The 55,504-nt window shown below is 64.5% G+C and carries 54 protein-coding genes and 2 tRNA genes (2 of these 56 running past the window's edge); 33 read left to right on the top strand and 23 right to left on the bottom strand.

Annotated features, from left to right (window positions below):
• Both U1738_RS02085 and U1738_RS02080 read right to left on the bottom strand, forming a co-directional pair.
• On the bottom strand, positions 1-29 hold the beginning of the coding sequence (locus U1738_RS02085; RefSeq protein ID WP_332787374.1) for a hypothetical protein. The gene continues 769 nt to the left of window position 1, outside the view; the window shows 29 of its 798 coding nt (coding positions 1-29); the start codon lies at positions 27-29; the stop codon falls past the left edge of the window.
• A 54-nt stretch (positions 30-83) separates the two neighbouring features.
• Positions 84-157 (bottom strand) — tRNA-Cys (locus U1738_RS02080).
• A gap of 189 nt (positions 158-346) precedes the next feature.
• Between U1738_RS02080 and U1738_RS02075 the strand changes: the two genes are divergently transcribed.
• The 6 genes from U1738_RS02075 to U1738_RS02050 all read left to right on the top strand — a co-directional run bounded on the left by U1738_RS02075 (position 347) and on the right by U1738_RS02050 (position 10,018).
• Positions 347-1,015, top strand: a complete 669-nt coding sequence (locus U1738_RS02075) for a protein-L-isoaspartate O-methyltransferase family protein (protein ID WP_332787373.1) — start codon at positions 347-349, stop codon at positions 1,013-1,015.
• A gap of 11 nt (positions 1,016-1,026) precedes the next feature.
• The gene (locus U1738_RS02070) at positions 1,027-2,526 is read left to right on the top strand and encodes a TolC family outer membrane protein (RefSeq protein ID WP_332787372.1); all 1,500 of its coding nucleotides are present in this window, start codon (positions 1,027-1,029) and stop codon (positions 2,524-2,526) included.
• Positions 2,527-2,566: 40 nt separating this feature from the next.
• Positions 2,567-3,115 carry a DUF2497 domain-containing protein gene (locus tag U1738_RS02065; RefSeq protein WP_332787371.1) on the top strand — a complete coding sequence of 183 codons (549 nt, stop codon included), beginning with the start codon at positions 2,567-2,569 and terminating at the stop codon, positions 3,113-3,115.
• 269 nt (positions 3,116-3,384) lie between these two features.
• Complete coding sequence (locus U1738_RS02060) at positions 3,385-5,424, top strand: S9 family peptidase (protein ID WP_332787370.1); 2,040 nt, start codon at positions 3,385-3,387, stop codon at positions 5,422-5,424.
• A 64-nt stretch (positions 5,425-5,488) separates the two neighbouring features.
• Positions 5,489-8,440, top strand: a complete 2,952-nt coding sequence (locus U1738_RS02055; RefSeq protein ID WP_332787369.1) for a valine--tRNA ligase — start codon at positions 5,489-5,491, stop codon at positions 8,438-8,440.
• Positions 8,441-8,563: 123 nt separating this feature from the next.
• Complete coding sequence (locus U1738_RS02050) at positions 8,564-10,018, top strand: MATE family efflux transporter (RefSeq protein ID WP_332787368.1); 1,455 nt, start codon at positions 8,564-8,566, stop codon at positions 10,016-10,018.
• A gap of 4 nt (positions 10,019-10,022) precedes the next feature.
• Here the strand turns inward: U1738_RS02050 and U1738_RS02045 are convergent, their stop codons facing one another.
• The gene (locus U1738_RS02045; RefSeq protein ID WP_332787367.1) at positions 10,023-10,916 is read right to left on the bottom strand and encodes a diacylglycerol/lipid kinase family protein; all 894 of its coding nucleotides are present in this window, start codon (positions 10,914-10,916) and stop codon (positions 10,023-10,025) included.
• 58 nt (positions 10,917-10,974) lie between these two features.
• Positions 10,975-11,787 (bottom strand): SIMPL domain-containing protein, encoded by an 813-nt coding sequence (locus U1738_RS02040; RefSeq protein WP_332787366.1) that lies wholly within the window; start codon positions 11,785-11,787, stop codon positions 10,975-10,977.
• A gap of 111 nt (positions 11,788-11,898) precedes the next feature.
• On the opposite strand from U1738_RS02040, the gene hemB reads away from it, so the two are divergent.
• The 5 genes from hemB to U1738_RS02015 are packed head-to-tail and all read left to right on the top strand — an operon-like array spanning position 11,899 to position 16,709.
• Positions 11,899-12,891 carry a porphobilinogen synthase gene (hemB, locus tag U1738_RS02035; protein WP_332787365.1) on the top strand — a complete coding sequence of 331 codons (993 nt, stop codon included), beginning with the start codon at positions 11,899-11,901 and terminating at the stop codon, positions 12,889-12,891.
• Entirely contained in the window at positions 12,888-13,418 is a 531-nt protein-coding gene (locus U1738_RS02030; RefSeq protein WP_332787364.1) for a GNAT family N-acetyltransferase, read from the top strand. Before hemB ends, U1738_RS02030 begins: the two co-directional genes overlap by 4 nt.
• Positions 13,415-13,957 (top strand): GNAT family N-acetyltransferase, encoded by a 543-nt coding sequence (locus U1738_RS02025; protein WP_332787363.1) that lies wholly within the window; start codon positions 13,415-13,417, stop codon positions 13,955-13,957. The genes U1738_RS02030 and U1738_RS02025 overlap by 4 nt, the downstream gene beginning before the upstream one ends.
• Positions 13,954-14,487 carry a GNAT family N-acetyltransferase gene (locus U1738_RS02020; RefSeq protein ID WP_332787362.1) on the top strand — a complete coding sequence of 178 codons (534 nt, stop codon included), beginning with the start codon at positions 13,954-13,956 and terminating at the stop codon, positions 14,485-14,487. The genes U1738_RS02025 and U1738_RS02020 overlap by 4 nt, the downstream gene beginning before the upstream one ends.
• Positions 14,484-16,709, top strand: a complete 2,226-nt coding sequence (locus U1738_RS02015) for a fused MFS/spermidine synthase (protein ID WP_332787361.1) — start codon at positions 14,484-14,486, stop codon at positions 16,707-16,709. Before U1738_RS02020 ends, U1738_RS02015 begins: the two co-directional genes overlap by 4 nt.
• A gap of 140 nt (positions 16,710-16,849) precedes the next feature.
• Here U1738_RS02015 and U1738_RS02010 read toward each other — a convergent pair whose 3' ends face one another.
• A complete protein-coding gene (locus U1738_RS02010; protein WP_332787360.1) occupies positions 16,850-17,377 on the bottom strand; it encodes a hypothetical protein in 528 nt (175 codons plus the stop codon).
• Between the two features lie 101 nt (positions 17,378-17,478).
• Here U1738_RS02010 and U1738_RS02005 point away from each other — a divergent pair.
• From U1738_RS02005 to U1738_RS01970, 8 genes are all read left to right on the top strand, one after another.
• Positions 17,479-17,555, top strand: a tRNA-Arg gene (locus U1738_RS02005).
• 301 nt (positions 17,556-17,856) lie between these two features.
• On the top strand, positions 17,857-18,333 hold the full coding sequence (locus tag U1738_RS02000) for a helix-turn-helix domain-containing protein (RefSeq protein ID WP_332787359.1): 477 nt from the start codon (positions 17,857-17,859) through the stop codon (positions 18,331-18,333).
• Positions 18,334-18,367: 34 nt separating this feature from the next.
• A complete protein-coding gene (locus tag U1738_RS01995; RefSeq protein WP_332787358.1) occupies positions 18,368-18,733 on the top strand; it encodes a hypothetical protein in 366 nt (121 codons plus the stop codon).
• 47 nt (positions 18,734-18,780) lie between these two features.
• The gene (locus U1738_RS01990) at positions 18,781-19,242 is read left to right on the top strand and encodes a hypothetical protein (protein ID WP_332787357.1); all 462 of its coding nucleotides are present in this window, start codon (positions 18,781-18,783) and stop codon (positions 19,240-19,242) included.
• A 22-nt stretch (positions 19,243-19,264) separates the two neighbouring features.
• Positions 19,265-19,591 (top strand): hypothetical protein, encoded by a 327-nt coding sequence (locus U1738_RS01985; protein ID WP_332787356.1) that lies wholly within the window; start codon positions 19,265-19,267, stop codon positions 19,589-19,591.
• A 3-nt stretch (positions 19,592-19,594) separates the two neighbouring features.
• A complete protein-coding gene (locus tag U1738_RS01980) occupies positions 19,595-19,852 on the top strand; it encodes a hypothetical protein (protein WP_332787355.1) in 258 nt (85 codons plus the stop codon).
• Positions 19,853-20,090: 238 nt separating this feature from the next.
• The gene (locus U1738_RS01975; RefSeq protein ID WP_332787354.1) at positions 20,091-21,119 is read left to right on the top strand and encodes a hypothetical protein; all 1,029 of its coding nucleotides are present in this window, start codon (positions 20,091-20,093) and stop codon (positions 21,117-21,119) included.
• A gap of 81 nt (positions 21,120-21,200) precedes the next feature.
• Entirely contained in the window at positions 21,201-22,772 is a 1,572-nt protein-coding gene (locus tag U1738_RS01970; protein ID WP_332788197.1) for a ShlB/FhaC/HecB family hemolysin secretion/activation protein, read from the top strand.
• Here the strand turns inward: U1738_RS01970 and corA are convergent.
• The 8 genes from corA to U1738_RS01930 form a co-directional block, all read right to left on the bottom strand.
• The gene (gene corA / locus U1738_RS01965) at positions 22,767-23,735 is read right to left on the bottom strand and encodes a magnesium/cobalt transporter CorA (protein ID WP_332787353.1); all 969 of its coding nucleotides are present in this window, start codon (positions 23,733-23,735) and stop codon (positions 22,767-22,769) included. The genes U1738_RS01970 and corA overlap by 6 nt on opposite strands.
• Before the next feature lie 74 nt (positions 23,736-23,809).
• Positions 23,810-24,028: a hypothetical protein gene (locus tag U1738_RS01960; RefSeq protein WP_332787352.1), complete on the bottom strand. Its 219-nt coding sequence runs from the start codon at positions 24,026-24,028 to the stop codon at positions 23,810-23,812.
• Between the two features lie 65 nt (positions 24,029-24,093).
• A complete protein-coding gene (locus U1738_RS01955) occupies positions 24,094-25,350 on the bottom strand; it encodes an N-succinylarginine dihydrolase (protein ID WP_332788196.1) in 1,257 nt (418 codons plus the stop codon).
• Between the two features lie 131 nt (positions 25,351-25,481).
• Complete coding sequence (locus tag U1738_RS01950) at positions 25,482-26,495, bottom strand: arginine N-succinyltransferase (RefSeq protein ID WP_332787351.1); 1,014 nt, start codon at positions 26,493-26,495, stop codon at positions 25,482-25,484.
• Positions 26,492-27,700 (bottom strand): hydrolase, encoded by a 1,209-nt coding sequence (locus U1738_RS01945; protein WP_332787350.1) that lies wholly within the window; start codon positions 27,698-27,700, stop codon positions 26,492-26,494. The genes U1738_RS01950 and U1738_RS01945 overlap by 4 nt, the downstream gene beginning before the upstream one ends.
• 201 nt (positions 27,701-27,901) lie before the next feature.
• Entirely contained in the window at positions 27,902-28,780 is an 879-nt protein-coding gene (locus U1738_RS01940) for a DUF481 domain-containing protein (protein ID WP_332787349.1), read from the bottom strand.
• Positions 28,781-28,843: 63 nt separating this feature from the next.
• Entirely contained in the window at positions 28,844-29,329 is a 486-nt protein-coding gene (locus tag U1738_RS01935) for an RNA pyrophosphohydrolase (RefSeq protein ID WP_332787348.1), read from the bottom strand.
• A 134-nt stretch (positions 29,330-29,463) separates the two neighbouring features.
• Complete coding sequence (locus U1738_RS01930; RefSeq protein ID WP_332787347.1) at positions 29,464-30,438, bottom strand: alpha/beta hydrolase; 975 nt, start codon at positions 30,436-30,438, stop codon at positions 29,464-29,466.
• A 56-nt stretch (positions 30,439-30,494) separates the two neighbouring features.
• On the opposite strand from U1738_RS01930, the gene U1738_RS01925 reads away from it, so the two are divergent.
• The 7 genes from U1738_RS01925 (at position 30,495) to U1738_RS01895 (ending at position 39,431) form a co-directional block, all read left to right on the top strand.
• Positions 30,495-31,391: a histone deacetylase family protein gene (locus U1738_RS01925; RefSeq protein ID WP_332787346.1), complete on the top strand. Its 897-nt coding sequence runs from the start codon at positions 30,495-30,497 to the stop codon at positions 31,389-31,391.
• 109 nt (positions 31,392-31,500) lie between these two features.
• The gene (locus tag U1738_RS01920; RefSeq protein WP_332787345.1) at positions 31,501-32,325 is read left to right on the top strand and encodes a PEPxxWA-CTERM sorting domain-containing protein; all 825 of its coding nucleotides are present in this window, start codon (positions 31,501-31,503) and stop codon (positions 32,323-32,325) included.
• 157 nt (positions 32,326-32,482) lie between these two features.
• Positions 32,483-34,351: a 2-oxoacid:acceptor oxidoreductase subunit alpha gene (locus tag U1738_RS01915; protein ID WP_332787344.1), complete on the top strand. Its 1,869-nt coding sequence runs from the start codon at positions 32,483-32,485 to the stop codon at positions 34,349-34,351.
• Positions 34,352-34,401: 50 nt separating this feature from the next.
• Positions 34,402-35,433, top strand: a complete 1,032-nt coding sequence (locus U1738_RS01910) for a 2-oxoacid:ferredoxin oxidoreductase subunit beta (protein ID WP_332787343.1) — start codon at positions 34,402-34,404, stop codon at positions 35,431-35,433.
• Positions 35,434-35,542: 109 nt separating this feature from the next.
• Entirely contained in the window at positions 35,543-36,919 is a 1,377-nt protein-coding gene (locus tag U1738_RS01905) for a cryptochrome/photolyase family protein (protein ID WP_332787342.1), read from the top strand.
• 45 nt (positions 36,920-36,964) lie between these two features.
• Positions 36,965-38,233: a class I SAM-dependent methyltransferase gene (locus U1738_RS01900; RefSeq protein ID WP_332787341.1), complete on the top strand. Its 1,269-nt coding sequence runs from the start codon at positions 36,965-36,967 to the stop codon at positions 38,231-38,233.
• Positions 38,234-38,261: 28 nt separating this feature from the next.
• The gene (locus U1738_RS01895) at positions 38,262-39,431 is read left to right on the top strand and encodes a serine hydrolase domain-containing protein (RefSeq protein WP_332787340.1); all 1,170 of its coding nucleotides are present in this window, start codon (positions 38,262-38,264) and stop codon (positions 39,429-39,431) included.
• Between the two features lie 138 nt (positions 39,432-39,569).
• On the opposite strand, the gene U1738_RS01890 is transcribed toward U1738_RS01895, so the two are convergent.
• Complete coding sequence (locus tag U1738_RS01890) at positions 39,570-40,280, bottom strand: SDR family NAD(P)-dependent oxidoreductase (protein WP_332787339.1); 711 nt, start codon at positions 40,278-40,280, stop codon at positions 39,570-39,572.
• Positions 40,281-40,401: 121 nt separating this feature from the next.
• A complete protein-coding gene (gene purF / locus U1738_RS01885; RefSeq protein ID WP_332787338.1) occupies positions 40,402-41,868 on the bottom strand; it encodes an amidophosphoribosyltransferase in 1,467 nt (488 codons plus the stop codon).
• 129 nt (positions 41,869-41,997) lie between these two features.
• On the opposite strand from purF, the gene U1738_RS01880 reads away from it, so the two are divergent.
• Genes U1738_RS01880 through U1738_RS01860 form a run of 5 tightly spaced genes read left to right on the top strand, consistent with a single transcriptional unit; the run spans position 41,998 to position 45,404 of the window.
• Positions 41,998-42,246 (top strand): DUF7218 family protein, encoded by a 249-nt coding sequence (locus tag U1738_RS01880; RefSeq protein ID WP_332787337.1) that lies wholly within the window; start codon positions 41,998-42,000, stop codon positions 42,244-42,246.
• Between the two features lie 31 nt (positions 42,247-42,277).
• Positions 42,278-42,640 carry a phosphoribosyl-AMP cyclohydrolase gene (gene hisI / locus U1738_RS01875; RefSeq protein ID WP_332787336.1) on the top strand — a complete coding sequence of 121 codons (363 nt, stop codon included), beginning with the start codon at positions 42,278-42,280 and terminating at the stop codon, positions 42,638-42,640.
• The gene (locus U1738_RS01870; RefSeq protein ID WP_332787335.1) at positions 42,637-43,140 is read left to right on the top strand and encodes a hypothetical protein; all 504 of its coding nucleotides are present in this window, start codon (positions 42,637-42,639) and stop codon (positions 43,138-43,140) included. Before hisI ends, U1738_RS01870 begins: the two co-directional genes overlap by 4 nt.
• 31 nt (positions 43,141-43,171) lie before the next feature.
• Positions 43,172-43,591 carry a MerR family transcriptional regulator gene (locus tag U1738_RS01865; RefSeq protein ID WP_332787334.1) on the top strand — a complete coding sequence of 140 codons (420 nt, stop codon included), beginning with the start codon at positions 43,172-43,174 and terminating at the stop codon, positions 43,589-43,591.
• 10 nt (positions 43,592-43,601) lie between these two features.
• Entirely contained in the window at positions 43,602-45,404 is a 1,803-nt protein-coding gene (locus U1738_RS01860; RefSeq protein ID WP_332787333.1) for an acyl-CoA dehydrogenase C-terminal domain-containing protein, read from the top strand.
• 382 nt (positions 45,405-45,786) lie between these two features.
• Here U1738_RS01860 and U1738_RS01855 read toward each other — a convergent pair whose 3' ends face one another.
• From U1738_RS01855 to U1738_RS01835, 5 genes are all read right to left on the bottom strand, one after another.
• Positions 45,787-46,410, bottom strand: coding sequence for a DUF3885 domain-containing protein (locus U1738_RS01855; RefSeq protein ID WP_332787332.1), 624 nt, complete (start codon positions 46,408-46,410; stop codon positions 45,787-45,789).
• Positions 46,411-46,555: 145 nt separating this feature from the next.
• Entirely contained in the window at positions 46,556-47,887 is a 1,332-nt protein-coding gene (locus U1738_RS01850; RefSeq protein ID WP_332787331.1) for a cell wall hydrolase, read from the bottom strand.
• 67 nt (positions 47,888-47,954) lie between these two features.
• Positions 47,955-48,239 carry a hypothetical protein gene (locus U1738_RS01845; protein ID WP_332787330.1) on the bottom strand — a complete coding sequence of 95 codons (285 nt, stop codon included), beginning with the start codon at positions 48,237-48,239 and terminating at the stop codon, positions 47,955-47,957.
• A 110-nt stretch (positions 48,240-48,349) separates the two neighbouring features.
• A complete protein-coding gene (gene cysK, locus U1738_RS01840; RefSeq protein ID WP_332787329.1) occupies positions 48,350-49,270 on the bottom strand; it encodes a cysteine synthase A in 921 nt (306 codons plus the stop codon).
• Positions 49,267-50,565 carry an MFS transporter gene (locus tag U1738_RS01835; RefSeq protein WP_332787328.1) on the bottom strand — a complete coding sequence of 433 codons (1,299 nt, stop codon included), beginning with the start codon at positions 50,563-50,565 and terminating at the stop codon, positions 49,267-49,269. Before U1738_RS01835 ends, cysK begins: the two co-directional genes overlap by 4 nt.
• A gap of 151 nt (positions 50,566-50,716) precedes the next feature.
• Between U1738_RS01835 and pdhA the strand changes: the two genes are divergently transcribed.
• On the top strand, positions 50,717-51,760 hold the full coding sequence (gene pdhA / locus U1738_RS01830; protein WP_332787327.1) for a pyruvate dehydrogenase (acetyl-transferring) E1 component subunit alpha: 1,044 nt from the start codon (positions 50,717-50,719) through the stop codon (positions 51,758-51,760).
• Entirely contained in the window at positions 51,760-53,145 is a 1,386-nt protein-coding gene (locus U1738_RS01825) for a pyruvate dehydrogenase complex E1 component subunit beta (protein ID WP_332787326.1), read from the top strand. The genes pdhA and U1738_RS01825 overlap by 1 nt, the downstream gene beginning before the upstream one ends.
• Positions 53,146-53,190: 45 nt before the next feature.
• Here the strand turns inward: U1738_RS01825 and U1738_RS01820 are convergent, their stop codons facing one another.
• The 3 genes in view from U1738_RS01820 to U1738_RS01810 are tightly spaced (each overlapping or abutting the next) and all read right to left on the bottom strand, a layout consistent with a single transcriptional unit that may run on beyond the window.
• Entirely contained in the window at positions 53,191-53,907 is a 717-nt protein-coding gene (locus U1738_RS01820; RefSeq protein ID WP_332787325.1) for a TadE/TadG family type IV pilus assembly protein, read from the bottom strand.
• The gene (locus U1738_RS01815; RefSeq protein ID WP_332787324.1) at positions 53,904-54,530 is read right to left on the bottom strand and encodes a TadE/TadG family type IV pilus assembly protein; all 627 of its coding nucleotides are present in this window, start codon (positions 54,528-54,530) and stop codon (positions 53,904-53,906) included. Before U1738_RS01815 ends, U1738_RS01820 begins: the two co-directional genes overlap by 4 nt.
• Positions 54,527-55,504: the 3' portion of a TadE/TadG family type IV pilus assembly protein gene (locus tag U1738_RS01810; protein ID WP_332787323.1), read on the bottom strand. The gene runs 948 nt beyond the window's last position; only the last 978 of its 1,926 coding nucleotides appear in the window; the start codon falls outside the window, past its right edge; its stop codon occupies positions 54,527-54,529. Before U1738_RS01810 ends, U1738_RS01815 begins: the two co-directional genes overlap by 4 nt.

The raw sequence follows: 55,504 nt of genomic DNA, 5'->3' as shown, positions 1-55,504 counted from the left end.
GCCTGGGGCGCAATGGACGTCGGCTGCATTGTGCGGATGTGGCCTGGACCCGTAACGTAAGTATGTCAGCGCGGATCGATCGCTGGAGGCCCGACCGGGAATCGAACCCGGGTGCGAGGATTTGCAGTCCTCTACGTCACCACTCCGCCATCGGGCCTCGACGAGCGAGGCGGCGAAATGCGGCGGTGCGGCGCTGCTGTCAACCATTCGTGCGATTCTGCGATATTCTATTTGTCACGGCGTCGCTTGGCGTGCGCCCCACGGCACGATACAAGCCGCGAAACGGAACAAGTGTATTGCATGGCTAAAACAGCTATGCGATGAAGGTCGAAGTAAGGGCGGCGGCATGAAACTCAACACGATCGATTCGGACGGACAGGTGGCGATGCGCCACGCGATGGTGGCCAGCCAGTTGCGCACCAATGCGGTGAGCGACGCTCGCGTCGTCGCGGCGATGGCCCGCGTGCCGCGTGAGGATTACCTGCCGGTCGAGGCGCAGGACATGGCGTACCGCGATACCGCGCTGCCGTTGGGCCGGGGCCGCTTCCAGAACGTGCCGATCGCCACCGGCCGGATGCTGACCGAAGCGGTGTTGCAGGCGACCGACCGCGTGCTGTTGATCGGCGCTGCGGGTGGCTACACTGCCGCGGTGCTGGCTGAGATCGTCGCCTCGGTGACGGCGGTGGAGAGCGATCCCGCGCTGGCCGCACTAGCGCGCACCGCTTTGGTCGGGTCGCCCAAGGTTACTTTGGTCGAAGGTCCGCTCCAGGCCGGTCATGCCGAAGGCGGCCCCTTTGACGTATTGTTCATCGACGGCGCGGTAGAGAGCATTCCCGACGCGCTGGTCGCCCAGGTCGCGACCGGTGGACGTGTCGTCGGCGGCGTGGCCGATCGCGGCGTCACGCGGCTAGCATCCGGGCGCAAGACGGCGGGCGGCTTCGCGCTGCTGCCGTTCGCGGATATCGATTGCGTTCCTCTGCCCGGTTTCGCGCTCGCGAAATCCTTCACCTTCTGAAAGACCCGTTGATGCGCCGGACATATCTGCTGCTGGGTAGCGCGCTGACGATGGTCGCGGCGCCCGCCATGGCCGAAACGCTGAAAGAGGCGTTGCTGAAGGCGTACAACACCAACCCGACCCTGTCGGCGGATCGCGCCAATGTCCGCGCGATCGACGAGAACGTGCCGATCGCGCGGTCGCAGGGGCTGCCGTCGCTGAACGTCTCGGGCAATTACACCGAGAACGTCGTGAATGCGCAGAACAGCTTCCTTGCGCCTGCGCGTCAGGCGACCGGGCAGACGACCTTTTCGGTGCCGATCTATGCCGGCGGCGCGGTGCGCAATGCGGTGAAGGCCGCGGAAGTGCGTGTCGAACAGAGCCGCTTCGGCCTGCGCAACACCGAATCGCAGCTCTTCACCGCCGTCGTCGGCGCGTATATGGACGTGATCCGCGACGAGGCGATCGTCTCGCTCAACCGGCAGAACGTGCGCGTGCTGGACGTCAACCTGCAGGCGAGCAGCGATCGCTTCCAGGTTGGCGATCTGACGCGCACCGACGTGGCGCAGTCGCAGGCCCGTCTGGCCGTGGCGCGCAGCCAGTTGCAGACCGCCGAAGCGCGGCTGATCTCCAGCCGCGAAAGCTATATCCGCCTGATCGGCAACGCGCCGGGCTCGCTGGAGACGCCACCGCCGGTGCCCGATAGCCCGACCGACCCCGATACGGCGGTCGAGGTCGCGATCAAGAACAATCCGGCCTTGCTGGCCGCCGAAAAGGCGCGCGATGCGGCGCGCTTCGACGAGGGGACTGCGCGCGCGGCGCGCCTTCCACGGCTGAGCGCCAATGTCGGCGGCAATTATTATAATTATCTCGGTTCGCTCGGTTCGAGCACCGGGCAGTCGATTCCGCAGAGCGGCACGGCCGCAACGGTCGGCCTAGGCCTTACCCTGCCGCTGTATCAGGGCGGGCGTCCGGCGGCGCAGGTCCGTCAGGCGCAGGAACGGCGTGGCCAGGCGATCGAGCAGGTGACCGAGGCGGAGCGCCAGGTGATCGCCAACACGCGATCGGCCTATGCGGTGTGGAAATCGTCGGAGGAGGTGATCGCCTCGTCCGAAGTGGCGGTAAACGCCAACCGCCTGTCGCTGGAGGGCGTGCGCGCCGAGAACAGCGTGGGCAACCGCACGATTCTCGACATCCTGAACGCCGAGCAGGAATTGCTCAATTCGCAGGTCACGTTGGTGACGGCGCGGCGCGATGCGTATGTCGCGCGGTTTGCGTTGCAGGCGGCGATGGGGCGCGCGGAGGCGCGGGACTTGGGGCTGGACGGCGGCGCGCTCTACGATCCGGTGGTCAATTACAAGCGCGTGCGGCATAAATTGTCCGACTGGGGTTCCGATCCCGAGCCTGTGCCGCAGGCGACCACGACGCGCGACACCAAGGCGCAGGGCGCGGAGGTGACCAAGCCGCTCGATCCGATTCTAGACACGCCGGTTGACAGGGACGTTGCAAATCCCGCAGGAACGCCGCGTTAAGCATCGCGAAACCGCGATGCCGTGCGTCGAGGGTCGATCGATGGGGGATATCAGCGCCGAACCTTCGATGGAGGACATCCTCTCGTCGATCAAACGCATCATCGCCGAGGAAGGCGATGCTGCGGTTGCCGCGCGCAGTTCGCGCCGTGCTGCTGCCGCGCCGCGTGCGCCCTTGCCGATCCCGCGCGCCGATATCGACGATTTCAGCCATGACGAGATTCTGGAACTGAGCGAGCCGGTGCGCGCGGCCGTGCCGGAGCGGATCGTTCCTGCCCCAGTCGAGCAGGCCCGGGTGGAGCCGGTAAGTGTCGAGCCGCCCGTTCCGGTTCCGGCGGCACCGAAGGCCGAAGCTCCTGCAGCGATCGCCGATTCGATCATTTCCGTGCAGGCGACGCAGGCGACCCGTGGGCCGCTCGAAGCCCTGTCGCGCATGGTCGTGAAGCCTGAGGTCAGCGGTTCCGATACGCTCGAGGCGCTGGTCCGCGAGATGCTGCGCCCGATGCTGCGCGACTGGCTCGACGCCAAGCTGCCCGGTCTGGTCGAGCAGATGGTGGCCAAGGAAATCGCTCGGATCACTGGCCAGCATTGATTGGTTGGCGGTCGGTGGAGGTCACTGCCGCCGCTGGATAGTTCGGTGCTACTTCTCCCTCAAAAATGACGCTTCCCCGGCGGAGGCCGGGGCCCAGTCGCGCAGGTCGATGTAACAACGTTCGGCACTTGATTACTGCTGTCTCCCGACCGGGCCCCGGCCTTCGCCGGGGAAGTCCAAAGGGTGGCTGAGCGTCGATCACCTCTTCGCCAGCGTATAAAAAGCAGGCCGTTGCTCCGATAGCGGAAACTGGCCTATCACTTCCGGCCATGAAGAGGATCCTGTCCGCGAGCATGCTCGCCATCGCTATAGCCGCAACGCCTGCCGCTGCCCGTCAACTCACCATCGACGATTTGACGATGTTGTCGCGCGCCTCGTCGCCTGATGTGTCGAAGGACGGGCGTTGGCTCGTCTGGCAGCAGCGCGAGACTGATCTCGCCGCCGACAAGGGGCGGTACGATCTCTGGCGGCTCGATCTGTCGCGCAAGGGTGCCACGCCCGAGAAGCTCGCCGCGGAAGCCGATGTCAACGAAACCGCGCCGCAGCTCTCCGCCGATGGCCGCACGGTCTATTTCCAGTCCGACAAGGGCGGCGACGACGCGATCTGGTCGATCGGCATCGACGGTAGTGCCGCGAAGAAGCTGACCGGGTTCCAGGGCGGCTTCGGCGGCTTCAAGGTCGCGCCGACCGGTGACAAGATCCTCGTCTGGGCCGACCGCCTGCCCGGCGCGCCGAGCCTTGCCCCCGCGATGATCAAGAAGGATCCGAATGCGGGGCAGGGGCGCACCTATGACCAATTGTTCGTGCGCCACTGGGATACGTGGGCGGATGGCACGCGGTCGCAATTGTTCGTCCTGCCGCTCGGGCCGGATGGCGCGCCGGGCGACGGCGTGGCGATCGAGAAGACGCTGATCGGCGATGCGCCGTCCAAGCCTTCGGGCGGCGGCGAGGAAGTGTCGTGGAGCGCGGATGGCCGGACGGTCTATTTCGCACTGCGCGAGGCGGGGCGGATCGAGCCGCTATCGACCAATCTCGACATCTTCGCCGCACCCGCCGACGGATCGACTCCGCCGGTGAATTTGACGGCCGCCAATCGCGGAACGGATACCCTGCCGACGGTGTCGCCGGACGGCCGCAGCCTCGCTTATGTCGCGATGGCGCGTGCCGGCTACGAAGCCGATCGCCAGGTGCTGATGCTGCGCGATCTTGCCACCGGGCAGGTCCGCCCGCTGACGCAAGCGTGGGATCGCTCGGTCGGGTCGATCGCTTGGAGCAACGATAGCAAGACGATCTACGTCACCGCCGACGACGTACAGGAAACGCCCGCTTTCGCCGTCGCCGCCGCGACCGGCAAGGTCACGCGGCTCACGCAGCAGGGTCATGTCTCGGGCGTAACGCCGACCGCCAAGGGGATCGTCTTCGCGCTGAACAGCCTGACCGCGCCGGACGATTTCTACCGCCTCGACGGCAAGCGCACGACGCGCCTGACCTCGGTCAACGCCGAGAAGCTGGCCGGGATCGACCTGCCGACCGTCACGCGGTTCAGCTTCGCCGGTGCCAACAACGACACCGTCTGGGGCTATGCCGTGAAGCCGTATGGCAGCAGCGGCAAGGTTCCGATCGCCTATATGGTGCACGGCGGGCCGCAGGGATCTAGCAACAATAGCTGGTCGTATCGCTGGAACCCTGCGGTGTTCGCGGGCGCGGGCTATGGTCTGGTCGCGGTCGATTTCCATGGTTCCACCGGATACGGACAGGCGTTCACCGATGCGATCCGCAACAATTGGGGCGGCTGGCCGCTGGAGGATCTGCAAAAGGGCCTCAAGGCGGCGACGACGAAATTCGCCTGGCTCGATGCCGACAATGCCTGCGCGCTCGGCGCGTCCTACGGCGGCTACATGATGAACTGGTTCGAAGGACAGTGGCCCGATCGCTTCAAGTGCATCGTGCAGCATGACGGCGTGTTCGATGCGCGCGCGATGGCCTACGAAACCGAGGAATTGTGGTTCGACGAGTGGGAACATGGCGGCAAGGCCTATTTCGAAGACGCGCAGGCGTTCGAGAAGTGGAACCCGGTCAATTACGTCACCGCGTGGAAGACGCCGATGCTGGTGATCACCGGCGAAAAGGATTTCCGCATTCCCTACACTCAGGGCCTGGCGACCTTCACCGCGCTGCAACGCCGTGGCATCCCCTCGCGCCTGCTGGTCAACCCGAGCGAGAACCATTGGGTGCTGAAGCCGAAGAACTCGCGGCAATGGTATCGCGAAGTGCTGGGCTGGATGGGGACGTATACCGCGAAGAAATGACCTTGTCCGTCACCCCCGCCTTCGCGGGGGTGACGGACAAGAAGTGCTTGGGTAAAGCCCAAGCATGACCGAACTCCCCAAAACCTTCGACCCCGCCGAAATCGAATCGCGCTGGTATGCGCATTGGGAGGCGACCGACAAGTTCCGCCCCGACCGCCCCGGCGCGGAGCCGTGGACGATCGTCAATCCGCCGCCCAACGTCACCGGCAACCTGCATATCGGCCATGCGCTGGACAATACGCTGCAGGACATCCTCGCGCGCCACGCGCGATTGCAGGGTAAGGATGCTCTGTGGGTGGTCGGCACCGACCATGCCGGCATCGCGACGCAGATGGTGGTCGAGCGGCAGTTGAACGCCGCTCAGGACAAGCGCACCAATTACACGCGCGAGCAGTTCGTCGAGAAGGTCTGGGCGTGGAAGGAGGAGAGCGGCGGCACGATTACCGCACAGCTCCGCCGTCTCGGCTGCTCGATGGACTGGAAGAACGAACGCTTCACGATGGACCCGGGCTTTTCGAAGGCCGTGCTGAAAGTGTTCGTCGATTTGCACAAGCAGGGCTTGCTGTATCGCGACAAAAGGCTGGTGAACTGGGATCCGGGCCTCGGCACCGCGATCAGCGATCTCGAGGTCGAAACGCGCGAAATCAAGGGGCAGTTCTGGAAGCTGCGCTATCCGCTGGAAGACGGTTCGGGCTTTATCGAGGTCGCGACGACGCGGCCCGAGACGATGCTTGCCGACATGGGCGTGGCGGTGAACGAGAAGGACGATCGCTACACGGCGTTGGTTGGCAAGAAAGTGCGCCTGCCGATCACCGGCCGCCTGATCCCGATCGTGACCGACGATCATGCCGATCCGGAGCTTGGCTCGGGCGCGGTGAAGATCACGCCGGGGCATGACTTCAACGATTTCGAAGTGGGCAAGCGTGCCGGCATGAAGGCGGGCGAGATGCTCAACATGCTCGATGCCAAGGCGCAGGTCGTGCAGGTTTCGGACGGGCTGATCCCGGCGGAGTTGCTCGGCCTGACGACGGCGGAGGCGCGCAAGGCGGTCGTCGCGCGGCTGAAGGACGAGGGTTTCCTCGTACCGCACATCGACAAGGACGGCGAGGAACACGATTCCGAACCGCGCACGATCCAGACGCCCTATGGCGACCGCTCCGGCGTGGTGATCGAGCCTTGGTTGACCGACCAATGGTATGTCGATGCGGCGACTTTGGCGCAGCCCGCGATCGACGCGGTGCGGAGCGGCGCGATCAAGATCGTGCCGAAGACCTGGGAGAAGACGTTCTTCAACTGGATGGAAGGGATTCAGCCCTGGTGCGTGTCTCGCCAATTGTGGTGGGGGCACCGGATACCGGCTTGGTTTGGGCCTGCAATTCAAAGCAATGGCGAGCTCGCATATGTTTTTGGCAATGAAGCTGTAACCGGACTCCAGCGAGAATGCTTCGTCGCGGAGACGGAAGCTGAGGCGATCAAACTTGCTGAGAAAAAATACGGTTCGAGTAATGTGCAGATTGGCGACCACGACGCTGAGAATCTAACTGATGAGATAGTGGCTGCCGCGAAACAGCAGCGTGAAAAAATCTTGCTGTTCCAGGATCCCGACGTCCTCGACACGTGGTTCTCCTCCGCGCTCTGGCCGTTCGCGACGATGGGCTGGCCGGATGACCTCTCCTCTAACCCCTCCCCTTCAGGGGAGGGGCAAGGGGTGGGGGATGCCTCGCAGAGAGGTCAGCTCGCCGGACTGCCCCACCCCAACCTCTCCCCTGAAGGGGAGGGGCTTGAGAAGAACACGCTCCACGGCCGCTACCCCAACGACGTGCTGATCTCCGGCTTCGACATCCTGTTTTTTTGGGACGCCCGCATGATGATGCAGGGCATCCACTTCATGAAAGACGTGCCATTCCGCACGCTCTACCTGCACGGCCTGGTCCGCGCGGCGGATGGGTCGAAGATGTCCAAGTCGAAGGGCAATACGGTCGATCCGCTTGGGCTGATCGATCAGTACGGCGCGGATGCGCTGCGCTTCTTCATGGCGGCGATGGAGAGCCAGGGCCGCGACATCAAAATGGATGAAAAACGCGTCGAGGGCTATCGCAACTTCGCGACGAAGCTGTGGAACGCGGCGCGCTTCTGCCAGTCGAACGGCATCGTCGCGAGCCAGCATCTGGAAGCACCAAAGGCCGAACTGGCGGTGAATCGCTGGATCATCGCCGAGACGATCCAGGCGGTGCAGGCGGTGGATCTGGCATTGGCCGATTACCGCTTCGATGGCGCGGCGAACGCGATCTACCAGTTCGGCTGGAGCCGCTTCTGCGACTGGTATATCGAACTCATCAAGCCGGTGCTCGGCCAGATGGATGCCCCGGCGAGCGGCCCGGAAGCGGACGAGACGCGCGCGGTGGCGGGCTGGGTGCTCGATCAGTTGCTCGTGCTGCTCCACCCGTTCATGCCGTTCATCACAGAGGAATTGTGGTCCAAGATGGGGCCGCGCGACTATGATCTGATCGTCGCGAAATGGCCGATAGCGGATGCGCGGGCGATCGACCCGGAGGCGGCGAAGGAAGTGGATTGGCTGATCCGCCTCGTCAGCGAAGTGCGGGCGGCGCGGGCCGAGTTAAGCATTCCGCCGGGTTTGAAAATCGATTTTGTTATTCCGGATGCTCGCGAAGACACGAAGAAAAGACTTTCGATGTTCCTCCCTGAATTGGAACGGCTGGCGCGCTTCAAACCGGGCGTGAGCGCGCGCCAAGGCGCGACGGTTCAGATCGTTCATGATGATGAAGTGTATTATGTTCCGCTCGAAGGCGTGGTCGATCTCGATGCCGAACGCGCTCGACTTACCAAGGGCATCGCGGCCGCCGAGAAGGAGCGCGATGCGCTCGCTGGCCGGCTCGGCAATGCGAGCTTCGTCGAGCGCGCCAAGCCGGAAGCGGTGGAGAAGGCGCGTGCCGATCATGCCGACAAGGCGGCCGAGGCCGAACGGCTCGGCGCGGCGCTGGCGCGGTTGGGTTGATCGCTTCCCCACATCCGTCATCCCGGCGTAGGCCGGGATCGCCATGGGGCGAGCGTCACGCACGCCTCCCGGAGACCCCGGCCTGCGCCGGGGTGACGGGGAAAGCCGAATTGGCGGGATGAGATGACGATCGCCCCTACACAAAAGCGCCAGCGCGATCTCACCACCGGCCCGATCGGTGCGACGTTGCTCGCCTTCGCGTTGCCGACGCTCGCTTCGAACATCCTGCAATCGCTGAACGGGTCGATCAATTCGATCTGGGTCGGGCGTTTCCTCGGCGAAGGTGCGCTGGCGGCGACAAGCAATGCCAACATCATCATGTTCCTGATGTTCTCGCTCGTGTTCGGGTTCGGCATGGCGGCGACGATCCTGATCGGCCAGTCGGTCGGGCGCGGCGATATCGAAGCCGCGCGGCGGGCGTTCGGATCGGCGATGGGGCTTGTGGTCGGCGGGGCGGTGGCGATTTCGCTGGCCGGATGGGTGTTCGCGCCGGGAATCCTGCATCTGCTCGCCACTCCGGCGGAGGCTCAGCCGCTGGCGCTCGCCTATCTGCGCGTCATCTTCCTCGGCCTGCCGTTGTCGATGCTCGGCGTGCTGGTGCAGATGGGCCTGCGCGGCACCGGCGATTCGGTGACGCCGCTCTGGTTCATGGTACTAAGCGTGGTGGTGGACGCATCGCTCAACCCGCTGCTGATCGCGGGGATCGGGCCGTTTCCGAAGATGGGCATCGCCGGTTCGGCCACCGCCACCCTGGTCGCGGCAATCGTCTCCACGCTGGGGCTGATCTTCTATGTCTATGCCCGCGATCTGCCGATCCGGCTGCGCGGTGCCGAGTTGCGCTATGTGCTCCCGTCCCGCGCGCTTGTCCGCACGATCGTCGCCAAGGGCCTGCCGATGGGCGCGCAGATGCTGGTCATGTCCACCGCCGGGCTGGCGATGGTCGGGCTGATCAATCGCCTGGGCGTGGAAACGGCGGCGGCCTATGCCGTGTCGCAACAATTGTGGACCTATATCCAGATGCCGGCGATGGCGATCGGCGTCGCGGTCAGCAGCATGGCGGCGCAGAATATCGGCGCGGGGCGCTGGGACCGGGTCGATGCGATCACCTGGGCCGGCATCCGCTACAACACGATCGTCACCATCGTGGTGATCGGCGCCATCATCCTGTTCGATCGCCCGGTGATGGCATTGTTCATCGGCGCGGAGAGCCCGGCGATCCCGATCGCGCGACACATCCAGTTGATCAGCAGCTGGACGTTCGTGCTGTTCGGCGCGTCGATGGTGTTCTTCGCCACCGTACGCGCGAACGGTGCGACGCTGGCACCGCTGATCATCCTGACCATCGCGATGTTCCCGGTGCGGATCGGCTTCGCGCTGGCGGCGCGACCGATCATGGGCGGGGATGCGATCTGGTGGTCGTTCCCGATCAGCTCGGTCGTGTCACTGGCGCTGGCGATCTGGTTCTATCGTCGCGGCACCTGGCGCACGCAGACGATGGCGGTGCCCGACGATGGCGATTGCGAGGAACATGCGCACACCGTAGCCGAACCGGCGGGTCGATTGCAGCCCACGGGGTAGGCGTTCAGACGGGGAGCGGGGCGGGGGCCATCACCCGGATGATCCCCGCGGCGACCTTCGCCGTCACCGGCGTCTTCGCCAGCACCTCGCCGTCGATCGAGATCGGCATCCTCGGTTCGGTATCGATGCGCAGGGATTTGCCGTGGAAATCGCGCGTATCCTCGTGCCGTGATTCGTGCCGGAAGAAGCTCGCCGCCCAGTTCTTGACCAGCCGGCGCTTCACATGGCCGACCACCGCCTGCACCACGATCTCGCCCGAATCGACCGCCGCCGCATCGACCAGTTCGGTGCCGCCATGATACGGCCCGTTCGAGATGCGCACCTCGACCACGCGCAGCCGCTCTGCGGTCGGCCCTTCGCCGACGATCAGGGTGAAAGGCTTGAAGCGGGTGAATTGGTAGCTCGCCCAAGCGAGATAGCCGATCCGCCCGAACACCTTCTTCAGCCCGTGGGGAACCGTCTGCGCGATCTGCGGCGAGATGCCGAGTGCGGCGCAATTGGCGAAATAATCGCCGTCGATCATGCCAAGATCGATCCGGCGCGGCACGCCGGTGCGCAACACCTCCACCGCGCCGGGAATATCGAGCGGAATGCCGAGCGTGCGCGCGAAGCTGTTGGCGGTGCCGAGCGGCAGCACGCCCAGAATCACGTCCTGCCCGACGAGCAGATCGACCAGCCCGCTGATCGTCCCGTCGCCGCCGCCGAGGATGACCAGATCTGGCTTCTTGGACAGTGCATCGCGCAGTTCGTCCTCCAGCCGCGCCGGATCGGGCACGGCGCGCGCATCGACCGGGAAGTCGAGCGACTGCATCGCCTGGCACGTCGCCTCGAACTGCGCTTGGCCGGTGCGCGACTTGGTGTTGATGATGAGCGCGGCGGACGTGATCGTGTCGGTCATGCGCGGCTCAACGCGCGCGAAACGATTTCGGGTGCGTAACGCTCATGGTTGGCAAACACTATTTCTCGATGGCGAACGAGACGACCAATTGCGCCGTAGTTTCGACGGGCGTTGGCGCGATCGCCAAGGCCACCGGCTGCATGAGAGACGGAGGTGCGTTGTACAGGACCATTTCCTGCGGTGCGGAGGCGTAACGGTTGCGAATATTGCTATCCCCATCGACCACCGAAACCAACGCACCCAGCTTCGCACCGCTCGCTCTGGCGACGATTTCCGCCTTGGCGCGGGCATTAGCCATCGCCTCGAAAAGGGCGCGCTGCAGTGCCGGAGCCTGATCGCGCAACCCGAAGCCCTGAATTTCGGCACTGGCCGCGCCCAGCCGACCGGCGAGACCGACGGCCGTACCGGCATCCTTGATCGAAGTCAGGACGATTTCCGTTCTGGTCTCAGCCAAAGCGCCGACGATCCTGCACGGGCCTTTCGATGAGCCGCTATTGCCTCCGGTGTCCATCTCGTCGGCCATCGCTTCAAGATTATCGGCCATCATCGTCATAGCGTCGGTCGCCATGCTGCCATTGCAATCACCCTTGCGGACTTCGCGTATCGACACCGAGCCTGTGCGGACGATCATTTTCGGATCGAGCTTCTGCAACCCGGCGAAAACCGCCTTCTGTTTGCCGGAGAGCGCGGTGGTCGCCGCATCGGGCGTCTTTCCTTCGCCGCGCATCGTCAAAGACAGCGTCGCGATATCAGGCGGGGTCTCGGCTTTCCCCGATGCGGAAATCAAAATCGTGTTCGGTCGCGCCAAGTCCTGCGCCGTGGCGGAGAATGGCAAGCCCGCCAAGATGACGATGAATATGCTCGTGCGCATTACGCGTCCCTCCCAAGATTATATAGATGATACAACATTACATAAATCCATCTGGCAAGCGATATCGACTATGTCTTGCTTGACCGTGGCCGAGGTTCCAAAAGCACGGCCATGTCCGCAAGCTATCCCGCCCTTCGCCTGCGCCGTACGCGCGCCAGCGTGTGGAGCCGCCGGCTCCATGCCGAAACCGTCCTGACGCCGGCCGACCTGATCTGGCCGTTGTTCATCTCCGAAGGGCAGGGGGTGGAAGAGCCGATCGCCAGCCTGCCGGGTGTGTCGCGCTGGTCGGTCGATCATATCGTCGCGCGGGCGAAGGAGGCGCGCGATGCCGGGATCGCCTGCATCGCCCTGTTCCCGAACACGCCGGCGCACTTGCGTACGGCGGGCGGCGAGGAAGCGCTGAACCCCGACAATCTGATGTGCCGGGCGATCCGCGCGCTGAAGGACGCGGTACCGGAGGTCGGCGTGCTGACCGACGTCGCGCTCGATCCCTATACCGCGCATGGCCATGACGGGTTGCTCGACGAGGGCGGCTATGTGCTGAACGACCGGACCGCGGAGATGCTGGTCGGGCAGGCGCTGAACCAGGCGGCGGCAGGGGCGGACATCATCGCGCCCAGCGATATGATGGACGGCCGCGTCGGGCTGATCCGCGAGGCGCTAGAGGCCGAGGGCCGCGTCAACGTCCAGATCATGTCCTATGCCGCCAAATATGCCAGTGGCTTCTACGGCCCGTTCCGCGACGCGGTCGGTTCGCGCGGGCTGCTTAAGGGCGACAAGAAGACGTATCAGATGGATTCCGCCAATGCCGAGGAAGCACTGCGCGAGGTCGCGCTCGATCTTGCCGAGGGCGCGGACAGCGTGATGGTCAAACCCGGTCTTCCCTATCTCGACATCATCTTGCGCGTGAAGAGCGAGTTCCAAGTCCCTGTGTTCGCGTACCAAGTGTCGGGCGAATATGCGATGATCGAGGCGGCGGTCGCGGCCGGCGCGGCAGAGCGCGATGCGGTTGTGCTGGAAACGCTAATGGCGTTCAAGCGCGCGGGCTGTTCGGGCGTGCTGACCTATCACGCGCTGCATGCGGCGAGGTTGCTGGCGGCGTGATCGAGACCGAACGCCTGATCCTGCGCCCGCAAACGCCGGCCGACCGCGCGGCTTTGCACGCGATGTGGGCCGACCCGTTGGTGATGGCCGATCTCGGCCCGGTGAAGAGCGCAACCGACAGCGACGCGGCGATCGCGCGGCATCTCGGCTATGGCGATGTCGGGCTGGGCTTCTGGGCGGTCGAGCGGCGCGACAGCGGTGAGACGATCGGCTTCTGCGGTCTCAAGCCGGGGGCGGAGAAGACGCCGATCGAGGGCGAGGTGGAAATCGGCTGGATGATCGCGCGTGCGCATTGGCGTCTGGGCTATGCGCTGGAAGCGGCGGCGGCGAGCATCGACTGGGTCTGGGCGAACCGCGATGCCCCGCGCGTCATGGCGATCACCGCCGCCAGCAACCTGCCGAGCCAGGCATTGATGCGACGGCTCGGTATGCGCCATCTGGCCGAGCTGGATTTCCGGCATCCGGCCTTCCCGGATGACGATCATCGCCGGCAGAGCGTCGTGTTCGCGATCGACCGCCTGGCATGATCGAAACGCCGCGCCTGATCCTTCGTCCGTGGCGCGAGGACGACAAACCCGCGTTCGAGGCGATCATCAACACGCCGGCGATGACGGTGCATTTCGGCGGCGTGCAACCACGCCCTCAGATCGATCTGCTGATCGACGCCCAGATGGCGAAACAGCAGGCGGATGGCCATTGCATGTGGGCGGTGGAGATGCGCAACGACGGCACGCTGGCGGGAATTTGCGGGCTGAGGATCGGCGGCCACCCGGATACTCCGGTCGATGGCATGTACGAACTCGGCTGGCGCATCGCCGAACGGCATTGGGGGCAGGGCATCGCGCGCGAGGCGGCGGAGGCGAGCCGGGATTGGGGCTGGGCGAATACCCCCGCGCAGCGCATCGCGGCCTGGACGAATCCGGACAATGCGCCGTCCTGGGGCCTGATGATCCGGCTCGGCATGGTGCGGCGGCCCGATCTGGATTTTCGCCACCCGCGGTTTAGCGATAACGACGATCCGATCGGCGATATGATCGTCTATGTGATTGATCGGCCGACGAAATGATTACGACCGAACGCCTGATCCTGCGCGGCTGGCGTGATGCGGACGTGCCGTTGCACAATGCGATGTGCAACGATGCCGCGTTCATGCAGCATCTGGGGCCACCATTGCCGATGGCGGAATCCGCGGCTGCGGCGGCGCGGCAGGTGGCCAATCTCGCCAATTACGGGTCGTGTTTTTGGGCGGTCGAACTGCGCGAAACCGGCGGGTTCATCGGCTATTGCGGGATCAAGCCCGGGCCGGACGGCACGCCGATCGCGGGCCTGCCGGAAATCGGCTGGGGCATCGCGCCCGATCATTGGCGGCGGGGGCTTGCGCGGGAGGGGGCCTCGGCCTGTCTCGATTGGGCCTGGGCGCACCGGGACTGGCCGGCGGTCCATGCCATCACCGTTCAGGGCAATGTCGCCAGTTGGGGCGCGATGGAGCGGATCGGCATGACGCGCGTCGACGACGGCGATTTCGACCACCCGGCTCTGGCCGAAGGCGATCCGCTACGCCGCCACATCCACTACCGCATCGATCGCCCAGCGTGACGACTGGAACGGGGAGTGCGGGGGGCGCAGGCCGGCGGCGGTTGTTCGTCGCCGCGATCCTGGCGGGATCGTTCCTGCTGTTCCTCGTCCAGCCGATGGTCGCGCGGATGGCCTTGCCACGGCTGGGCGGCGCGCCGGCGGTGTGGAATTCGGCGATGCTGGTCTATCAGGCGTTGCTGCTCGGCGGCTATGCCTATGCGCATTGGCTCGGGCGGTTGAGCGCGCGGCGGCAGGCGCTGGTGCATCTCGCCGTGCTGGTCGCGGCGATGCTGTGGTTGCCGCTGCATCTCAGCGCTATGCAATTGCCCGCCGATGCCGCGCCGGCCTTGTGGGTGCCGTGGCTGCTGGCGGCGTCGATCGGGCCGCTGTTCTTCGCGATCTCCGCACAGGCGCCGCTCCTGCAACGCTGGTTCAGCGTGTCGAGCGACGGGGCGGACCCGTATGCCCTCTACGCGGCATCCAACTTCGGCAGCTTCGGCGGGCTGATCGCCTATCCGCTGCTGGTCGAGCCGATGCTGGCGGTGAGATGGCAGAGCTGGTTGTGGACGGCGGGCTATGCGATCGTCGTGCTGCTGGTCGCCGCCTGCGCCTTCCGGCTGCCGCGCACGACCGCAGTGGCGGCGCAGACCGAGGCCGTCAGCCCGGCACCGCCCCGGTCGCGCGTGGCGCTGTGGATCGCGCTCGCCTTCGTGCCCTCGGGCCTGATGCTCGCGACATCGACCTATATCACCACCGATATTGTCGCGATGCCGCTGCTGTGGGTGCTGCCGCTCGGCCTGTACCTGCTCAGCTTCACGATCGCCTTCGCGGCGAACCGCGACCTGGCCGACATCCTGACGCGGATCGCGCCGGTGACCATCCTGCTGTTCGGCGGCGTGATGGTCGGCGGATATCAGGAAAAGCCGTATCTCAACGCCGGCCTCGCGCTGGTATTGCTGTTCATGGCCTCGGTCGCGCTCCACACCGCGATGTACCGGCTGCGACCGGCCCCGGACCGGCTGACCGGCTTCTACCTTGCAATGTCGGTCGGCGGGGCGCTGGGCGGAGTGTTCGCCGCGCTCGTCGCGCCTTTGGTGTTCGATTGGACCTACGAATATCCGCTACTGATCCTCGCCGCCGGTGCGCTGGTGCCGCAAGGCTTCCTGATCCCGCAGGTGCGGCGCTTCTGGCAGGGATCGGCCGCGCGATATCGCTTCATCACGCTCGGCATCGCCGGGATCATGGCGGCGGTCGTGCTGGCGGTGATGATCCGCGCCGCGCATTCGGGCAGCGAGGCGATGCCCGCACCGGGCTTCGTCTTCCTGATCGTCGTCGCTTTGGGGTTGGTGGTCGTTGGTTCTCGCGCCGCGTTCGTCATCGTGCTGGCCGGCGCGCTGGTGGCGTTCGGCGGCTATCGCTCGATCCTGATCTCGATGGAGCCGGACGCGCGGGTGCGCAGCTATTTCGGGGTGTACACCGTCACTCACGATGCCACCGTGCGACAACTGGCGCACGGCACGACGATCCACGGCACGCAATTGCTAGGCAGCATCGCGCGCGAGCGCACGCCGACAGCATATTACGTGCCGCAATCGGGCGTGGGGCAGGCGATGCTCGCTTTGCCCGCATTATACGGGCCGAACGCCCGGGTCGGTGTGGTCGGGCTGGGGGCGGGGACGCTCGCTTGTTATGCGCGGCCGGGGCAGGACTGGCGCTTCTACGAGATCGACCCGGCGGTGGTGCGCATCGCGCGCGAACAGTTCAGCTTCCTGTCGCGCTGTTTGCCGGGTGGTGCCCGAATCGAGATCGGCGATGCGCGCCTGCGCTTGCAGGCCGAGACTCCGGCGACGCTCGACCTGCTCGCGCTCGATGCCTTCTCGTCGGATTCGGTGCCAATGCATCTGATGACGCGCGAGGCCTTCGCGGCCTATGGGCGCGTCCTGTCGCCGCGCGGCGTGCTGCTCGTGCATATCTCGAACCGCTTTCTCGATCTGGAACCCGTCGTGTCCACTGCTGCTAAAGCCGGCGGTTGGAGCGCGGCGGCGCTCACTTTCAGCCGCCCGGCCGATGCGGGGGTGGCGGTGACCGGATCGGCGTGGATCGCGCTGTCGCACGATCCGTCGGTGATCGCGGCGCTGAAGGCGCGGGACCGGCGCTGGGCGGCGCTGACGGCGTATCCGGGCTTCACGCCCTGGACGGATGACTATTCGACCATCCTGCCGCTGGTGAAGGCGTTCAGGTAGGGGGTCCCCCATCTCCATAATATAGACACCGAACCTCCCGTTCGCCCTGAGCCTGTCGAAGGGCGTGTCCCAAGCGCGGTGGTATGTGCGGGGGGCACGTGCTTCGACAAGCTCAGCACGAACGGAAGAGAGGCGTTAGCTCACGCCGCCGGCAATAGCCCCTGCAACCGCGCCACCGTCGCCGTTTCCGCCTCCAGTTCCGCCTGAGCCAACGCATGCGCGCTGTCGAGCGTGGGATAGGCCGGTTTGCCGTCCGCCGCCCGCGCGATCGCCGCTTGCTCCAGATCGGTGACGACGCTCAGTGCCTGCGCGTGGATGATGTCGAGGTCGGCCAAAGCGGTCTGCGCCTCGATCCAGCGGTCGCCGCCCACCTTGTCGCCTTTGGCGACCTTGGCCGCCGATTCGGCCCGCGTCGCGGCGATGGCGAAATCCTTCTTGTTGGTTTCCACCCCCGCAAGGCTGGTGGCGATGATCTTGTCGAGCGCCGGATCGGGTTCGACCACAGGGGCCACCACCGCCGGTTCGGCATCGCTGCGGCTCTCGATTGGGCGCGGCAGGAGCGAAGGATAGGTCGCCGACCTCTTCTCGACACAGCCTCCGACGGCGAGAATCGCACCGCCCAACAGAAGCAGGCGAGTGAAAGGGGCGATTTTGTGGGGCTGTGTCATCGGCAATCGCTCTATGCGCGCAAAAAGCGACACGCAATCTTCGTACGAACAAGATACGGGGTTGCGTACCTGCAAACCCGCCTCTATTGCACCGCCTCCACGCACCCATAGCTCAGCTGGATAGAGCATCAGACTACGAATCTGAGGGTCGGGCGTTCGAATCGCTCTGGGTGCACCAACATAAACCCTGCCAGGTCATCGACTTGGCAGGGTTTATGTTTTTATGGCGCGAAGTGGCCGCCAATTCCCTGCGTCTCGACGTCGCAAGATCGGGATGCGGACCTGATCTGGAGCCATTCCCTAGAGACTCGGGTGGGCCGCATGTGCGATGTGCCATGTCGTCTTCGCTAGCGGCATGGATGTTCGAGTGTGAACCAGTATCCACCGGAATCTTCGAGTGATGGATCACCTTGCGATCGTCTTAAGGACGACTTGAACGCGACGCGTATGAGATGGCGACCCGAAGGTATTGCTGTTTCGTGACCTTGCCGATCGATCACCTCAGCCCGCGCCAGCGTGAGTGCCTCCGGCTGGTCTGGGATCGGCAGGCGACGTCCAAGGAAATCGCCATCGCGCTGGGAATCAGCAAATCCACCGTGGATGGCTACATCGCCGAAGCGGTCGAGCAGCTCGGCGCGCGTGACCGGCGCGAGGCGGCGGCGATGGCGTTCGGGGATGTGCCCCGCGCAGCATCGGGGGGCGATCCGGCGCGGGTATCCGAAGCCCAGCAGCCGGCGGCAGGGGTGTCCTCGTCGATGGAGGTATCGGCGATGTCGCGGCCCTGGCCGTCGCCCCATCGCCCACGCAATTCGCTGACGCTGACGCAAACGCTCGGGTGGATCGCGACGATCGCGATCGGCTCGTTGGTGGCGCTGGCGCTGGCGACATCGGTCGGCAACGGGCTCCCGTCCGTTGCCCGTCCGGTGATAGATGCCGTCCATCGGTTGACACGCTAACGGCGGGGGCTGCCCCGTCATGGGGGCTTTTCCGATGCTGAACACCCGTCTCGAACTCACTCGCAAAGCCGCGGCCGAATTGATCGCGATCGAAAAGAACCTCGATGCCGCGCTGGTCGGGCAGGCCAAATTGCAGGCGATCGCCATCGAAGGCCGTCGCAACGCCAAACTGCCGCTTCACACCGGTCAGGCCGGTCTCGAACAGTTGGCGAGCGCCAACATCAACCTGATCGCGGCGCGCAAGGCCGTGCACGAGGCGCATCTGGTGTTCCGCCAGGTGCAGCGCGACATGGGCCTGGGAACGGTGTCCTTCGGCGATTATGGCGACACACCGGACGAATTCGCCCCGAGCGGTCAGGTCGCCGCGCAACCGGCTCTGGCCATCGTCGATGCCGCCTGATTGGGTGGGGTTGACGATACCGGGTCAGGTAAGGAACGCGCTTACTCGTGAGCTTGCTGCTTTTCCTGACCCTGCTGATCCTGTGCTGCGGCTACGCGCTGCTGCGAGGCGGCGCGCCCGAGCGGGTGGGGGCCGCGTTGCTGGTGCTGAGCTATACGCTGGGCCTGCCGGTGCATTGGATGGTCGACGCCGCCGGGTATCGCTCGGCGGTGATCGGCACCGCGGCGATCGACGTACTGTTGTTGGCGGCGCTGACCGTGCTGGCATGGCGGTCGACGCGGTTCTGGCCGTTATGGGTGGCGGGGTGGCAATTGGCCGCGATCGTCGCGCATCTGGCCAAGCTGCTCGATCCGGGGATGCTGGCCATCGGTTATGCCATCCAGGCGCAGATCTGGGCCTACCCGATGGTGCTCGCCACGGCGGCGGGCGCGTGGCGGCACCGGAGTCGACGACGATCCGGCGATCCCGATTCGCCCTGGAAGCCATCGCCCGGGATCGCGCCGGCGTGACCCGAAAAGAGCGTCGTCCATGATGTCCGCCGAGCATGCACGGCTGGCGGCGCGGTTCAGGCAGGCGCGGCGTTTGCGCGACAACGTCTTTGCCGAGCAACGTGACGGTTTTGGAGAGCCGGGCTGGGACCTGCTGCTGGCCTTGAGCGCGCATGACGACGACGATCGGCCCTTGCCCGCCCCGGACTTGCTCGCCGCAGCGGGAGTCTCGCATGAAATCGCGAAACGCTATCTCGACTGGCTGGCATCCGCCGGCCTGATCACTTGCAACGACGATACGCCTATGGTCGTCGCGCTGAGCGAGCGGGGCCGGAAATTGATGACGGACTATCTGGATTTCGCCATCTGATCCATGTTAGAAAGCCGATCTATTGTCGCATCGATTCAAGGCCCCGCGACGAAGGAAGCCCTGGGGCGCTTCTCAAGTGAGGCGGGGGCCGACGTGGTTGAAAAAGCAGATGGCGATGGATTGAGCGAAGCGCTCGATCTTCTGCGCCATGCGCTGGCGCTGCTCGATGCCCAGCAGGAACATATCGCCGGTGCCCATATCGCCCACGCCATCGCGTTGCTGGAGCGTAGCGGCGAGGAATTCCCGCCTCGCGTTCATTGATCGCCGACCGTCGCGATTGAGAGAGCTTGCGTTTTGATATCGTTCTCCAGACCAGAAGCTGTTCAATACTCAAACCAATTTGAAGTATAAATAGAATAGATTTGGTTTCTATTTGACGCTCTCAAGCAAAATGTAGCCTAATAATAGGTTAACTATCAATCTACGGAACATTGAAAGTCTCTTGGTCATTTAATTCCATCAAGCCAACCGGCTTGACTGGACTTAAAGGAGGCGTGTCATGTTCAACAAATCACATACTAAGCCTTTCGGCATCTTGCTTGCTTCCGTCGGCGCATTGTCGTTGGCGGCGTGTGGCAGTTCGGGATCGTATCGTGTCGCTTCGGTGGGAACGACCTCCGTCGGCACCACGCCTACCGATACGGGCAGTGGCGGCACGACCGACGGCGGCTCCGGCACTGGGTCCGGCACAGGCACGGGTTCGGGCACCGGATCGACGGGCAGCACTGGATCCACCGGCACCGGAACGGGCGGCATGACGACTTCCGGCGTGCCGGTGGTCGGTGCGGTTCTGGTCACGGCCGGCAATACGGTGATCGGTCTGTCGGGCAAGCAAAACGCGCTCACCACCAAGATCAACGGCCTGGCGCCGGGTACCACCACGATCACGGGAACCGTCACCAACGTGTTGGCCAAAACCGGTCAAAGCCTGGTCGATCTCGGGCAGGGCCAGTCGCTGCTCCTGAACGGTGCCGGCGGCAAGCTGGGTGAGGTCGTGAAAATCGATCTGGCGTCCAAGACGGTCACCGGGGCAAGTGCCGGGTCCGGCCTGCTCGGTGTATCGGTCCTGTCACCGGTGGTGGCGACCGGCACCGTCGCGGCGGTCAATCTCGGCAATTCGGGCGCGTTGGTCAACGTGGGTGCCGCGGCGAATACCGGCAGCGTGCTGGCTCCGGTCACGACGGCCGTGAGCGGCGTCACCGGCGGCACGACGGGCGGGGCACTCGCCCCGGTCACGACGGTCGTGAACGGCGTCACCGGCGGCACGACGGGCGGGGCACTCGTCCCAGTCACGACGGTCGTCAATGGCGTCACCAGCGGTGCGAATGGCAGCGTCCTCGTACCCGTCACCGCCGTGGTGGGCGGCGTCACCAGCGGCCTGACCGGCAATATTACCGGCAATATCACCGGCAGCGTCAACGGCAGCGCGACCGCGACCGGCGGGGTGAACACCGCTGGCGCATTGGCACCCGTCACCACCGCCGTCGGTGGGCTGACCGGCAAGGTGGGCGGCCTGACCGGGCATTGATCAACGATCGAGGCGCGCGTCGCAGAACGCGCGCCTCGTCACTTCGCGCCATATCATGACAAAAGGGGATAGGCCGTGGCGATGATCGCCCTGCTGCTCGCCGCTGCTTTGCCGTCGCAGAGCGGCCCATCCGATATCGTCATCGACCGCAACCGCATCGATCGCGCCCGCCCGCCCGCAACGCCGAGCAACGCGCCGCCCGAACGCGAGAAGACGGTGATCGCCACCAAAGGCTCGCAGACGCCGATCGCCGGCATCGCCTTTCGCGGCGCGCAGGCCCCGGCACCCGTGGCGGAGGCGGCACGTGCCTTTCTCGGCAAGCCGGCCAGCGCCGAAAACCTGCAACTGCTCGCCGCGGCCCTGTCGACCGCTTATGCCAAGACCGAGGTCGCGCTCTACACGGTCGCGATCCCAGAACAGGATTTCAGCGGCGGCACGATCATCGTGCTGCTGACCGAGGGCAAGGTCGCCGCCGTGACGGTGAAGGGCGATGGTCACGCACTCCTGCGCCGCCGCCTCGCGCGGATGACGGAGGAAGCGCCACTGACCCGCGCCACGTTCGAGCGGCAGATCACCCTGGCCCGCGCTATCCCCGGCCTTACCTTCGACAGTGATTTCCAGGATCCCGCCGCCGATGGCGCGCTGGCGCTGACCGTCACGCCGAAGCAGAAACGCCATAAATTCTCGCTTGGCTTCAGCAATCGCGGCGTCGATCTGCTCGGCGACGGGCAATTCGATGCGACCGCCGAATTCTACGGCCTCGCCACGGACGGCGACCAGTTGAGCTTCAACGCCAGCACCGCCAGCGACTTCCGCCGCTATCGCTACGGCGCGATCGGCTATACCGCGCCGCTCACCGCCAGCGGGCTGACGATCGCCGCCAACGCCGCCTATCTCCAGACGCGGCCCAAGGGACTGAACATCACGGGCAAGGCTAAGCTCGCCGGCCTGTCGATCGCCTATCCCTGGCTGCGCGATTTTCATCGTTCGGGCGATATCAGCATCGGCGTGGACGGGCTGAACAGCGACAATGCCGCGTTCGGCAATCTGATCGCGACCGAACGGACGCGGGCGCTGCGCATCGCCGGCAGCTTCGCTATGGCGCGCGAGCGGCGCTCCCTCTCGGTCAGCGGATCGGTCTCGCGCGGGCTCGACCTGCTCGGCGCGCGCGTTACGTTTCCGCTGGCCGAGGCGAAGTTCTTCAAGGGCAATCTGGCCGCCAACGCCGCGCAGCAGATCGGCAAGCGCGCCTTCGTCCGGCTGTCGGCGAGCGGACAATATAGCGCCGATCGCCTGCCGGCCGCGGAGCGTTTCGCGATTGGCGGCGAAGGCGTTGGCCGCGCGTTCGACACCGGATTGCTGACCGGCGATCGTGGCGCGGGCGGATCGGCCGAGATCGCCCTTCGCCCGATCCGCGCCGCGAAATTTGCGCAAAGCGAACTCTATTGCTTCGTCGATGGCGGGTCGGTCGGTCTGGCCGACCGGGGTTTCGGCCGGCAGAGCTACAGCCTGGCCTCGACCGGAATCGGGGTCCGCGCGCGCTACCGCGAGAAAGCGGAACTCGGGCTGGAAGCGGCGCGGACGATCGACGATCCTTACCCTGGATATAGCGAGAAATGGCGCATCTCGGTCGCGTGGCGGCTCACCCTATAGCCAGCGCACCCGCTTGAACTGTGCGTAAAGCGCGATGCAGATCACCGCGATCACGCCGATCACGATCGGATAGCCCCAGCGTGATTTGAGTTCCGGCATATATTCAAAGTTCATGCCATAGATCCCGGCGATCGCGGTCGGCACGGCCAGGATCGCGGCCCAGGCGGCGAGTTGCCGCGTGATCTCGCCCTGACGTTGCTGTTCCAGCAGCGCGCTCACCTCGAACACCGACGTCAGCGAATCGCGCAGGCCGCCGACCATGTTCTCGACGCGACGGACATGATCGAGCACGTCGCGAAAATACGGTTTTGCCTCGGCATCGATGCACGGCATGTCGAGATTGGCCAGTTTGTTGGCGACCTCGACCATCGGGCCGACAATGCGCTGGAAGCGGATCACGTCGCGGCGCTGCGCGAACAGCCGCGCCGTCTCATCCTTCATCAGCGATGCGTTCATCGCGCGCTGTTCGGTTTCCAGCACCTCTTCCTCGATCGCCTCGACGATCGGCAGATAGCCGTCGACGATGAAATCGAGGATCGAATGCAGCACATAATCCACTCCAAGCCGGAGCAGGCCGGGCGACGCCTCGAGATGGACGCGCAGGTCGCTATGCGCGCGCGCCGATCCGTGGCGGACGGTGATGATGTGGTTGCGCCCGACGAACGTCGCCGTCTCGCCGTACGCGATCCTGTCGCCCTCCCGGTGCGCGGTGCGCGCGATGACGAACAACTGGTCGCCGTAGACATCGACCTTGGGCAATTGGTGCGCCTTCAACGCATCCTCCACCGCCAGCGGATGCAGGCCGAATTGCTCCTGCAACGTGCGCAATTCGTCTTCGGTCGGCTCCAGCAGGCCGATCCAGACGAATTCGGACGGATTGCCGCCGCATGGCGAGGGCTCGTCGATCGCGATGTCGCGGATCCGCTTGCCATCGCGGTAGAGATAGGCGGCAACGACGCTCAACGGAGGCACCTCATGACGGACGTTTCCGTCTGACTAGCAAAGCACGGGTGCGGCGTCGCGCCCTTAAATCGCCCTCAATCAGTGCTTTGGCGTTCCAGTGAATCGAGGATGCGGGCGCCGGCCATGAACACCGCGATCGGGCAGCAGGCGAACAGCATCCAGCCGCCATAGCCGGGATATTGCTCCAGATAATGCACCCCCCGCTCGACCGCGCCCAAGCCGAGACCGTAGATCACCAGAAAGGCTTCGAACTTCGTCTTGATGACGAACAGCTTGGCGAATTTCGTCCACATGGTCGCATGTTAAGCAATCATCAGGCCAAGCGCGGAAACGCGTCCTCCCGTCTTAACGAATGCGGTTAAATGTAAATTAATTCGACAATGCCCAGCGCGTCGAGCAGCGCGCGGCGGGCACCTTCGATCCGGGCGATCAAAGCGGGATCGGCGATGTCGGCCATGTCGATCGCCTCGGGCCAATGCGCTTCGACCACGCCCGCGATCATATCCAGTTTGGCGTCATCGACCAGAAAGCGCGGATCGACCCGCGTCGGATCCGCTACGACGCGCAGCCGCAGACACGCCGGCCCGCCGCCATTGGCCATCGACTGGCGCACGTCCACCACTTCCAGCCGCCGGATCGGCCCGTTGCCGGCGATCATGTCCTGCAACCAGCCCCAGACATTGGCGTTCTCGCGCGCCTCGCCGGGCAGGATCAGCGCCATCCCGCCGCCGCCCGGCAGCGTGACAAGCTGTGCGTTGAACAGATAGGACGACACCGCATCGGCTAGGCTGACGCGGGCGGCGGGCACCTCGACGATCTCGATCTCGGGCAGTTTGGCGCGCAATTCGGCATGGAAACCGTCGCGATCCTCGAACGCCTGTTCGTGCGCGAACAATACGCGCTCGTTGGCGACCGCGACGACATCGTTATGGAACGCGCCCGCCGCGATCGCCGCGACGGATTGCTGCGCGAAGATCGTGCGCGCCGGATCGAGCCGGTGGCGGCGCGCGATGGCGGCGCTCGCCTCGATATGCTGGCGGGCGGGGAAGGGGCCGCCGGACACGCCATATACGAACACTTCGACGCCAGGCGCGCCGTGTTCGGTGCACAGCCGCATATGGTTCGCCGCACCTTCGTCGCCGAACGGGGCGGGAACGGGGCCGTGCACCGCGAAGCCGGGGTCTGCGAAAGCCAGTCGGAGTTGCGCCAGCGTCTCGGGCCATTCGTGGCTGCGATGCGGCATCGTCACCAGATTGGCGACGCTCAGGTGGCTCAACCCGTCGGCGCTGTCCGTGGCAGGCGACACGGTCGCCGCATTCGCCGCCCACATCGCCGATGCGGACAGCGCCTGCGCCTGCAGATGGGGTGCGGCCTCGGCATAATTCGTGGCGAGGCTTTCCAGCCAAAGATGGTCCGGACGGGCATGCGGTAACAGAATCCCTTGCGTCAGCCCGAGCGCGAGGTTGGCACGCATCTTGGCGATCCCCTCGAGCGCGGCAGCCCGCGGCCGCGACACGCGCCCGGCATTGCCCGTCGCGGCGAGATTGCCGTGACTGAGGCCGGCATAATTGTGGCTCGGCCCGATCAGCCCGTCGAAGTTGATTTCCTTGAGCATCGTCATCCTAACTTGAGCCCCTCCCCTTTAGGGGAGGGGTTGGGGTGGGGCCGTGCCGCAGAAACTGGTGCTGGTCTCTTCGAGACCGGACTGCCCCACCCCAACCCCTCCCCTGAAGGGGAGGGGCTTAGTCAAACTCGCCCAACATGCATCACCAGATCGTCCGCATTCGCCCCGATTGCCCCGGCGCACACCCGGTCGATCGCGATCCCGCCCTCGATCTCGCGCACTCCGCCAAAGGCGCACTGGAAATCGCCCAGTTCGCCAAACGCCACCAGCGCCTGCTCCCCTCCATCGTCCTCCACCGCGACGACCCGGTCGGTCTTCGCCTCGCGGATCGATCGCACCCGGTCGGTCTTGGCGGTCATCGTCGGGCCGCCGTCGAAGATGTCGATGTAATTCTCGTATGCGAACCCCTCATTCTCCAGCATGCGCATCGCTGCACGGCCGCTGGGGTGGGGCAGGCCGATCGCGGCACGCGCGCTCTCGCTCAGCATCGCAGTGTAGATCGGGTGTTTGGGGAACAGATCGGCGATGAACTGGTGGCCATGCACCGCGTTGAACTGGTCGGCATCCTGGAAATTCATCCCGAAGAAACGCCCGGCCAGCCCATCCCAGAACGGCGATCCGCCAGCCTCGTCGATCACGCCGCGCAATTCGGCGAGGATGCGATCGGCGAAACGCGCGCGGTGCTGCGCGATGAACAGATACCGGCTCCGCGCCAGCAATAGCCCGAGACCACCGGCGCGCTCGCCCGGATGCAGGAACAGCCCGCCGACCTCGCTCGATCCTTCCAGATCGGTGGCGAGCGACAGCATGTCGGCGCGGAACGTGCGGCTCAGCGCCGCGCTGTGCTGCGTCAGGTTGCCCAGCCGGTAACTGTAGAACGGATAACGCTGCCCGACATGCGTGAACAATTGGCAGGTGCCCCGCACCTCGTTCGTCGCGACGTTCTCCAGCACCAGCACGAACAGTTCGTCGCCCTTGGGATCGGTATTGGCCAACGCTTCCTGGCTGCGATCCAGCTTGGACCCGAGTGCGCGGCGATCGGGCGGCAGATTGGTGAACCCGCCGCCGGTCAGCTTGGCCATTTCATACAAAGCCTGAAGATCGTCGGGCCGCGCGACACGAATGCGAAAGGTCATAAACGTCCTGCCTGCGCGATGCGCGCGATGGTGAGGGCGGAAAGCGCGGCGCGCTCCGCAAGGCTATCGACGATCAGGAATTCGTCCGCCGAATGGATCGCGCCGCCGCGCGCGCCCATCGTATCGACGACCGGGACGCCGCATGCCGCGATATTGTTGCCGTCGCACACCCCGCCGCTATGCCGCCACGCAATGTCAAGCCCGAGGTCCGCTCCGCTCGATTTGACCAAAGCGAACAGTTTCTCGGCGCCCGCGTCGATCGGCTTGGGCGGGCGGTTGAAGCTGCCATGCACCTCGATGCGCACGTCGTGCTTCGCGCCGACCATCGCCACCGCGCTGTCGATCTGCGCCTGCGCGCGGGCGATCTCGTCAGTCGTCGCGGGCCGGAAGTTCACCCGCAACACCGCGAGATCGGGCACGACATTGTTCGGGCCGCCGCCATCGATCCGCGCCGGGTTCACCGCGAGGCGCGGCCCGCGCGCTTTGGCCAGCCGCAGCGCGATATCGGCCGCGGCGAGGATCGCGTTGCGGCCCTCTTCGGGATTGCGCCCGGCATGGGCGCTGCGGCCATGCACGACGATCGAGAAATTCCCCGTCCCGCCTCGCGCACCGGCCAGCGTACCGTCCGGCAAAGCAGGTTCATATGTAAGCGCGGCGACCTTCCCGCGCGCGGCCTGCGCGATCAGCGCGGCGGAGGAAAAAGAGCCGGTTTCCTCGTCGGAATTGATCAGCACCTCGTACCCGATCCTTGCCCCAAACGGCGACGCCTCGATCGCGGTCAGCGCCGCGAGCATCAATGCGAGGCCGCCCTTCATATCGGCGACGCCGGGACCGTTCAGCGTCCCATCGTCCCGCATCGTCAGCTTCTGGAACGGATGATCGCTCGGATAGACCGTGTCCATATGCCCGGTGAACAGCATCCGCACCGGCGCGTCGGGGCGCACGTTCAGATGCAGATGCCGCCCATGCTCGATCGCCGACACGGTGCCGTCGGTGCCCACGCTTTCCGCCGCTGCGGGCGAGGCCAAAGTGATCTCGCCGGGCAAAGCGGAGAAGGCGTCGACCAATTCCCCTGCGATCTGCGCCAGCCCCACCAGATTGCGCGTGCCGGAATTGATCGCCGCCCAGCGCTCGACCTGCGCCAGCATTGGCTGCGCGCGCGCGGCTTCCAGTAGATCATGTTCAATGGCGGTAAGAGGCGTCATCGGCGCGAGCCTAGCCGCTCCCGCACGATCGCTCCACCCCGCCTATGGCTTTGGCATGAACTTATCGATCGCTTCCCCGGCGAAGGCCGGGGCCCAGTCGGGAAACAGAAGTGATCGTGCGTTGCGCATAGTGATCAACACTTGCGCGACTGGACCCCGGCCTTCGCCGGGGAAGCGCCCGGGTCTAAACGAACGGGTCCGCTAGAAACTATAAACCAGCGAGGCCCGGCTCGTCGTATCCGTCCCTACGCGCCCGACCGGCGGCATGCTCTCATATTGCACGCTGTACGAGAACTTCGCCGCCAACGGCCCGATCAGCTTGGCATTCAGCGCGGTCGTACCGGTCACGGTGCTGTTGTAATGCTGGACGTAAGCCGATGCCGCCTGGGTAAGCGATATCGCGTTCGAAAGTTTCCAGCCGAAATCTAGCGATCCGCGCGCGGCAAGGCTGCTTTCGTGCGTGGCATCCGTAAAGTCGGTGCGCCGATAGGCCGGCCCGAGTTCGAGGTTGAGAGTCGTGCCCGGCGTCTTGATCGCGCTATAGCCCGCGCCCAGCGAGGCGGCGATACGCGTGTCGTACCCCAGGAAACGATCGCTCTCATATTGCGCCGCGCCATAGACGTATCCGCGATCGGAGAATTTGTAGTTCGGCTCGTACGCGGCCACATAGCGCTCGCGGCTGACCAGCCCGAGGCTTTCCTGATAATCCGCGGCAAGCCGCAATTTGTGCCGCCAGTCCAGGCTCTCGCGCGTCAGGTTCAGCGCGCCGGTGACGCCGATATTCTCGGTATTGCCGGTGGTGAGATAGCCGCCGATCTCCGCATTGCCGGTCCACAATTGCAGCGGCCCCGCGTCACGGATCTGCGCCAGGCGCTTCTCCTCGCGCTGATGGCGCCAGCCATCGGCGAGCGCGCTGATCGCATCGGCGCTGTCGGGCGCCGCGCCGCGCGCATATTTCTCGACGATCGCCACTTCGGACGGATTGCCCCCGGCGATCGCCGCATCGAGCATCGTCCGGATCTGTGGCGGGATGTCGGCGTTGGCCAGCAGCAGGGGGGCTAGGATCAACAGTGCACGCATAACCATTCCGATATCGCAACTACCGCAGGAATTACATCGGTTCTATCGCAAGTACGGCTCGCTTCATCGCTCCGACAAATGATCGGCGAACGCCGCGAGCACCTGTTCGTACAATTCGCGTTTGAACGGCACGATTACGCCGGGCAAATCCGAAGGATCGATCCAGCGCCAGGTGCTGAATTCGGGATGCTTCGTGGCGATGTTCACGGCGCTATCCTCTCCCAGAAAGCGATACAGGAACCAGCGCTGGGACTGGCCCCGATATCTGCCCTTCCACACCTTGCCGACCAGATCCGGCGGCAGATCGTAATTCAGATCGTGCGGAGCGATCGCGATCAGCTCGACCTTGTCCGGCGCGATGCCGGTTTCCTCGCCGAGTTCGCGCAGTGCGGCGGTCTCAGGATCCTCGCCGGGATCGATCCCGCCCTGCGGCATCTGCCACGCCTCCACCGTCGCATCCAGGCGCTGTCCGACAAACACCTGTCCATCGCGATTGAGGAGCATGATGCCGGCGCACGGGCGGTAGGGGAGGGTGTCGGGGTCGATCATAAATCTCTCAATGTGTGCGTCCTGATCCCTTTATCCGTCCGTGCTGAGCTTGTCGAAGCACCGCCCTTTCTTCCTGCCAAGAAGGGCAGTGCATCGACAGGCTCAGCACGGACGGGGGACGGAGTGGCTTAAACTCAGGCCGCAGCCTGCGCCATAACCCGCTCGCCCTCGGCCTCCATCACGATCGCCTTGAGCGCAGCGAACGCCCCAGCAACGTCACCCACCGAAGACGGGATCGCCTGGCGCAAGGTGATGAAGCCGTGGATGTTCCCCTTGGCCTCGCGGAACACCACCGGCACGCCGGCTTGGGCCAACGCAGCAGCATAAGCGCGGCCCTGGTCGCGGATCGGATCGAGGCTCGCCGTCACCACCACGGCGGGCGGCAGGCCGGACAGGTCGCCCGTGAGCGGGGAGGTGCGGACATGGTCGAGTTCCGCCGCATACGCCGTATGGAACCACTCCATCCCCGCGCGCGTCAGCAGATAGCCATCGGCGAACTCGCTGAACGAGGGATATTCGCGGCTCATATCGGCGGCGGGGTAGAAGGGCAGTTGCGCGATCACCGGCACCTTGGCCGGCGCATCGCGCAACGCCATGGCGACGACGATGGCCAGATTGCCGCCCGCGCTGTCGCCCGCCACGATCAGGCTGGTGACGGCACGGCCCAGTTCAGCCGGGCTCTCCGCGATCCAGCGTGCCGCCGCCTCGCAATCGTCCGGCGCGGCGGGCCAGGGTGCTTCGGGGGCGAGCCGGTAATCGACCGAGATCACCGGCAGGTCCATCGCCCGCGCCATTTCCGCGCAGAAGCTGGCATGCGTTTCGACATTGCCGATCACGAAGCCGCCGCCATGGAAGAACGCGACCGCCGGACCCGGTTCGCGCGACGCGCGCGGATCGAACAGGGTCGCGGGAATGTCACCTGCCGGCCCGGGAATGGAAAGGTCCAGCCGCGTGCCGAGCTGCCCGACCGGCGGGTCGGCGATGTCCTTCATCGCAAAGAACTGCGCGCGGGCGGCAGGGGCATCCAGCTCGTGCATCTTCGGGCCGGGAATGGCGTTCAAAAATGCCAGAAATGCCTTGGTGTCGGCGCGGACGAACGGTTCGGTCATGGTCTCTCCTGCTCCCGTCGCTGGCGCGGGCGTTTGCTGACACCTAGGTAAGCAGGATGATCGCAATCGTCCACCACCCGGATTACGTCGCGCCGGCACCCGCACGCAGCACCTATCAATGGAACAAGAACGGCCTGATCCGGGATCTGTTGCTAGAACAGGGCGATGCGATCGATTGGCACACGCCCGAGCCTGTTCCCGTCGCGTGGCTCGAAGCGGTGCACGATCCCGAATACGTCGCCGAAGTTCTGGAAACCCGTGTCCCCCGCGACAAGGAGCGGCGGCTCGGCTTCCCCGTCACCGCCGAAGTAGCCCGGCGTGCGCGTGTCGTGCCCAGCGGCACCTATCTCGCCGCCCGGCTGGCGCTCGATTGGGGTTTCGCCGCGAACACGGCGGGTGGCAGCCACCACGCGCTCGCCGATACCGGAGCCGGTTTCTGCGTCTTCAACGATCTCGCCATTGCCGCCGTGCAACTGGAACGCGAGGGCATCCGCACCCTGATCGTCGACTGCGACGTGCATCAGGGCGACGGCACCGCCGCGCTCACCGCCGGGCGGCCCGGCATCGCGACCTATTCGATCCATGCCGAAAAGAATTTTCCGGTCCGCAAGGCACGCTCAACGCTGGATGTGCCGTTGGCGGACGGAACCGGGGACGACGCTTATCTCGAAACGCTCGAGCGCACGCTCACGCCGCTCATCGATCAGGTCGCGCCCGATCTGATCCTCTACCAGGCCGGTGTAGATCCTTTCCTAGCGGATCGGCTCGGCCGACTGGCGCTCACGCAGCAGGGGCTGGACCAGCGCGAGGCGCTGATCGCCCGCCTGGCCATCGCGCGGGGCCTTCCGCTCGCGAGCACGGTGGGCGGCGGATACGGCACGGATGCGCTCGAGATCGCCCGCCGTCACGTCCGCGCGATTCTCGTTTTGGGACAACATTTTGGCGTCACTTAGCGGATCGACGCGAAAGGTTAAAAAAGTCATAATAGCTACACATTAGACCCTTAGCGGGCGATGTGGATGCGATGCGCCGCATCGTGTTTTGTAAATGGGGTCCAAAATCATGACATATCTCTCGATTGCCGCTCGCGGTGCGACCGCGGCTGCGCTGCTGTTTGCAGCGGCTCCGTCCTTCGCCGCCGACTTCGTTTACGGCAGCGGCTCGGTCGCACTCGGTGCGGGCGGCTACACGCAGAACTTCAACACGCTGGCCGCTACCGGTACCAGCAGCACGCTTCCGGCCGGCTGGATCGTGACCGAAACCGGCAACAGTGCGAACGCCCTCTATGCCGCCGGCACCGGCAGCAGCAACACCGGCGACGTCTACAGCTTCGGTTCGACCGCCGCCGATCGGGCGCTGGGCACGTTGCGCAGCGGTGCGCTGAGCCCGTCGTTCGGCGCGATTTTCACCAACGCCACCGGCGCGACGATCACCGGCCTGAACATCGGTTACACCGGTGAGCAGTGGCGCAATGGCAGCACCTCGGTCGATTCACTGGTGTTCCAATATTCGCTGACCTCGACCAACCTTGAGGATGCCGACAACAGCACCTCGTGGATTTCGCTGGCCGCATTGGAATTCCTGGCGCCGAGCAACACCGTGGTCGGCGCGCTGGACGGCAATCTCGCCGCCAACCGCACCGCGCTCAGCACCTTGCTGAGCGGCCTGACGATCACCAGCGGTCAGAGCTTCGCATTCCGCTGGATCGACTCCGATCCGGCCGGTGCCGACGATGGCCTGGCCGTCGACGATTTCTCGCTCACCGCAGTCACCGCCGCGTCGGCCGTGCCGGAAACGGCAACCTGGGCGATGATGATCGCCGGCTTCGGCATGATCGGTTTCGCGATGCGTCGCCGCTCGAACGTGCGCGTCTCCTACGCCGTCTGATCCTTCCAAGATCGGCAAACTAAAGGCCGTCACTCGCGAGAGTGGCGGCCTTCTCGTATCCGGCCCCCACGAAAAGAACATTTGCACCCGGCTCCAACCAAACTACCTTGTCGTCCAACACCCCCCGCCAGAGAGGGTGCGGTTTAGGAAGTGAGATATGGCCAGCGCCGTCCATGATGTGACGTCCGAGGAGTCGACCGCCCATCCGCCTGCGGAATCCGTGGTGGTGCGTTTCGCGGGGGATTCCGGCGACGGCATGCAGCTAACGGGGGGGCAATTCACGCTCTCCACCGCGCTGGCCGGTAACGATCTCGCGACCTTCCCCGATTTCCCCGCCGAGATCCGCGCACCGCAGGGCACCTTGTTCGGCGTATCCGCCTTCCAGATCAATTTCGGGTCGACTGCAATCGAGACCGCCGGCGACCAGCCCGACGTGCTGATCGCGATGAACCCGGCGGGCCTGAAGGTGAATGTCGATGCGCTGAAACCCGGCGGCCTGATCATCGCCGACGCGGGCGAATTCACCAAACGCAACCTCGACAAGGCGAAGTATGATGCCAGCCCGCTGACCGACGACAGTCTCGCCAAATGGCAGGTGCTGAGCTTCGACATCTCGCAACTCACGCTGGATGCTGTGAAGCCGTTCGGCCTCGGCAACAAGGAGGCGTTGCGCTGCAAGAATATGTGGACGCTCGGCTTGGCGCTCTGGATGTTCGATCGCGATCGCGCGCCGATCGTCGATTGGCTCAAAGCCAAGTTCGCGAAGATGCCGGTGCTGGCCGAGGCCAATATCGCGGCGCTCAACGCCGGACACGCTTACGGGGAAACCGCCGAACTCTCAGGGCCGATGAAGCAGCACCATATCGGCGTCGCGCCCGTCGCCCCCGGCCTGTACCGCACCGTTACCGGTGCCGAGGCGATCTCGATGGGCCTCGTCGCAGGTGCGCAGCTCGCCGGCGTGCCGATGTTCTTCGGCGGCTACCCGATCACCCCCGCCTCGGCGATCCTGCATCATCTGAGCCGCCTGAAAGAGTTCGGCATCACCACCTTCCAGGCCGAGGACGAGATCGCTGCGATCGCCTCCGCGATCGGCGCATCCTATGCCGGGCAGCTTGGTGTCACCTCTTCGTCCGGCCCCGGCATCGCGCTGAAGGGCGAGGCGATGGGGCTGGCGATCATGACCGAATTGCCGCTGGTCGTGGTCAACTCGCAACGCGGCGGGCCCTCGACCGGACTTCCCACCAAAACTGAGCAATCCGATCTATATCAAGCAGTCTATGGCAGAAACGGCGATGCCCCGATGCCGGTGATCGCCGCACGTTCCGCCGCCGATTGCTTCGACGTCGCGATCGAGGCGGTGCGCATCGCCACGCAATATATGACCCCCGTGATGCTGTTGACCGACGGCTATATCGCCAACGCCGCCGAACCCTGGGCGGTGCCGGATATGAGCAGTTACGAACCCTTCCCGGTGCAATTCCTCGAGGATGTGCCCGAAGGTGGCTTCAAGCCTTATGGCCGCGACGAGAAACTCGCCCGGCCCTGGGTCAAGCCCGGCACGCCCGGCCTGCTCCACCGCATCGGCGGCATCGAGAAGGCGGTCGGCACCGGCAACATCGATTACGGCGCCGCCAACCACCAGAAGATGACCGAAATCCGTCGTGACAAGGTGGCGAACATCGCCGTGCCCGATCAGCAGGTCGAGCTCGGCGAGGATCACGGCAAGCTCGTCGTGGTCGGCTGGGGGTCGACCTTCGGCCCGATCCATCAGGCGGTTCGCCGCGCCCGGAAGCGCGGGCTTGACGTCGCGCACGTCCACCTGCGGCATATCTGGCCGCTCCCGAAAAATCTCGGTGCATTGTTGGGAAATTACGCTCACATCCTGGTCCCCGAAATGAATACGGGTCAGTTGAAGACGGTGTTGCGCGACCAGTTCCTCGTCGATGCGAAGCCGCTCAACAAGGTCAGCGGGCAGCCCTTCATGATCGCCGAGATCGAGGCTGCGATCGACGCCATCTGCACCTGATCGAGAACCCTGGTTTCGTGTGAACTTGTGTGAACTTCGAAAGCCGCCCGATGAATGAAATGACCCCGATCAAGACCAGCCCGAAGGATTGGGAAACCGATCAGGAAGTGCGCTGGTGCCCCGGCTGCGGCGATTACGCGATCCTGAAGGCGGTGCAGCGCACCATGCCCGAACTCGGCGTGAAGCCCGAGAATACCGTGTTCGTTAGCGGCATCGGCTGCTCGTCGCGCTTTCCCTATTACATGGAAACCTACGGCTTCCACACCGTCCACGGCCGCGCGCCGGCGGTGGCGACGGGCGTGAAGCTGGCCAATCCCGACCTCGACGTGTGGATCATCACCGGCGACGGCGATGCGCTGTCGATCGGCGGCAATCACACGATGCACCTCCTGCGCCGCAATCTCGATTGCCAGGTGTTGCTGTTCAACAACGAGATTTACGGCCTGACCAAGGGGCAATATTCGCCCACCAGCCGCGTCGGTACGCGAAGCCCGTCCACCCCGTTCGGCTCGGTCGATCGCCCCGCATCCCCTTGCGCCTTCGCGCTCGGCAGCGGCGGCCGCTTCATCGCCCGCGCGATCGACGTGAACAAGAACCTGCCCGCCGTGCTCAAGGCTGCGCATGCCCACAAGGGCACCAGCTTCATCGAAATCTACCAGAATTGCATCGTCTACAACGACGATGTCTTTGCCGACTTCACCGACAAGGCCAATGCCGGGCTAGGCCAGCTTTGGGTCGAACACGGCGCGCCGCTGCTGTTCGCCGGCGGCACCAAGGGCATCGCGCTCGACCGTGACGCACTGGTCCTGAAGGTGGTCGATGTGGCGGACGGCGATTGGGCCAGCGCAGACGTCATCGTCCACAACCAGACCAACCGCGCCATCGCCCACATGCTGGTCGAAATGCCGCTGGTCGGCTTCCCGGTCGCCCTGGGCGTGATCTACAACGACCCAGCCCCCACCTTCGAAAGCGCAGTAGTCGCCCAAAACGCCGAAGCCGCAAAGGGCAAGAAGCCCGATCTGCAAAAGCTCCTGTCGCAGGGCCAGACCTGGCAGGTGGAGAAAGAGCCGCACGTGATTTAAGTCGGGTCTGAACCGTGGACCTATTTCAATTCCGTTCGTTTCGAGCCTAATCGAAACAGGGTACGAGCGTTGTTGCTTGACCGAGCTCAGAACATACGGAGTTAAGCGATTGCCGGCAGACCCAACCCTCCTCTGGCTCCGCCGAGACCTGCGCCTGTCCGACCACGCCGCCCTGATCGCCGCTGCCAACGAAGGCCCGGTAATCCCGGTCTACATCCTCGACGACGATACGCCCAAACACCGCAAGATGGGCGGAGCTTCCCGCTGGTGGCTGCACCACAGCCTGACGTCGCTCGACAAACATCTGCGTGAAAAAGGCTCCCGCCTGATCCTTCGCCGGGGCAAGGCAGACGACGTGCTCGGCAAGCTCGCCGAGGAAACCGGCGCCACCCGCGTCCATTGCCTGCGCCATTACGAACCCTGGTGGCGCAACGCCGAACGTGCCGTGGCCAAGACGCTCGATCTCGTCTGCCATGACGGCAATTACCTCAGCCCGCCGGGCACGATCACCACCGGGTCGGGCCAGCCGTACAAGATCTACACCCCGTTCTGGCGCGCGCTGAAGGAACAGATGCCCCCGCCAAACCCCGCATCGGCCCCGCAAGCCATCCCCGCACCATCGAGCTGGCCGAAGAGCGACACACTCGCAGACTGGAAACTGCTACCAACCAAGCCCGATTGGGCCACTGGCTTCGCCAAGGAATGGATCCCCGGGGAGGCCGCCGCAAAGGAGCGGCTCGCCGATTTCCTGCCCCACGCCGCCGAATATGACACTGGCCGCAACCTGCCGTCCGAAGAACTGACGTCGCGCCTCTCGCCGCACCTGCATTTTGGCGAAATCTCTCCAGCCACGATCTGGCACCACATCCTCAAGGCCAAGGGCGACGCGACCACGTATCTCAAGGAGATCGCTTGGCGCGATTATGCCCAGAACGTCATCCTGCAATTCCCCGATTACGGTCGCGAAAACGGCCGCCCCAATCTCGACAGCCTCGAATGGCGCACCGGGCCGGAGGCGAGCGCCGATCTGAAGGCATGGCAGCAGGGCCGCACCGGCTATCCGATCGTCGATGCCGGCATGCGCCAACTCTGGGCCACGGGCTGGATGCACAACCGCGTCCGCATGATCGCCGCATCCTTCCTGATCAAACACCTCCTGATCGATTGGCGACGGGGGGAGGACTGGTTCTGGGACACGTTGGTCGATGCCGATTACGGGTCGAACACGGTCAACTGGCAATGGACCGCCGGGACCGGCATCGATTCCAATATGTTCGTCCGCATCATGGCCCCGCTCAGCCAGTCGGAGAAGTTCGACGCCGCCGATTACATTCGCGAATGGGTGCCGGAACTGGCGGGCCTGGACGATACGACGATCCACGATCCCGACGAATCCGGGTGCCGCCCGAAAGCCTATCCGGCCAAGATCATCGGCCACCGCGAAGGTCGTGAACGCGCATTGGCGGCGGCGAAGCGAACGAAGTGAGAATCGCTTTTCGCCGCGCCCGGCGGCGTGCATGAAGCGGAAATCATGAATGCGGTGACACCGAACAGGGGGCGGCGCTTCGGCATGCCCAGGCGACCCGGGCGAAAAGGCCGGCGTAGCGACTGGCTGCTCAATCGCTTCCACGGCCTGTTCCACCGCATCCTCGACCGGATCGATGCCGGGCTGCAGGTCGGAGCGATCGAGGCGCAATTGCCCGATGGCACACGGCGGATGCTGGGGGGACGGGCACCCGGACCTGTCGCGATCGTCGATATGCCGAGCTGGCGCGCGATCGTGCGGCTCGTCACCGGCGGATCGGCCGGCTGGTACAAGGCCTGGGCGGCGGGTGACTGGTCCAGCCCCGATCCGGTGCCGCTGTTCGATCTGTTCATGCGCAACGCGGTGTCGCTGGGCGAGACCGCACGGGCAGGGGGGCTGGTGCGCTTCCTCGGCCGGCTGGCGCATCGCTTCCGCCGCAACGATAAGAAGGGATCGCGGCGCAACATCGAATTTCACTACGATCTCGGCAACGATTTCTACGCCCTGTGGCTCGATCCCGGCATGACCTATTCGAGCGCGATCTTCGAGACGCAGGACCAGCCGCTCGAAGACGCGCAGGCGACCAAGCTCCACGCCATGCTGGCCCGTACTGCCACCGCCCCCGGCGATACGATCCTGGAGATCGGCAGCGGCTGGGGCTCGTTCGCCGAAACCGCGGCGCGGGCCGGGCGCAACGTCCACGGCATCACGCTTTCCGCCGAACAGAAGGCGGCGGTGGATTTGCGCATGGCCGAGGCGGGGCTGGGCGGTGAGGTCACCGTGTCGCTCACCGATTATCGCGATGTCGCCGGGCAGTTCGATGCGGTGGTCAGCATCGAGATGGTCGAGGCGGTAGGGCAGGAATATTGGCCGGCCTATCTCGCTGCGATCTCCGCCGCGTTGAAACCCGGCGGACGCGCCGCGATCCAATACATCCTGATCGACGATGCGATCTTCGAATCCTACGCCCGCAACGTGGATTTCATCCAGCGCTACGTTTTTCCCGGGGGCATGTTGCTCTCCGAAAGCCGCTTCCGCGCGCTCGCCGAAGCGGAAGGGCTGGACTGGCAGGATCGGTTTGCCTTCGGCCTCGACTATGCGGAGACCTTGCGGCGCTGGCGCGTCGCGTTCGATGCGGCGGTTGATGCCGGGCAATTGCCGTCGGAATTCGACCAGCATTTCGTTGATCTGTGGCGCTATTATTTGATGTATTGCGAGGGCGGGTTCAGAGGCGGCGGCATCGATGTCGCCCAAGTGACCCTGATCAAACGATAAAGATAAAACGAACAACGGGAGGATGAGCATGCGCGGGATCGGAATGGGGATCGCCACGGCACTGGCGCTGGCGGGATGCGCCACCACGCCGCAATCGAGGCCAGCTGCCGCGACGCCAGTGGATACCGCGAAGCTGCAACAGGTCGGCGCGGCGATCCTGTTCTGGGATCAGGCCAAGCGCGATGCGACCTTCCCGGCAATGGAGACGGTATTTCCCGGCAATGTCGTGAAGCACGGCAAGCGCGTCCATCCGCTCCCCGCCGGCACGCCGCTGCCGATCGACGCGGCGACGGTCGATGCCTTCATGGCGCAGAACAACACCGCCGGGTTGATCGTATTGCAGGACGGCAAGGTCCGGCTGGAACGCTATGCGCGCGGCTATTCGGCGGGCGGGCGCTATACCAGCTTCTCGGTCGCCAAGTCGTTCACCTCCACTTTGGTCGGCGCGGCGATCAAGGACGGTTACATCAAGTCGGTCGAGGAACCGGTGACGAAGTACATCCCGGAGCTGGCCGGCAGCGGCTATGACGGGGTGAGCATCGCGCAATTGCTTACTATGACGTCGGGCGTGAAGTGGAACGAGGATTATACCGATCCCAAGTCCGACGTCGCCGGCATGTATCTCCGCCCGGTGCCGGCCGGCATGGACCCGACGATCGCCTATATGCGCACCTTGCCGCGCGACACGCCGCCGGGCCAGAAATGGGTCTACAAGACCGGCGAGACCAATCTGATCGGCGTGCTGGTTAGCAAAGCGACGAAGAAATCGTTGGCGTCCTATCTCAGCGAAAAGGTGTGGCAGCCGTTCGGGATGGAGCGCGATGCCTTCTGGATGGTCGATCAGTCGGGACAGGATATCGGCGGCTGCTGCCTGTCGGTGTCGCTACGCGATTACGCGCGGATGGGCGTGCTGGCGCTGGGCGGCGGTAAAGGCATCGTCGCGCCCGGCTGGTTCGCTGCGGCGACCTCGGCCAAGGCCGATATCGGCCGGCCGGGCTTCGGTTACGGGTATCAATGGTGGACCTACCCGGACGCGCGATACGGCGCTCAGGGCATTTTCGGGCAGAGCATCCTGATCGATCCGAAGCGCCGGATCGTCATCGCGATGTCGAGCGCTTGGCCGAAAGCGACGGGGTCGGACCTGTCGCTGGCGCGGATGGCTTTCCAGCAGAAGCTGATCGATGCGGCGGGGAAGTGACGCCAGCCTCGAATTCCGTCATCCCGGACTTGATCCGGGATCCAACGTGCCGCGATCGCGAGCTTCAATTATAGGCGGATCACCAAGCCGCTTGTTGGATCCCGGATCAAGTCCGGGATGACGGGTAGGGCGCTGGTCTCAACCCACCCGTTCGAAATGCCCGGTCTCGAAATCCTCGATCACCAGGGCGGTAATCCGATCCGCCACCACGTCCGGCGTCTTCACTGAAGCCGGATCCTCACCCGGATAAGCGCGCTCGCGCATCTTGGTGCGGGTCGCGCCGGGATCGACGATCGCGGTGCGGATGCTGCTGATGCGCTCCATTTCTTCGCCGTATGAGGTGAGCAACACTTCGAACGCAGCTTTGGACGCGCCGTACAGGCCCCAATAAGCGCGTGCCTTGCGGCCGACGCTGGAGGTGAGGCCGATGACGCGGGCGCGCTTCGATTTGCGCAGCATCGGGTCGAACGCGGTGATCATCGCGGTCTGCGCGCTGACGTTGAGGGTCAGGACTTGAGCCAGTTCCTTCGCGTCGATGCTCGGCACCGGCGTAAGACTGCCGAGCATCGCGGCGTTGAGCACCAGAATGTCGAGCGCGGGCCAACGCTCGCCGATCGCCACCGCCAGCCGACCGATGCTGTCGGTCGCGGCCAGATCGAGCGGCGCGATCGTCGCGCTGCCACCGGCATCGAAGATCGCGGTTTCGACCGCCTCCAGATCCTTGGCGGTGCGCGCAGTCAGCACGACATGCGCGCCGGCGGCGGCCAGCGCCTTGGCGGTGGCCGCGCCGATGCCGCGGCTGGCCCCGGTGACGAGGGCGATCTGGTTCTGGAGGGGGAGGTCAGTCATCAATCTTCCTTCGTCACCCCGGACTTGATCCGGGGTCCAACGGGCCGCAAAAGCTTCGGTCGGAAGCGCATGCCGCACGTTGGATGCCGGAACAAGCCCGGCATGACGGGTTCTCGTGAGGCTAAACCATCCGCTCGGCAAGCAAGGCGAACTGGTCGATCTGCACCACGTCGTCCTGATCGGTCAGGCTGGTCGGGTAATCGCCTGTGAAGCAGGCGTCGCAATGGCTCGGGCGGATCGCGTTGCGCTGCGGATCGCCCAGCGCTTTGTACAGGCCGTCGATCGAAACGAACGCCAGACTGTCGGCCTGGATATAGGTGTTCATCTCTTCGATGTTCATGTTGGCGGCCAACAGCTTGGCACGTTCCGGCGTATCGACGCCGTAGAAGCAGGAATGCCGGGTGGGGGGGGACGCGATGCGCATATGCACCTCCGCCGCGCCGGCATCCCGCATCATCTGCACGATCTTGAGCGATGTCGTGCCGCGCACGATCGAATCGTCGATCAGCACGATCTTTTTGCCCTTGATCAGCGCACGATTGGCATTGTGCTTCAGCTTCACGCCGAGATGCCGGACCTCGTTGTTCGGCTGGATGAAGGTACGCCCAACATAATGCGAGCGGATGATGCCCAGTTCGAACGGAATGCCCGATTGCTGCGCATAGCCTAGCGCGGCCGGCGTCCCCGAATCCGGCACCGGGATGACAAGATCGGCGTCGACCGGCGATTCGATCGCCAGCTGCGCGCCGATCGCCTTGCGCACCGTGTAGACGCTGCGATCTTCCGAGATCGAATCGGGCCGTGAGAAATAGACGTATTCGAAGATGCACGGGCGCGGCGCGACCTGGGCGAACGGGCGGTGCGACAGGATCTGGTCGCCCTTGACGATGACCAGTTCGCCCGGATCGATCGAGCGCACGAATTCCGCACCGCACACGTCGAGCGCGACGGTTTCCGATGCGAAGATCACCGCGTCACCCAATTTGCCCATCACGAGCGGGCGAATGCCGAGCGGATCGCGGCAGGCGATCATGCCCTCAGGCGTCATCACGATCAGCGAATAGGCACCCTCGACCTGCTTCAGCGCATCGATGAACTTGTCGACCACGGTGCGATAGTTGCTGGTCGCGACCAGATGGATGATCGTCTCGGTATCGCTGGTCGACTGGAAGATCGAACCACGCCGCACGAGATCGCGCCGGATGCGCATCGCGTTCGAGATGTTGCCGTTATGCGCGATGGCGAAACCGCCGCTCGCCAGATCGGCATAGAGCGGTTGCACGTTGCGCAACGCCGTCTCGCCGGTGGTCGAATAGCGCACATGGCCACAGGCGACGGTGCCGCGCAGCGCATTGATGATGTCGTCACGATCGAAATTGCCTGCGACATGGCCCATCGCGCGATGCGTGTGGAATTCGGCACCATCGAAACTGATGATGCCCGCCGCCTCCTGCCCGCGATGCTGCAACGCGTGCAGCCCCAGCGCGACGAGCGCTGCCGCGCCCTCGCTACCGGAAACGCCAAAAACGCCGCACTCTTCGCGCAGCTTGTCCCCATCGGGGGTGTCGAACGGATTGGTCGTCAGCATGGCGCCCTTCGGGGTGTTGCTTCGCCTGCCATATAGGCGCGCGATCCGGCTTTGTCGCGCATTTGTAAGAAACGCGGGAGCGATCCGCCGCATCGGCCGTTTTCCGGGCGTAATCAGGAGGCTGACGCCATGGCGAAGGATCACGGACCGAGCATCAAGGACGACAAATTGTACGAGGATCTGCGCCGCGACGGTGCCTCTCCCGAGAAAGCGGCGCGAATCGCAAACGCCAAGGCGGCTGGAACCCTAAAGCATCGCGGATCGGCGCTGGAGGACCGGACCAAGGCGGATTTGATGAAAGAGGCCCGGGAGATTGGGATCGCCGGGCGATCGAGGATGACCAAGGCGGAATTGGTAAGGGCGATTCGGCAGGAGTGACGATCCTTCCCGCGAGCGCTACACCCGCCTCATGCCCGACTCCCGCGACACCGGCCTGACGCTGAACCCCAAATACGACGCCTCCGGCCTGATCACCGCCGTCGCGACCGATCGCACCACCGGCGACGTGCTGATGCTCGCCCATATGAATGCCGAAGCGCTGGCCGCGACCGTCTCCACGCGCGAGGCGCATTTCTGGTCGCGCAGCCGTAACAAGCTCTGGAAGAAGGGCGAAAGCTCCGGGAACATCCTTCACGTCCACGACATCCGCATCGATTGCGATCAGGACGCGGTGTGGCTGATCGTCGATCCCGTCGGCCCGGCCTGCCACACCGGAGCGCGCAGCTGCTTCTTCCGCCGCATCGACGGCGACACGCTGACACCGGTCGAATGAAGCGCGCATTATTGGCCGCGTTGCTCCTCGCCGCCTGTTCCCGGCGAGATGCCACGCCCGCGCCGAGCGCAACCCCGGCCACCGGCCTCGAGGCCGCGGCGATCGCGGCGGGCGTAATCCCCGATCCGGCCAGCGCCGACATAACCGGCCTGTATGCGCGCGAGACCGACCGGGTGTGCATCGTGCCGGCGGCGAAGAATTATCGCATCGGCGTATTCGTCGATTATGGCGACAACCTCAGCTGCACCGGATCCGGCACCGTCACCCGCGATGGCGAGACGCTGAACATCGATCTTCCCGCCGCGCCGGGCTGCAGTTTCGATGCGCGCTTCGAAGGCGACCGCATCGTCTTCCCGGCCCAACTGCCCGAGGCCTGCGCCAAGGTCTGTCAGCGTCGCGCCTCGATCGCCGCGCTGGACGTCGAGCGGCTGAGCGAGTCGGCATCGGAAGCCTCGACATTGCGCGATGCCAAGGGACAGCTCCTGTGCGGTAGCGATTGACGTTCACGTAAGCGGAACCTAAATTGGCGACATGCAGAACGCCGTTCACGCGCCCGCTTATGTCACTGTGCCGCCGCACGACGATCGCGAACACTTCTCGATCTCGGACCTGTCGGTCGAATTCGGCGTCACCGCCCGCGCGCTGCGCTTCTACGAGGATGAAGGGCTGATCGCGCCGGAGCGGCGCGGCACGGCGCGGGTCTATTCGCACCGCGATCGCGCCCGGCTCGCGTGGATCCTGCGTGGCAAGCGCGTCGGTTTCTCGCTGACCGAAATCCGTGAGATGATCGACCTCTATGACATCGGCGACGGGCGCAGGGCGCAACGCACGGTTACGATCGAACGCTGTCAGGAGCGCATCGCGCTGCTCGCGGCGCAGAAACAGGATATCGACGCGGCGATCGCAGAATTGAATGCGTTCGTCGTCGTCCTTCGTACGAACCAAGGTTGAAGGAACACCCATGCCGCAATTCACCCCGCCCGTGCGCGACACGCGCTTCGTCCTCGAACATGTCGTCGGTTTGCAGAACTACGCCAATTTGCCCGGCTTCCAGAACGCGACGCCCGATATGGTCGATGCGGTCCTCGATCAGGGTGGCAAGTTCGTCGCTGAAGTGCTGTTCCCGATCAACCATTCGGGCGATCAGGAAGGCTGCACGCGCCACGACGACGGCAGCGTGACGACGCCCAAGGGTTTCAAGGAAGCGTATGCTGCGTTCGTGGAATCCGGCTGGGGCACGCTCAGCGCACCGGAGGCGTTCGGCGGGCAGGGCATGCCGCACGTCGTGTCGACCGCGTTCCAGGAATATATGATCTCCGCCAACATGGCGTTCGCGATGTATCCCGGCCTGACGCACGGCGCGATTGCCGCCCTGCTGGTCAAGGGCACCGACGAACAGAAGGCGAAGTACGTCCCCAAGATGGTCAGCGGCGAATGGGGCGGCACGATGAACCTGACCGAGCCGCAATGCGGCACCGATCTCGGCCTGATCCGCACCCGCGCCGAACCGAATGCCGATGGCTCCTATGCGATCACCGGCACGAAGATCTTCATCTCGTCCGGCGAGCATGATCTGACCTCAAACATCATCCACCTCGTCCTCGCCAAGACGCCGGGCGCGCCGGAAAGCTCGAAGGGCATTTCGTTGTTCGTCGTGCCCAAGTTCATGGTCGGCGACGACGGGTCGATCGGCGCGCGCAACGCCGTGTCGTGCGGCTCGATCGAACATAAGATGGGCATCCACGCCAATTCCACCTGCGTGATGAATTATGACGGCGCGACCGGCTGGCTGGTCGGAGAGGAGATGAAGGGCCTGGCCGCGATGTTCATCATGATGAACGCGGCGCGTCTGGGCGTCGGCCTTCAGGGTCTCGCCGTTGGCGAAACCGCCTATCAGAATGCCGTCCAGTATGCGCACGACCGCCGCCAGGGCCGCGCATTGACCGGCCCGAAGGAGCCGAACGAGAAGGCCGACACGTTGTTCGTCCACCCGGACGTGCGCCGCATGCTGATGGAAGCCAAGGCGATGACCGAGGGGCTTCGCGCGTTGTGCCTGTGGGGCGCGCTTCAGGCCGATCTCGAACATGCCGCGCCGACCGATGAGGAGAAGCAGTTGGCGGGCGATCTGCTCGGTCTGCTCACCCCGGTGATCAAGGGCTATGGCACCGACAAGGGCTATGAGATCGCGACCAATGCGCAGCAGGTGTATGGCGGCCACGGCTACATCGCCGAATGGGGCATGGAGCAATATGTCCGCGATGCGCGGATCGCGATGATCTACGAAGGCACCAACGGCGTGCAGGCGATGGACCTGGTCGGCCGCAAGCTGGCCACCAATGGCGGCCGCGCGGTGCAGGCGCTGTTCCGCATCGTCGCCGAGGATGTCGCGGCGGCCAAGGCGGTGCCGGAAACGGCGGCGTTCGCGGGCGCGCTCGAAAAGGCCAATGGCGAGCTTCAGGCGGCGACGATGTGGTTCATGCAGAACGGCATGCAGAACCCGGAGAACATCGGCGCCGGCGCGTACAATTACATGCAGATCATGGGCATCGTCGCGACCGGCCTGATGTGGCTGCGCATGGCGACCGCTGCCGTCAAGCTGAAGGCGGCGGGCGAGGGCGATCCCGCGTTCCTCGACGCCAAGCTGGTCACGGCGCGCTTCTTCGCCGAACGCATCATGCCGGATGCGGGCGCACTGCGCCGCAAGATCGAGGGCGGCGCGGAATCGCTGATGGCACTGCCGCCCGAGATGTTCATGGCGGCGTGATCTTTGCTGAAAGCCCTTTCTCTGGGAGAAAGGGCTTTTATAGCTGATGCGCTCGGAAGAACTTTCACTCTGGACCCGTTCCGGGGTCTACCAAATGGCATCTGATGCAAATTATGATGTAACTGCCCACATTGCGGCACGTTGGCCCCGGAACCGCTGGCACTCGTCCTGTTCATAAATACACGTCCCGTCATTTCCACGCGTGCGATTGTGCATGACCTCAGCCACAACCTTTGAGGCGAGACGTGATTCGACCTGCGCGGGAATGATGCGTTTATATCGGCACCCAGCCTACCGCGCCGCAAGATCGGGTGCGAATGGCTGATAGTGGTGGTGAGCGGCCCGGCAGCTTTCAGGCGCGAGGCACTAAAAGAGGCCGAAGTCAGAACAACGCCGCCATTCGGTTGCGATCATAGTCGAGGAGCCAATCTGCGAAGTCGGCATAAAGTCCTGTGAGCTTGGTCGGATCCTCGACAATAACGTCCATGCCTCGATCATCGTAGACATGCAGCATCGCAGGGATATCGGGATCGATCAGGAAAATTATGACCGGAGCATGAGGGTAAATCGGCATTTCTGACGCGACGGCGTGCCAAAGAAGCGTGTCTCGGGCAACTTTGTCATGACCCAAGTCATAACCGCGCAACGTCCATACCTCCGCCTCATTGCCCGCCGGATCAGGGTAAAGGCATGTTGACCATTCGGCGATCTGCGGTGCTGCAAATCCTGTAGATTGCAGGGCAACAAAGCCGTCTTTTACATCGTCAGGGAGACCAACTGGGTATGGCGTTCGACCATTCCACGCGACCACGCCTATGCAGGCCCCGGTAAATAACGCGTTAGCTACAGCCGATGCCCGCGAGTGACCTTGAAGAAAGCGGGGAACTTGCTGGACAGTGTTATCAAACTCCTCTCCGCTAAGCTCGAAGCGGAGCCGGAAGTCTTCAGAAGGAGGGGACGGTGACCAGAGGGCGGCCCATAAATGCTCTATAGAAGGATCGGTCATGCGGCTTCGTAACAGGATCATCGAACGTCGAGCAACGTCCGTTGTCAGGCACCGTTGACTCCGCGCCGAATGACCAAATCTGGGCGGAAGCGGTCATTGCTTTTTCGTCAAGCAAGTAGATTAAAGCCTTCCCGGAGGAAGATCATCAACGCCCCTCCGGCGTCGCGGTAGCCACCGGCTTCGGCGGCACGCCGGTAATCTCCACCCGCCGCCGCACCCCGGTCAGCGCATCCGGCGCAGGCTTGGCAACCGGCACCATCACCTTCGACCCCGGCAGTGTCTCCAGCCGGAAAGCCTCCGTCGCCGGGCGCACCGTCTGCACCGGCGGGGGCAGCATCTGCTGCTTCATGCATTGGGTCTTGTCTGCACGGGCAAATTCCGCGCAATTCCACAACGGCTTGTCATATCCGCGCGGACGGTCGCGGAGATAGCTGAAGGACATCGTGGCGATCTGGGCCGGTTGCAGCGGCAAAGCGGTCGGCGTCTTGGCCTTGCTGCTCCACCCCATGAACTTGCAATAGATCCGGTCGGCGCACGCCGCCACGGCCAGCTTCGCATAGCTTTCCGGCGTCAGCTTGGGATCGAGGGTGACGAGGAAAGCGCTGCCATCGTCTTCGGTCGGTGAGGGCAGGGTGCCGGTCACCGTCGCCGCCTCGATCTTGGCGGCCTCCGCCTCGGCCAGCGCAGCGCCGGTCTTGTGCGCATCCGACAAGGCGGCAAGCGCGGGGATCACCGGTTCGTTCGGCGAGACCATTCGGAGAAACGCGGGCGGCGTGCCCCACCAGCCGGTCCAGCGGAAGAACAGATGCGTGCGCACCCGCGCGACCTTGTCGAGGCTCGATTGCCAATACGGCACCACCCAATCGGTGTGATAATGCGTCGAATAGCCCACCGCCTTGAACACGCGGCCGGTCAACGCCAGCGCCGCCGTCTCCCGCGCCCGACGCCATGCGTCGTCCGACCAGGCATGCCGGACAAGTGCCCCATCGCAGGTGAAGGTGAACTGGCACCCGGTGTTGCGCTCCGATCCCTGGAACACCACGCCGCAGATCGTCTTGGGGAAAGCGGGGTGGCGTACGCGGTTGATGACGACCTGCCCGACCGAGCGCTGGCCGAGCGTGTCGTCGCCCGCTTCGTAGAGCATTGCCACGGCCATGCAGTCGGTCGCGCGCGCCTTGTCGTCATCGGTGCCGGTGAGGAAGAACGGGCGCGCGGCGGGATTGGGGTCGGTCGAGAACGGCACGGTCTTGTTGAAGTCGCGTGCCTCGTCGGGATCGAGATCCTGATAGGCGAGCGGCTCGACCGGCGGCACTTCGGCTTGCGGCACCACGCGTTGCGGCACCGCGGCGGCGCGGGGACGCGACTTGATCGGGGGTGCGGTGGCGACGATCAGCGCGGGTGCCGCAGTGGCGATCAGCGCTACGAGCCCGAGGATCGCGCGCAGGACCGGCGAGATCGGGGATTGGGTTTTCGGCATGCGCGGACCGATACAGAGCGGCGACTCGTAAGTCGATTCGCGGTGTCGAAGTTGCCGAAGGTGGCGCCTATTGCGGCCAGAAACCGGTGGCTTCGCACACATCCCAGGCGTTGACGGCCTTGTTGGAGCAGGCGCGGTCGCCTTTGGTGCAGGCGGCCAACGTCTCACGATATTGCGGTGCGCAGGCGGGAGGAGTCGTTGTTTCCCAAGCACTTGCGGCACCACGGCGGGTCGGGATCGGGCTCGACGCGGCGGCGTGGGCAGCGGGGACGGAAAGATCGGCGGCGCTCCGCTGACCGAACATGGCCGGCCAAATCTGGATCAGCGCCAGCATCGCGGTGATGCCGATCATCGCCTTACGCATTGAAATTCCCCATCGGCGCCCCGAACGCCGCCGGATCATTCATAATGGTTACCGGCGCTGCGCGATACCTGTATCATGACAGCGCCGGCCATTATTTGTCAGCTTTCGGGCAGGAAATCCGGCACCGACAGATACCGCTCGCCGGTATCGTAATTGAAGCCGAGCACCCGCGCATCGTCGGGCAGATCGGGCAGCTTCTGCAGGATGGCGGCGAGCGTCGCGCCGGACGAGATGCCGACCAGCATGCCCTCCTCGGTCGCGGCGCGGCGGGCCATGTCCTTGGCGACGGCGGCGTCGACCTGGATCGCGCCGTCGATCGCCTGGGTGTGGAGGTTGGCCGGCACGAAGCCAGCACCGATGCCCTGGATCGGATGCGGCCCCGGCTGCCCGCCGGAGATGACCGGCGATGCTTGCGGCTCGACCGCATAGACCTTCAGGTTCGGCCAGCTCTTCTTCAGCGTTTCCGCGACGCCGGTGATGTGTCCGCCGGTGCCCACGCCGGTGATGATCACGTCGATCGGCGTATCGGCGAAGTCCTTCAGGATTTCCTGTGCGGTCGTCCGCGTATGTACCTCGATATTAGCCGGATTTTCGAACTGCTGCGGCATCCAGCTATTGGGGGTTTGCTCGACCAGTTCCAGAGCGCGCTCGATCGCGCCCTTCATGCCCTTTTCACGTGGCGTCAGATCGAAGGTCGCGCCGTATGCCAGCATCAGGCGGCGACGTTCGATCGACATGCTTTCGGGCATGACGAGAACGAGCTTGTAGCCCTTCACGGCCGCCACCATCGCCAGGCCGACGCCGGTATTGCCCGAGGTCGGTTCGATGATCGTGCCGCCGGGCTTCAGGTCGCCCGAAGCCTCGGCCGCCTCGATCATCGCCAGCGCGATCCGGTCCTTGATCGAACCGCCCGGATTGGAGCGTTCCGACTTGATCCACACTTCGTTGCCCGGAAACAGACGCTGGAGGCGGATATGGGGAGTGTTGCCGATCGTCTCGAGGATCGTGTTGGCTTTCATGATACTGCCTCCAGTTGGTCTGCGGGGGGATCGAAGGTCTTCGCGCGGCGGATGCTGGGGAAGAGATAGGTCCACAGGATGGTCACTACAATCGCCCCGCCGCCGCCGACCAGCACCGCACCCACCGGCCCGAGCATCGAGGCGAGGAAACCGGATTCGGCCTCGCCCAGTTCGTTCGACGCGGAGATCGTGAGTTGCGAGACCGCGCCGACGCGGCCGCGCATCTCGTCCGGCGTGTAGAGCTGGATCAGCGACTGGCGGATATAGACCGAGAACATATCGGCCCCGCCCGCCACCGCCAGCGCCGCCACGCCGACCTCGAACGCATAAGCCGGCACGATCAGGTGCGCGATCCCGAACAGGATCGTCGCGCTGCCATAGACCAGCACCGAAATCAGCATGCGCGGACCGACATTGTGCTTGAGCGGGCGGATCGAGAAGATCAATGCGATCACCGACGCGCCGGCGGCAGGAGCAGCGGCGAGCAGGCTCAGGCCCTGCGCGCCGACCTTGAAGATATCGTGCGCATAGATCGGCAGCAGCGCACTCGTGCCCGCCAGGAACACCGCGAACAGGTCCAGCGTGATCGTGCCCAGCACCAGCTTGTTCTGCCCGACATAACGCAGCCCGTCGATGATCTGTCGCACCGGATGCGCCGCCGAGCGTGGCGGCTGCGCGACGCGGCCGATCAGCAACAGACACAACAGCGCGACGCCGAACAAAGCGACCGCCAGCCAGTATGCGCCACTCTGTGCGTGCGCGAAAGCGAAGCCGCCGATCGCGGGGCCGATGATCGTGCCGACCTGCCACGAGATCGAGCTGAGCGCTATCGCCGTCGGAAGCACCTCGCGCGGCACCAGATTGGGTGCGAGCGCGGAAAAGGCCGGGCCGGAAAAGGCCCGCGCCAGCCCGAGCAGCACGGCAACGGAAAACAGGATCGGCAGCGAGATCCAGCCCTCATAGGTCGCGAGCGCGAGGATGAAGGCGCAGAGCAGTTGCAGGCTGACGGTGATCCGCGTGATCCAGCGCCGGTCGAAGCGATCCGCGACGAATCCCGAAATCGGCGTAGTCAAAAACAGCGGCAGGAATTGCAGCAGCCCGATCAGCCCCAATTGCGCCGCCGCCGCGCTCAGGCTCATCCCCATGTCCTCGCGGGCGATGGTGTAGACCTGCCAGCCGATGACGATGATCATCGCGTTCTGCGCGATCGTCATGGCGAAGCGCGCCACGAAATAGGCGCGGAAATTGGCGATGCGCAGCGGGTGGGCGGGCGCAGGATCGGGGGCAGGGTTCATCTGGGACGGCTTTAGGCGGGGCGTTGCGGCCGGGGCAATCATCGATTGCTTGGGGGCATGAAACTTCTGCGTGTCGCGGACGATTGATGTCACGACCAAAAGGCGCTTATACGCGCGCTTCTCCTCCCCAAGGAAAACGAGGTTCCAGCCTGTGGCAAAAGCCCCCGCCGCCCGAAAGATCGAACCGCTCGCTGCCAATCGCGAGCGCCCCGACGAGCCGAAACTGTACGAAGCGTCGAAAGACGAACTGCTCGAATTCTACAAGCAGATGCTGCTCATCCGCCGCTTCGAGGAGAAGGCCGGGCAGCTTTACGGCCTCGGCTTGATCGGCGGTTTCTGCCATCTGTATATCGGGCAGGAGGCGGTCGCGGTCGGCCTGCAATCGGCGCTGTCGGACAAGGACAGTGTGATCACCGGCTATCGCGATCACGGCCATATGCTTCTTTGCGGGATCCCGCCCAAGGACGTGATGGCGGAGCTGACCGGGCGTCAGGCCGGCATTTCCAAGGGCAAGGGCGGCTCGATGCATATGTTCAGCGTCGAGCATAAATTCTATGGCGGGCACGGCATCGTCGGTGCTCAGGTGTCGCTCGGCACCGGCCTCGGCTTCGCGCATAAGTATAACGAGGATGGCGGAGTGTGCCTGGCCTATTTCGGCGATGGTGCGTCGAATCAGGGGCAGGTCTACGAGAGCTTCAACATGGCCGAGCTGTGGAAGCTGCCGGTCATCTATGTGATCGAGAACAATCAGTACGCGATGGGCACATCGGTGAACCGCGCGTCGTCCGAAGACCAGTTGTACCGGCGTGGCGAATCGTTCCGCATCCCGGGCATCCAGGTCGACGGCATGGACGTGTTGGCGGCTCGTGGCGCGGCGGAAGAGGCGCTTGCCTGGGTTCGCGCGGGCAAGGGGCCGATCATCCTCGAGATGAAAACCTATCGCTATCGCGGCCATTCGATGTCCGATCCAGCGAAGTACCGCTCGCGCGAGGAGGTGCAGGCGGTTCGCGACAAGTCCGATCCGATCGAGCATTGCAAGAAGCTGCTCGAGGAAGCCGGCGTCAAGGAAGACGAGCTGAAGGAGATCGAGAAGGAGATCCGCAAGGTCGTCGCCGATGCGGCCGACTTCGCCGAAACCGCGCCCGAGCCGGAACCGGCCGAACTGTATACCGACGTGCTGGTGGAAAAATACTGATGCCCATCGAGATCAAGATGCCCGCCCTCTCCCCCACGATGGAGGAGGGCACGCTGGCCAAATGGCTGGTCAAGGAAGGCGATGTCGTGAAATCCGGCGACATCATGGCCGAGATCGAGACCGACAAGGCGACGATGGAATTCGAAGCCGTGGACGAAGGCACGATCGGCAAGATCACCGTCGCCGAGGGGACCGACAATGTGAAGGTCGGCACCGTCATCGCCACGTTGCTGGAAGAGGGCGAAAGCGCGGATGCTGCGCCGGCCGCAGCTCCGAAGGTAGATGCTCCGAAGGAAGAGCCCAAGGAAGCCGCAGCGCCCCAGAAGGCAGAGAGCGGCACCAAGCAGCTGGTCGATGCCGCGTCGCACAGCGCCGAGATATCCGATCCCGCGATCCCGGAAGGGACCGAGATGATCAAGGTCACGCTGCGCGAGGCATTGCGCGATGCGATGGCCGAGGAAATGCGCAAGGACGACCGCGTCTTCGTGATGGGCGAGGAAGTCGCCGAATATCAGGGCGCGTACAAGGTGACGCAGGGCCTGCTCGACGAGTTCGGGCCGAAGCGCGTGATCGACACGCCGATCACCGAATATGGTTTCGCCGGTGTCGGCACGGGGGCCGCCATGGGCGGACTGCGGCCGATCGTCGAATTCATGACGTTTAACTTCGCGATGCAGGCGATCGACCACATCATCAATTCGGCCGCCAAGACGAACTACATGTCCGGCGGCCAGATGCGCTGCCCGATCGTGTTCCGCGGGCCGAACGGCGCGGCCTCCCGCGTAGGCGCGCAGCATTCGCAGAACTACGGCCCATGGTATGCCAGCGTGCCCGGCCTGATCGTGATCGCACCCTATGATGCGGCGGATGCAAAGGGGCTGCTCAAGGCGGCGATCCGCACCCAGGATCCGGTCGTCTTCCTCGAAAACGAACTGCTCTACGGCCGCACGTTCGAAGTGCCGGCGCTCGACGATTACGTCCTGCCGATCGGCAAGGCGCGCGTGATGCGCGAAGGCAAGGACGTGACGATCGTAAGCTATTCGATCGGCGTGGGCCTAGCGCTCGAAGCTGCCGACAAGCTGGCGGAAGAGGGCATCGACGCGGAGGTAATCGACCTGCGCACGCTGCGCCCGCTCGACAAGGCCGCGGTGCTGAAGAGCCTGAAGAAAACCAACCGTCTGGTCGTGGCGGAAGAGGGATGGGCCACCTGCTCGATCGCGTCGGAAATCGTCGCGATCTGCATGGAGGAAGGCTTCGACGATCTCGACGCCCCCGTCCTGCGCGTGGCGAACGAAGACGTTCCGTTGCCCTACGCGGCGAATCTGGAAAAGCTGGCCTTGTTGAGTTCGGCCAAGATCGTGGACACGGTGAAGAAGATCGTTTGAGCCTGACCGCACCCCGGATCGTGCCGGGGTGCGGTAGGCATTATCTTACGTCGTGTGCAGATCGCACGTCATCCGCGATCCAGAGGTGCTGTTGTAGATCTTCGTAAAGTCGCGATTGTCGCGGACGATGAACGACGCGGTATATTTCATCTTCGCCGGGGTCATGAACAGAGACCCGATCAACGGCTTATAGTCGTAATAGATCTCGACATACATCACGCCCGAATTGTTCGGCGAAAGGACCTTGTTGGCACCATCGCCCATACCCGCCGGAACCGCCACGCCCTGATTGTCAGTCGCTGTATCCTGTCCATCATTGGCATCGATCGTGCCGAGCGTCTGGTCGTAGGTCGATTCGTATCCGGCCGCCTTCACGCCGATGCAGCGCTGCCAATGAATGCGCTGCACGCCGGACGGTGCTTCCAGGCTGGATAAAGTCACCCGTCCGTTGGTGGTCAGGCCGATAGACGCGCCCTGAAGGCGGATGGCCTGAAAGATGTCCGTGATGTCGGTCTCGCGAAGCTGTTGCGTGCTGCCCGAGGCCGTCCCCACGCGAGAGGCGTTGTCGGCGAGGTTGAGCGCGATCTGGCTGATGCGCATGTTTACCAGCGCCAGATTCGCCGTCTCGACGCCGTACATACCGATCCCCAACACCAGCGGCAGGCCGAAGGCGAACTCGAGCAAAGCCAGGCCGCTCTGGTCACGGCGCAGCCGCCGCAAGCTTGTGCCGATGCGCCGAACGGGCGTCGCGCGCGCGATCATGGGCACACCTTCTTCACGGCCGGCGTCGCCTGATTGGCATAAGGCTGATTCTTCAGAATCGTCGTCGAACTCAACGTCTGGCGGTCGCTCCAGCCCAGAAAGCTGACGACCGGGAACATGCGCGGATAGGTGATGCTCATCGTGTACATCGCGACATCGTTCGCGCCGCCCTGACCCGCGGCACCGGGATCGGCATCCCAATTATTGTTGGCATTGACGTCGTCGAAGCATTCGCCGGGATCGAGCACGCCATTGCTGTTGGTGTCGTAGATATATTCCGGCTTGATGGTGCCGAATTGCGAATAGCTCTTGCGCGTCGAGCACCACGTGCTGGCCGCCGGACTGGTGGCGCAGGATTGCGTCATGGTCTTGGTGATCGCGCCGACCAGGGTGATCACCTTGGCGTCGATCGTGGCGGCATTGCCCGCGCCGCCCTGAATGGCGGAATCGCGCGCCGCCTTCTGCACCGCGCCGTTCAGCTGCACTTGCAGATATTCCTGATACGTCATCTCGCTCAGGCCCATGATCAACGTCATCAGGACCGGCGCGACGATAGCGAATTCGATGATCGTCGCGCCGCGTTCGTCGTGCTTCAGCCGACGCGGCAGGTGCCGCCGCCTCACTTCGAGATCCTGAGCGCGCCAACATGCTTGGCGATGTTGGCGAAGGCCGCCGACACGTCGGACGAGGTGCCGGCATAAACCGCCTGGGTCGGGCTGGACGCGCAGGCGGTCAACTGCGTGGTCACGGCCTGGCCGACGGCGACCACCCAAACGTCGATCCCTAACGATTTCGCCTTCGAACATTCCGCCAGGAACCGCTGGTTGTGGTAATTCTGATAGGTCGTGGCGTCGTTATAATCGCCGTTGGTGACGCGCTTGTCGAATTGCTCCAGTGCGTACATGCCATAGATGTTGATGTTCGGTGCCATGTCGCCATCGGTCATGAAGATCAGCACGCGATTGGGATCCTGACGTCCCGCCCAAGGTGCCGTATCGCTGGCGAAGATACCGTTGGGTGACAGCATGCGCGTGCCCCAGATCATGCCGGTATCGTGATAGGTGCCGCCGATCGCGCGGAAATCAGGGGCGTTCACGTAAGCGCTGACATCGGCGCGAGCCATTACCTTCAGGCGCTGCACGGGTTTCCCACAGCTGACATAGCCGGCCTGCAAGCGCGAGGCGGAGCCCAAAGAAGGTCGATTGGTTGTATCGTCGCCGTTGGTCGAATCCGGATCGTAATAGCGATCATAAATGATGTCCGGCCACATCGGACGCCAGCGCGTGGACGTCGCGCTGGTCGGGATCAGGTCGGGATCGAGATCGGGCGGCAGATTGGCCGTCGCGAAGCTGCTTGCACCTGCGGTCGTATCGCGTTCCTCGATGCACCCCGCCCAGCGCGACGTGGCCGTGTTCACCTTGGTGGGATCGTCCACGACACCCCCGGCCACATAGCCCGACACGTCGAACGGGTATTGGGCGTAGGTCCATTTGGGCAGATAGGTCGTCGTCACGACCGTGCAGGTCGTGCCGCTACGGCTCGACGTGACCATGGTCGCCTTTGGGCCGGGACTTCCGGTCGAATTGTCGTAGCCGGT

Source organism: Parasphingomonas caseinilytica (genome assembly GCF_036663755.1).
Lineage (GTDB): Bacteria > Pseudomonadota > Alphaproteobacteria > Sphingomonadales > Sphingomonadaceae > Sphingomonas.
This window is presented reverse-complemented; position numbering and strand designations above follow the sequence as displayed.

What these genes read in the sequence shown, in the direction of transcription:
- U1738_RS01900 (WP_332787341.1), top strand. Translation starts at nt 36,965, where the DNA reads ATGAATGCGGTGACACCGAACAGGGGGCGGCGCTTCGGCATGCCCAGG.
- U1738_RS01970 (WP_332788197.1), top strand. Translation starts at nt 21,201, where the DNA reads ATGATCGCCCTGCTGCTCGCCGCTGCTTTGCCGTCGCAGAGCGGCCCA.
- U1738_RS01960 (WP_332787352.1), bottom strand. Translation starts at nt 24,028, where the DNA reads ATGTGGACGAAATTCGCCAAGCTGTTCGTCATCAAGACGAAGTTCGAA.
- U1738_RS01940 (WP_332787349.1), bottom strand. Translation starts at nt 28,780, where the DNA reads ATGCGTGCACTGTTGATCCTAGCCCCCCTGCTGCTGGCCAACGCCGAC.
- U1738_RS01980 (WP_332787355.1), top strand. Translation starts at nt 19,595, where the DNA reads ATGTTAGAAAGCCGATCTATTGTCGCATCGATTCAAGGCCCCGCGACG.
- U1738_RS01835 (WP_332787328.1), bottom strand. Translation starts at nt 50,565, where the DNA reads ATGAACCCTGCCCCCGATCCTGCGCCCGCCCACCCGCTGCGCATCGCC.
- U1738_RS01920 (WP_332787345.1), top strand. Translation starts at nt 31,501, where the DNA reads ATGACATATCTCTCGATTGCCGCTCGCGGTGCGACCGCGGCTGCGCTG.
- U1738_RS02055 (WP_332787369.1), top strand. Translation starts at nt 5,489, where the DNA reads ATGACCGAACTCCCCAAAACCTTCGACCCCGCCGAAATCGAATCGCGC.
- U1738_RS02045 (WP_332787367.1), bottom strand. Translation starts at nt 10,916, where the DNA reads ATGACCGACACGATCACGTCCGCCGCGCTCATCATCAACACCAAGTCG.
- U1738_RS01890 (WP_332787339.1), bottom strand. Translation starts at nt 40,280, where the DNA reads ATGACTGACCTCCCCCTCCAGAACCAGATCGCCCTCGTCACCGGGGCC.
- hisI (WP_332787336.1), top strand. Translation starts at nt 42,278, where the DNA reads ATGCCCGACTCCCGCGACACCGGCCTGACGCTGAACCCCAAATACGAC.
- U1738_RS01865 (WP_332787334.1), top strand. Translation starts at nt 43,172, where the DNA reads ATGCAGAACGCCGTTCACGCGCCCGCTTATGTCACTGTGCCGCCGCAC.
- U1738_RS01880 (WP_332787337.1), top strand. Translation starts at nt 41,998, where the DNA reads ATGGCGAAGGATCACGGACCGAGCATCAAGGACGACAAATTGTACGAG.
- U1738_RS01985 (WP_332787356.1), top strand. Translation starts at nt 19,265, where the DNA reads ATGTCCGCCGAGCATGCACGGCTGGCGGCGCGGTTCAGGCAGGCGCGG.
- U1738_RS02050 (WP_332787368.1), top strand. Translation starts at nt 8,564, where the DNA reads ATGACGATCGCCCCTACACAAAAGCGCCAGCGCGATCTCACCACCGGC.
- U1738_RS01945 (WP_332787350.1), bottom strand. Translation starts at nt 27,700, where the DNA reads ATGACGCCTCTTACCGCCATTGAACATGATCTACTGGAAGCCGCGCGC.
- purF (WP_332787338.1), bottom strand. Translation starts at nt 41,868, where the DNA reads ATGCTGACGACCAATCCGTTCGACACCCCCGATGGGGACAAGCTGCGC.
- U1738_RS02060 (WP_332787370.1), top strand. Translation starts at nt 3,385, where the DNA reads ATGAAGAGGATCCTGTCCGCGAGCATGCTCGCCATCGCTATAGCCGCA.
- U1738_RS02040 (WP_332787366.1), bottom strand. Translation starts at nt 11,787, where the DNA reads ATGCGCACGAGCATATTCATCGTCATCTTGGCGGGCTTGCCATTCTCC.
- U1738_RS01895 (WP_332787340.1), top strand. Translation starts at nt 38,262, where the DNA reads ATGCGCGGGATCGGAATGGGGATCGCCACGGCACTGGCGCTGGCGGGA.
- U1738_RS01925 (WP_332787346.1), top strand. Translation starts at nt 30,495, where the DNA reads ATGATCGCAATCGTCCACCACCCGGATTACGTCGCGCCGGCACCCGCA.
- U1738_RS01930 (WP_332787347.1), bottom strand. Translation starts at nt 30,438, where the DNA reads ATGACCGAACCGTTCGTCCGCGCCGACACCAAGGCATTTCTGGCATTT.
- U1738_RS02070 (WP_332787372.1), top strand. Translation starts at nt 1,027, where the DNA reads ATGCGCCGGACATATCTGCTGCTGGGTAGCGCGCTGACGATGGTCGCG.
- U1738_RS01935 (WP_332787348.1), bottom strand. Translation starts at nt 29,329, where the DNA reads ATGATCGACCCCGACACCCTCCCCTACCGCCCGTGCGCCGGCATCATG.
- U1738_RS02065 (WP_332787371.1), top strand. Translation starts at nt 2,567, where the DNA reads ATGGGGGATATCAGCGCCGAACCTTCGATGGAGGACATCCTCTCGTCG.
- U1738_RS01955 (WP_332788196.1), bottom strand. Translation starts at nt 25,350, where the DNA reads ATGCTCAAGGAAATCAACTTCGACGGGCTGATCGGGCCGAGCCACAAT.
- U1738_RS01910 (WP_332787343.1), top strand. Translation starts at nt 34,402, where the DNA reads ATGAATGAAATGACCCCGATCAAGACCAGCCCGAAGGATTGGGAAACC.
- cysK (WP_332787329.1), bottom strand. Translation starts at nt 49,270, where the DNA reads ATGAAAGCCAACACGATCCTCGAGACGATCGGCAACACTCCCCATATC.
- U1738_RS01995 (WP_332787358.1), top strand. Translation starts at nt 18,368, where the DNA reads ATGCTGAACACCCGTCTCGAACTCACTCGCAAAGCCGCGGCCGAATTG.
- U1738_RS02025 (WP_332787363.1), top strand. Translation starts at nt 13,415, where the DNA reads ATGATCGAAACGCCGCGCCTGATCCTTCGTCCGTGGCGCGAGGACGAC.
- U1738_RS01825 (WP_332787326.1), top strand. Translation starts at nt 51,760, where the DNA reads ATGCCCATCGAGATCAAGATGCCCGCCCTCTCCCCCACGATGGAGGAG.
- U1738_RS01870 (WP_332787335.1), top strand. Translation starts at nt 42,637, where the DNA reads ATGAAGCGCGCATTATTGGCCGCGTTGCTCCTCGCCGCCTGTTCCCGG.
- U1738_RS02020 (WP_332787362.1), top strand. Translation starts at nt 13,954, where the DNA reads ATGATTACGACCGAACGCCTGATCCTGCGCGGCTGGCGTGATGCGGAC.
- U1738_RS01915 (WP_332787344.1), top strand. Translation starts at nt 32,483, where the DNA reads ATGGCCAGCGCCGTCCATGATGTGACGTCCGAGGAGTCGACCGCCCAT.
- U1738_RS01820 (WP_332787325.1), bottom strand. Translation starts at nt 53,907, where the DNA reads ATGATCGCGCGCGCGACGCCCGTTCGGCGCATCGGCACAAGCTTGCGG.
- U1738_RS01845 (WP_332787330.1), bottom strand. Translation starts at nt 48,239, where the DNA reads ATGATCGGCATCACCGCGATGCTGGCGCTGATCCAGATTTGGCCGGCC.
- U1738_RS01855 (WP_332787332.1), bottom strand. Translation starts at nt 46,410, where the DNA reads ATGACCGATCCTTCTATAGAGCATTTATGGGCCGCCCTCTGGTCACCG.
- U1738_RS01950 (WP_332787351.1), bottom strand. Translation starts at nt 26,495, where the DNA reads ATGACCTTTCGCATTCGTGTCGCGCGGCCCGACGATCTTCAGGCTTTG.
- U1738_RS01975 (WP_332787354.1), top strand. Translation starts at nt 20,091, where the DNA reads ATGTTCAACAAATCACATACTAAGCCTTTCGGCATCTTGCTTGCTTCC.
- hemB (WP_332787365.1), top strand. Translation starts at nt 11,899, where the DNA reads ATGTCCGCAAGCTATCCCGCCCTTCGCCTGCGCCGTACGCGCGCCAGC.
- U1738_RS02010 (WP_332787360.1), bottom strand. Translation starts at nt 17,377, where the DNA reads ATGACACAGCCCCACAAAATCGCCCCTTTCACTCGCCTGCTTCTGTTG.
- U1738_RS02075 (WP_332787373.1), top strand. Translation starts at nt 347, where the DNA reads ATGAAACTCAACACGATCGATTCGGACGGACAGGTGGCGATGCGCCAC.
- U1738_RS01860 (WP_332787333.1), top strand. Translation starts at nt 43,602, where the DNA reads ATGCCGCAATTCACCCCGCCCGTGCGCGACACGCGCTTCGTCCTCGAA.
- U1738_RS01850 (WP_332787331.1), bottom strand. Translation starts at nt 47,887, where the DNA reads ATGCCGAAAACCCAATCCCCGATCTCGCCGGTCCTGCGCGCGATCCTC.